Origin of the sequence: Streptomyces sp. Act143, assembly GCF_003143935.1 — a bacterium.
Classification (GTDB): Bacteria; Actinomycetota; Actinomycetes; order Streptomycetales; family Streptomycetaceae; genus Streptomyces.
On sequence record NZ_QFRX01000001.1, the window covers coordinates 2,131,033 to 2,188,703 of the forward strand.

The window sequence follows — 57,671 nt, forward strand, 5'->3', positions numbered from 1 at the left end:
GAGGCGAGCGCGCGGAGCATGGACCGGTAGTGGCTCATCGCGACGGCCGCCTCCACCCCGTGGCCCATCACGTCGCCGATGACGAGGAGGTTGCGGCCCCGCGGGAGGGCCAGCGAGTCGTACCAGTCGCCCCCGACCACCGCGCTGTCGTCGGCGGGGAGATAGCGGGAGGCGGTCTCCAGGTCGGGGTGCGGGAGGGTCGGCTCGCTGAGGAGGGCCCGCTGGAGTTCCAGGGCCATGGAGTGCTCGCGGGCGTAGTGCCGGGCGCGTTCCAGGGCGCGGGAGGCGCGGCCGGCGAGCTCCTGGGCGACCACGCCGTCCTCCACCGTGAAGGCCGGTGAGGAGCCCGCCCGGACCAGGGCGAGGACGCCCACGCTGCGGGAGTCGGTGGTCAGCGGCACGACCAGCCCGGAGTGGATGCCGGCGGCCCGGTACTCCGCCAGCCGGTCCGCGTAGGGGCCGCGCAGCCCCGGCGGGCGTCGGCCGGGCAGGCGGGTCAGCAGCGGCCGTCCGCGCTCCAGCACCCGGCGCACGGGGGACGCCGGGCCGTGCTCGTTGACCTCGCCCAGCACGGGCGGCCGGCCGAGCCGCTCGGCCAGCTCGGGGCTCCGGCTCACGGCGGCCCGGCGCAGCCGCATCAGCCCGCCGGGCGCGGGGCCGGGCGGGCCGTCGTCGACCACCAGGTCGACGGAGGCGCCGTCCGCCAGGTCCCGGACCACGAAGTCGACGAGCTCGCGGCAAGTGGTCTCCAGGTCGAGCGTGGTGCCGATCCGCAGGGTGGCCGCGTGCAGCATGGCCATCCGGCCGTGGGCCCGCTCCAGCTCGTTGACGTAGCGGCGCGGTTCGGTGACCTCCACGCCGACGGCGATCAGGCCGAGGACCCGCCCGCGCTCGTCGTACCGCCGGTGGTAGACGCAGTGCCACTCGCGCCGCGCGCGGTGTCCGGCGTCGCCCATGACGCCGGAGACGACGACGTCCCGGGGCCGGCCGTCGCGCAGCACCGCCCACGGCACGTCGGCCGGACGCTCGACGCCGGGCATCACCTCGGTGAGGGTGCGGCCCAGGTGCTCCCGCACCGGTACGCCGTTGATCCGGGCCATGTGCGGATTGACGTACACATAGCGCAGCCGGGTGTCGAGGACGGCCACGGCCGCCGCCCCGCCCTCCACGATGTCCCGCAGCATCCGGTACTCCCGCCCCAGCTCCGCGCCCGCGCCCGCCGGCAGCGCTTCGGCGTCCGCGGACAGCAGGGTCCGCGGGAGGGCGGGGTCCGTCCCCACGGGCACCTCCCGTTCTCCAGGACAGGGGGTTCCATGATCGGGCCGGTCCGCGCGGAGCGCATGTCGCGACGCCTACCGGACACGCTCCCAGCCCCGGCGCCGGGGGCGCTGGGCCTGCCGGCCCGGGTCACGGCGGCGGTAGACGACGTACGGGCGGAAGAGGTAGCGGACGGGGGCGGTGAACATGTGGATCAGCCGGGAGTACGGGATCAGGGTGATCAGCGCCAGACCGAACAGGATGTGCACCTGGAAGGCGAGCGGCGCTTCCGCCATCAGCGCGTGGTCCGGGCGGAAGACGAACAGCGAGCGGAACCAGACGGAGATGCCCTCGCGGTAGTTGTAATCCCCGGTCGCGCCCACCGAGTTGAGGATCGTCGCGGTCAGGCCGAGCAGCATCGCCCCGATCAGGACCCCGTACATGAGGTGGTCGCTGCGCAGGGTGGCGCGGCGGACGCCGGGGACCGTCAGGCGCCGGTACACCAGGATGCCGATGCCCGCCACCGCGCCGACGCCCGCGGCCGCGCCGGTCGACACCGCGATCAGGTGGTACGTGTGGTCGTTCACGCCGACCGCGTCCGTCCAGCTCTGCGGGATCAGCAGGCCCACCACGTGTCCGGCGACGACGAAGGCCATGCCGAGGTGGAAGAGCGGCGAGCCGACGCGCAGCAGCCGGGACTCGTGGAGCTGGGAGGAGTGCGTGGTGATGCCGTACCGGTCGTAGCGGCCGCGCCAGATCACACCCGCGACGAGCAGGACGAGAACGACGTAGGGCAGGACGCCCCACAGGAGCAGGTCCATCAGACGCCTGACCTTTCCAGGAGGGTGGGCCACGGCAGGTCGATGCCGGGGCCCAGCGGTTCGAGTCCGACGCTCTCGCGCGGCGGCCCCTGCCGGGCCAGCGCCTTCGCCTCCGCGCGGGTGGCGGGCGTGGGTCCGGGGAGGGTGCGGCAGACGGCTTGCAGGAGGAGGGCGTACGGCGTCCCGTGCTCGGTGAGGGCCAGCCGCAGCAGCTCCAGGCCCGCGCGGTGCTCCTGGAGGAGTGCGGTGCCCGCCTCCTCCTCGATCGCGGCGAACTCCAGCATCACCGGCAGGAAGTCGGGCAGTTCGTCGCCGTCGAGGCGCCAGCCGTGCGCGGCGTAGACGCGCTTGACCCGGACCAGGGACAGGCCGCGGTTGCGGGTGTCGCCGTCGGTCCACCAAGTGAGGTAGGGGCAGCGGCGGTTGCGGGTGTCGAAGACGGACGTGTAGTGGGCGGCCAGGTCGAGGGGCCGCTCGCCCTCCGCGTACGCCAGGAAGTCCGCCACCTCCGGTCCGGCCGCCAACTCGGCGATGAGCGGCAGTTGCCGGTGGAAGGTGTCGTCCGGGTAGGCCAGCAGGCGGGCCACCGCGAGCCGGGTACGTGCCTCGGGTGTCATGCGGGGCCCCTTCGGGTCGGCGAGAGGTTGAGCAGGACGGGCTTGCCGGGCTTCTCGCCCACCGGGCAGGACAGGTCCTCGCCGAGCATGGCCTCGGCGTCCGCGCGGGCCGCGCTCGGAATGACGTACCGGTCCTCGTACTTGGCGACGGCGAGCAGCCGGAACATCTCCTCCAGCTCGTCGCCGGTGAGGCGGACGGCGTCGGCGATGCCGGGGTCGGGTTCCTCGCCGAGGTTGCGGGCCCGCATGTGGGAGCGCATGGCGGCCATCCGGCGCAGGACCGCCTCGACGGCGTAGGTGTCGCCCGCGGTGAGGAGTTCGGCGAGGTACTCGACGGGGATGCGCAGGGTGTCGATGGCGCCGAAGAGGTTGCCGGCGTCCTCGCCGTCGTGGCCGGCGGCGGCGACCGCGTCGACGACCGGGGAGAGCGGGGGCACGTACCAGACCATGGGCATGGTGCGGTACTCGGGGTGCAGCGGCAGGGCCACCTGGTAGGTGCGGATCAGGTCGAAGACCGGGGAGCGGCGGGCCGCGTCCAGCCACTCCTCGGTGATGCCGGCCGCCCGGGCGGCGGCGGCCACGGCCGGGTCGTGCGGGTCGAGGAACGCCTCCAACTGGGCCGGGTACAGGTCCTGTTCGTCCTCCACGGCGGCGGCCTCGGCGACCCGGTCGGCGTCGTAGAGCATCACGCCGAGGTAGCGCATGCGGCCGACGCAGGTCTCGGCGCACACGGTGGGCATGCCGAGTTCGAGGCGCGGGAAGCAGAAGGTGCACTTCTCGGCCTTGCCGGTGGCATGGTTGAAGTAGACCTTCTTGTACGGGCAGGCGCTGACGCACATCCGCCAGCCGCGGCACCGGTCCTGGTCGACCAGGACGATGCCGTCCTCGGCCCGCTTGTACATCGCGCCGGACGGACAGGCCGAGACGCAGGCCGGGTTGAGGCAGTGCTCGCACACCCGCGGGAGGTAGAACATGAAGCTCTGCTCGAACTCGAAGCGGATGCGTTCGCCGACCTGGTCGCGGATCTTCTCGACGAGCGGGTCCTTCGGGGCGTTCTCGGGGGCGCCGCCGAGGTTGTCGTCCCAGTTCGGGCCCCACTGGACCGTGTCCATCGGTTCGCCGCTGGTCTGCGAGTAGGGGCGGGCCACCGGCAGGTCGTCGCCCGCGGGGGCGTCGGTGAGGTTCTTGTAGTCGTACGTCCAGGGCTCGTAGTAGTCGTCGAGGGTGGGCAGGTCGGGGTTGGCGAAGATCGTGCTCAGCCGCTTCGCCCGGCCCCCCGCCCGCAGCCGCAGCCGTCCCGAACGGGTGCGTTCCCAGCCGCCCTTCCAGCGTTCCTGGTCCTCCCAGCGGCGCGGGTAGCCCTGGCCGGGGAGGGTCTCGACGTTGTTGAACCAGACGTACTCGGTGCCCTGTCTGTTGGTCCACACCTGCTTGCAGGTGACGGAACAGGTGTGGCAGCCGATGCATTTGTCGAGGTTCATGACCATGGCTATCTGGGCCATGACGCGTCCAATAGTGGCTTCGCCACGGGGCATGTCAGTACTCCACGTCCTGCTCGCGGCGACGGATGACCGTCACCTCGTCGCGCTGGTTGCCGGTGGGCCCCAGGTAGTTGAAGGCCCACGTCAACTGGGCGTAGCCGCCGACGAGATGGGTGGGCTTGAGCATGATCCGGGTCAGGGAGTTGTGGATGCCGCCCCGCTTGCCCGTCTTCTCCGTCTTGGGCACGCCGACGGTGCGTTCCTGGGCGTGGTTCATGTAGACCGTGCCGGGCGGCATCTTGTGGGAGACGATCGCGCGGGCGGTGATGACGCCGTTGCGGTTGACGGCCTCGATCCACTCGTTGTCCTTGACGCCGATCGCTTCGGCGTCCTGCGGGGACATCCACACGGTCTGGCCGCCGCGGCCGAGGGTCATCATGTACAGGTTGTCCTGGTACTGGGAGTGGATGGCCCACTTGTTGTGCGGGGTGAGGAAGCGGACGGCGACCTCGCGGCCTTCCTTCACCGATCCCAGCTCCGGTTCCCCGTACAGGCGGTGCATGTTCAGCGGCGGCTTGTAGACGGGGAGGGCCTCGCCGACCTCGTGCAGCCAGTCGTGGTCGAGGAAGAAGTGCTGACGTCCCGTCAGGGTGTGCCAGGGCTTGAGGTGTTCGGTGTTGACGGTGAAGGCGGTGTAGCGCCGCCCGCCGGACTCGCTGCCCGACCACTCCGGTGAGGTGATGACCGGCACCGGGGCCGCCTGGGTGTCGGCGTACGTGATCCGCTTGCCCTCGTGCTCGGCGGCCAGGTGGGCCATCTCCTGCCCGGTCCGGCGCTCCAGGGTGTGGAAGCCCTGGGTGGCGAGGCGTCCGTTGGAGGTGCCGGACAGGGCGAGGATGGTGTCGCAGGCGCGGCGGGCGGTGTCGAGGCGGGGGCGGCCGTCGGCGACGCCGCCGCGCACGGTGCCGTTCTTCTCGCGCAGGTAGGCGACTTCCTCGCCGACGTCGAAGGTGACCGCCTTGGTGGTGACGCCGAGGGTGTCGACGAGCGGGCCGAGGGCGGCGAACTTCTCGCCGATCGCCGTGTAGTCGCGCTCCACGACCGTGAGGTTGTACATCGTGCGCCCGGGCACCGGCTCGCACTCGCCCTTGCCCCAGTCGAGGGCGACACCGCCGGGCTGGGCCATCTCGCCGCCCGCGGTGTCGTGCTGGAGGGCGGTGGCGACCAGGTCCCGCCGCACTCCCAGGTGGTCCCGGGCCAGCTCGCTGAAGCGGCGGGCGAGGGTGAGGAAGGCGTCGTAGTCGGTGCGGGCCTGCCAGGGCGGGTCGATGGCCGGGGTGAACGCGTGCAGGAAGGGGTGCATGTCGGTGGACGACAGGTCGTGCTTCTCGTACCAGGTGGCGGCCGGCAGGACGACGTCGCTCAGCAGGGTCGTCGAGGTCATCCGGAAGTCCAGCGACAGCAGCAGGTCGAGCTTGCCCGCGGTGTCCTGCTCCCGCCACATGACGTCGCGCGGGGCGCAGCGGGGGCCGTCGTCGGGGAGGTTGGAGTGGGTGCCCAGCAGGTGCTTGAGGAAGTACTCGTTGCCCTTGGAGCTGGAGCCGAACAGGTTGGCCCGCCAGACGGTCATCACGCGCGGCCAGTTCTGCGGGGCGTCCGGGTCCTCGGTCGCCAACTCCAGTGTTCCGGCCTTGAGTTCCTCGACCGCGCTCGCCACCGGGTCCTCACGTTCGCCGAGTTCGAGCGGGTTGCGGTCGAAGGTCGGGTACGACGGCATCCAGCCCATGCGTGCCGACGCGGCGAGGCAGTCGGCGCCGGTCATGCCGGCGAAGCGGCCGTCACCGAGCGGTGAGGCGAGGGACTCGGTGGGCAGGGTGTCGTACCGCCACTGGTCGGTGTGCAGATAGAACCAGCCCGCGCCGATCATCTGGCGCGGCGGACGCGACCAGTCGGAGGCGGCGGCGAGGGTGGCCCAGCCAGTGACCGGGCGGCACTTCTCCTGGCCCACGTAGTGGCCCCAGCCGCCGCCGTTGCGGCCCTGGCAGCCGGTCAGGGTGAGCAGGGCGAGGAAGGCCCGGTAGATCGTCTCGGAGTGGAACCAGTGGTTGGTCCCGGCACCCATCAGGATCATGCAGCGGCCCTCGGAGCGCCGCGCGGTGTCGGCGAACTCCCGTGCCACACGGATGGCTTGGGCGGCGGGCACGGACGTCAGCGTCTCCTGCCAGCCGGGGGTGCCGGGCGTGTCGGCGTCCTCGTACGAGGCGGGCCAGCGGCCGGGCAGGCCGACCCGGGCCACCGCGTACTGGGCGAGCATCAGGTCGTACACCGTGGTGACGAGCCGTCCGCCGATCCGGCGCACGGGCACCCCGCGGGTGACCGTGCCCTCGGCGCCCTCCTCGAAGCGGGGCAGCACGATCTCGGCGGTCTCGCCGTCGAGCGCGTAGAGGCTGAGGCGGGGCACGGTGTCGCCGAGGTCGAGGTTCCAGTCCGGTTCGCTTCCCCAGCGGTGGCCCAACGTGCCGTTGGGGACGGTGGGTTGACCGGTGGTGTCGTCGAGGAGGACGGGCTTCCACTGGGCGTTCTCGACGTCCTGGCCGAGATCGGCGGCGTTGAGGAACTTGTGCGGGACGAGTCCGGCGTCCGACTCCTTCAGGGTCACCAGGAAGGGCAGGTCGGTGAACTTGCGTACGTAGTCCGCGAAGAACGGTGTCTCGCGGTCGACGAAGAACTCCTTGAGGATGACGTGGCCCATCGCCAGGGCCAGCGCGCCGTCCGTGCCGGGGTGCGGGTGCATCCACTCGTCGGCGAACTTGGTGTTGTCGGCGTAGTCCGGGGAGACGGCGACGACCTTCTGGCCGCGGTAGCGGGCCTCGGTCATCCAGTGCGCGTCAGGGGTGCGGGTGACGGGGACGTTGGAGCCCCACATCATCAGATAGGCGGCGTCCCACCAGTCGCCGGACTCCGGGACGTCGGTCTGGTCGCCGAAGACCTGCGGGGAGGCCACCGGGAGGTCGGCGTACCAGTCGTAGAACGACAGCATCGGGGCGCCGATGAGGGAGTGGAAGCGGGCGCCCGCCGCGTGCGAGGCCATCGACATCGCCGGGATCGGGGAGAAGCCGGCGATGCGGTCGGGGCCGTAGGTCTTGATGGTGTGGACGTGCGCGGCGGCGACGATCTCCACCGCCTCCTCCCAACTGGCGCGCACCAGGCCGCCCTTGCCGCGGGCCTGCTGGTAGCGGCGGCGGCGCTCGGGGTCGTTCTGGATATCCGCCCAGGCCGCGACCGGGTCGCCCAGGCGGGCCTTGGCCTCGCGGTACATCTCCAGCAGGGCGCCGCGGACATGCGGGTAGCGCACCCGGGTCGGCGAGTAGGTGTACCAGGAGAAGGACGCCCCGCGCGGGCAGCCGCGCGGCTCGTACTCGGGGCGGTCCGGGCCGACGCTGGGATAGTCGGTGGCCTGGGTTTCCCAGGTGATGATGCCGTCCTTGACGTACACCTTCCACCGGCAGGAACCCGTGCAGTTCACCCCGTGCGTGGAGTGCACGACCTTGTCGTGGCTCCAGCGGTCCCGGTAGAAGGCCTCGGCCTCGCGGCCACCGGTGCGGGTCACCGTCCGCAGGTCGTCGGAGACCGTGTCGCGGCTGAAGAACCGCCCGGCCTTGATCAGGAGGTCGGCGGGGTCTCCGCCCGGCTTCTTCTGCAACGGGGCTCCTCAAACACGTCGCGGCACACGACATACGGCTCTGGAACGACGCCCTACGCGTCGGACTGCGCGCCGGGACGATCACGTCATCGACCCTAGGAGCGCACGATGGGCCGGAGCAGGCGCCAATGGTCCCGGTCGGCAGGGACCATCGACCGGATTTGCGGCGGGGGGCCATTGGTCCCGCGGGAAGGTCCGGAGGGCCGTTGGTCCCTCGGGAGGGGACCATTACCGGCCCGGGGGTCACCGACCGGGTGGCAGGCTGGGACGGACGACGACAGGACGTGCGGGCGCGGGACGGCTGTGGACCGCGGCCGTACCGCGGCCGGGACGTGCGGGCGCGGGACGGCTGCGGGACCGCGGCCGAGACGTGCGGGCGCGGGACGGCTGCGGGACCGCGGCCGAGACGTGCGGGCGCGGCACGACTGCGAGACGGCTGCGGGACCGCGGCCGGGACGTGGGAGCGGAGGGACGGCATGGCTTCGCGGGCGATACGGCGCTGGCTGCCCGGTCAGCACGGGGCGTGGGCGATGCTGCTCGTGCCGTTCCTGGCGGGCATGCTGCTCGCCGAGCCGACCCCCTGGCACGCCGTCCTGCTCCTCGCGTGGCTCCTCGCCTACCTCGCCTCCTACCACGTGCAGCAGTGGCTGCGGCTGCGCCGCAACTCCCGCAATCCCAGGGCGGCGGCCCGCCACACCGTGCCCGCGGCGGTGTTCACGGCGGCCCTGCTGCCGCCCGGTCTCGCGCTGGTCCGGCACGCGCCGTGGCTGCTGCTCGCCGCGGCCGCCGCGGTCCCGTTCCTCGCCGCCAACTCCTGGTACGCCTGGCGCAATCAGGAACGGTCCGTGGTCAACGGGCTCGCCGCGGTCGTCCCGGCCTGCGGCATGCTGCCGGTCGCCGCGCTGCTCGGGGACGGCATTTGGGCGCAGACGTGGCGTCCGGCGCTGGTCTGCCTGCTGTACTTCGCGGGGACCGTGCCGTACGTGAAGACCATGATCCGGGAGCGCGGCAGCGATACGTACCGGTGGGCCTCGGGGCTGTACCACGCCGCCGCGCTCGTGGTGGCGGGGCTGCTCTCGCCCTGGCTCGTGCTGTTCTTCGGGGTGTGTCTGGCGCGGGCCGTGGTGATGCCGGCGCTCGGCCGGGTGCGGATCGCGGTGGTGGGGGCGGTGGAGGTCGTGCTGTCGCTGCTGCTTCTGGCGGTGCTGCTGCCGGTGTACGGCTGAGCCGCACCCTGACGGACGAACGGACCGTCGTACCCGGATGGCGCTGCCCTCAAGGCGAAACGGGCTGGTCAGGGTGGCCGGGTCGAGGGCACAGCGGGAGCCCGGGCCGCCTGATCGAATTGCGGGGTATCTGACCGGTTCTCACCGTGGGCGCATGGACAGCAGCTTCGAGCCCTCCGAAAGGAACTTCATGCGCCCTCTTGTCTCCCGCGGCCTTCTCGTGCCGCCCCTGGTCTGCGCCGCGCTGGTCCTCGGCCAGGCCGGCACCGCCGCCGCCGTCGGCGACGTGGGCCGGGACGTCCCCGGCCTGAGCATCGCGGCGGCCGCCGCGCGGACCGACGCCGGGACGGACGCGCTTCTGGATTCGCTGACGCAGGAGGGCACCCCGGCGCGGGGCATCCTGACAGGGAACACTCTGATCGACGACGCCTTGACGCAGGGGACCGCGGTTGACGGCGCCTTGACGCAGGGCACTCCGGCTGACGGCGCCCTGGCGGACGGCTCACGTCTCGATCCGGCCGCGGCCACCTCGTACGCGGCGGAGATCCGCGCCTGGAGCGCCGCCGTCCAGGAGCGTCTGCGCGGTCTCGACACCCCCGCGAACCGGGTCGCCGCGGCCCCGGCCGCCGACCCCGTGGACGACCTCGTCGCCCAGGTCCAGTCCGCGGTCAACGGCTTGCTGGGCGCGCTGACCTCGCTGGACCTCGGCGGAGTGCTGAGCGCGGTGACCGGGCTCCTGTCGCCCGTGCTCGGCCTCGTCACGGGCCTGCTCGGCGGATCGGTGCCGGAGCTGCCCGAGCTCCCGGTCCCCGCCCCGTGATCAGCCGGCCTGCGCGGCGAACACCTCGTACGCCTGCTCGCCGAAGAGGACGAACCTGACCTCCGTGACCGAGGTCCGCGCGGCCCGCACCGTCCGCACGGCGATGCGGGCCGCGTCCTCCATCGGCCAGCGGTAGACGCCGGTGGAGATCGCCGGGAACGCGACCGTACGGGCGCCCAGCTCGTCGGCGACCTTCAGCGACTCCCGGTAGCAGGAGGCCAGCAGGTCGGAGCGGTCCTCCTGCTCACTGAAGACCGGGCCCACCGTGTGGATCACCCACCGGGCGTCCAGTTCCCCGGCCGTGGTGGCGACCGCCCGGCCCGTCGGCAGCCCCCTGCCGTACCGCGAGGCACGCAGCGCGCGGCACTCCGCGAGGATCGCCGGGCCGCCGCGCCGGTGGATCGCGCCGTCCACTCCTCCTCCGCCGAGGAGGGAGGAGTTCGCCGCGTTGACGATGGCGTCGGCGCTCTCGCGCGTGATGTCGCCCTGGACGAGCGTGATGGTGGTCTCGGTCATGGGACCCACTCTGACCTGAAGAGGGTGCACCACGCCACGGGCAGCGCCCCCAGCCCGTGGATGACCGACCGTGACCGGGGCCCAGGTCCTCCGGTGCCGCCGCGAGCCTCAGCGCCGGGAGCCGGTCGAAGAGCAGGTGCCGTCCGATCCGGAGTTCGGACCGGGTAGGTCGTCGGCGTACAGGCCGAGGAGGAGGTGGCCGAGGGTCAGAGCGACGCTGTCGTGGCCGAGGCCGGCGAGGACGGTGCGGAGCCTTGCCGGGCTCGGAACGCTGTCCGCTCTTTCGCAGCCGCGCCTCACCCCTCGGTCTCACGTCTGCCGCAGTCGCCGCCACACCGCCTTCGCCGCGTTGTGGCCGGACATGCCGTGCACCCCGGGGCCCGGCGGGGTCGCAGAGGAGCAGATGTAGACGGCCGGGTGCGGGGTGCCGTACGGCGACAGGGAGAGCTTGGGGCGCAGCAGGATCTGGAGGCCGGTGACCGCTCCCGAACCGATGTCGCCGCCGACGTAGTTGGCGTTGTGGGCGGCCAGTTCGGGCGGGCCGGCGGTGGCGCGGGCCAGGACCCGGTCGCGGAACCCCGGGGCGAAACGCTCCAGTTGGCGTTCCAGGGCGTCGGTGAGGTCGCCGTCCCAGCCACTCGGGACATGGCCGTAGGCCCAGAAGACCTGCTTGCCCTCGGGCGCCCGGGCCGGGTCCACCACACCGGGCTGCACGGTGATCATGAACGGCTTGTCGGGGGCCCGGCCCTCCCGGGACGCGGCCCGCAGGGCGGTGCCGATCTCCGCGCTGCTCGCGCCGATCTGCACGGTGCCGGCGACCCGGGCCTCCGGCGCGGTCCAGGGCACCGGGCCGTCGAGCGCGTAGTCGACCTTGAAGACCCCCGGGCCGTACCGGTAGCCGTCGTAGTAGCGGCCGAGCCCGGCGATCCGGGCCAGAGCGGTGGGCGAGGTGTCGAAGACGTACGCGCGCGCGGGCGGCAGGTCGTCGAGACGCTTGACCTCGTAGTCCGTGTGGATGCCGCCGCCGAGGTCCTTGAGGTACGCGGCGAGCGCGTCGGAGATCGACTGGGAGCCGCCGCGCGCGACGGGCCAGCCCCGGGCGTGCGCGGCGAGGGCGAAGACCAGGCCGATCGCGCCGGTGGCGAAGCCGGAGAGCGGGGCCATGACGTGCGCGACGAGGCCGGAGAAGAGGGCTCTGGCCCGTTCGTCGCGGAAGCGGCGCATCAGCCAGGTCGAGGGCGGCAGCCCGACGAGGCCGAAGCGGGCGAGGGTCACCGGGTCACGCGGGAGCGCGGTCAGGGGCAGCGACATGAAGTCCCGGGCCAGGGTGTCCCACTTGGGCAGGAACGGCTCGACCAGCCGACGGTACGCGCCCGCGTCGCGGGGCCCGAACGAGGCGGCCGTCTCGGCGACCGAGCGGGACAGCACGGCGGCGGTGCCGTCGGTGAACGGGTGCGCCATGGGCAGCTCGGGCTGGAGCCACTCCAGGCCGTACCGCTCCAGGGGCAGGGCGCGGAACGCCGGGGAGTTGATCCCGAGGGGGTGCGCCGCGCTGCACGGGTCGTGCCGGAAGCCGGGGAGGGTGAGTTCCTCGGTGCGGGCTCCCCCGCCGATGGTGTCGCGTGCCTCGAAGACGGCCACGGAGAAGCCGCGGCGGGCCAGCTCCACGGCAGCAGTCAGCCCGTTCGGCCCCGCACCCACCACGACCGCATCGAGCATCGACGGCACCTTCGGACCCCTTCGTCAGCCGATGGCCACTGGATCAGGATAGGACGGGGCACCGACAACACCCGGCCGCGGGGCCGGTTCGGCGGCCGGGGGCGCCCGCACGGTCGCCGTCCGCGTCGTCCGTGCCGTCCATGACCCTGTATCCGACCAGCCGCCGCTGGTGCCGTACCGGACTTCAGATGGTGCCCGCCAGCACCTCGGCGATCCGTCGGGCCGTCGCGGTGTCCCTCGCGGCGGTGAACGGCAGGGCGTTGCCCCCGGTGATGCGGAACGGCTCGCCCGCACGCGTGAGGTGTGCGCCGCCCGCCTCCTCGACGAGGAGCAGCCCGGCGGCGTGGTCCCACGCGGCTTCCCAGCTGAAGGCGGTGGCGTCCAACTCGCCGCGGGCGACGGCCAGATACTCCAGACCGGCCGAGCCGCAGGGCCGCGGCGCGAGTCCGTCCGTCCACAGCGGGCGCAGGACGCGCTTCTGTTCGTCCGTCGTGTAGTCCGGGTGCGAGGTGGCCACTTCGAGGTCGCGGCCGGGCTCGGGCGGTCCGGCGTAGAGCCGTTCGCCGTCGAGGAAGGCGCCCTGGCCCCGTACCGCCGTGGCGAGTTGGTCGCGGGCGGGGGCGTATGTCCACGAGGCGCGCACGACGCCGCCCTGCGCCAGCGCGACCAGCGTGGCGAAGCCGGGGTCGCCGTGCACGAACTGCCGTGTCCCGTCGACGGGGTCGACGATCCAGACCGGGGCGTCGCCGTGTATCGCCTCGTACGAGGCCGGGTTGGCGTGCACCGCCTCCTCGCCGACCACGACGGAGCCGGGCAGCAGGGCGCCGAGCACCTCCGTCAGATACTGCTCGGCGAGCCGGTCGGCGTCCGTCACCAGGTCGTGCGGTCCGCTCTTCTCGTCGACCTCGTGGGCGGCGAGCCGGCGGAAGCGGGGCATGATCTCGGCCGCGGCGGCCTTGCGGACCGCCTCTTCCACGTCGGCCGAGTGCCGGGCGAGAAACTCGTCGATGGTTTCCGTGTCTTCGATCATGACTCCATGAGAGCACGCGCCACTGACAATCCCCACCCGACGGGTGGATGCCGGGTGGAATCGGGATGAACTCAAGGAGACACGGGCCCAGGAGTCCACCGCCCGACGACGCACAGCAGAGCCTCGGGCCCACCGCTCCACGGCGCACACCTGAGCCCCCTGAGCTCACCGCCCCACGGCGTACCCCTGCATCCCGCGCGGATTGGCGGCCGCCGACAGCACCCCGGTCTCCGGGTCCCGGGCGACGGCGCACAGCCGCCCCTCCGACCAGGCCTCCCCCACGGTCACGTCGTGTCCGCGCCGCCGCAGTTCGTCGACGACCGCCGCGTCCATACGTGCCTCGACCGTGACGCTCCCGGGCCGCATCCCGCACGGGTAGAAGGAGCCGGGGAAGCTGTCGTTGTGCCAGTTGGGGGCGTCGATGGCTCCTTGCAGATCGAGCCCGCCCCGCACTCCCGCCCGCAGCGCGACCGCGAGGAAGAAGTGCAGCTGCCACTGGTCCTGCTGATCGCCACCGGGGGTGCCGAAGGCCATGACGGGCACCCCGTCCCGCAGCGCGACGGAGGGCGTGAGGGTGGTACGGGGCCGTCGCCCCGGCGTGAGTGAGTTCGGGAGGCCCTCCTCCAGCCAGGTCATCTGGAGCCGGGTCCCGAGCGGGAAGCCGAGCTCCGGCACGACGGGGTTGGACTGCAGCCAGCCCCCGCTGGGCGTGGCGGCGATCATGTTGCCCCACCGGTCGACGACGTCGAGGTGGCAGGTGTCGCCACGGGTGGCCCCGTCGGCCCCGACGCCCGGCTCGCCCGGCACCGGAGAGGTGGGCGGCTTCGCGACGGTCGGCTCGCCGGCACCCATGGGGCTGAACCCGGGCTCGTCGGCGGCCACCCGATGCGCGTGCGCGCACAGCCGGGGCGCCCGCCCGCCGGGGCTCCCGGGCCGCAGTTCGTACGAGGCCTTCTCCCCCACGAGCCCGCGCCGCCCGGCGTTGTACCCGTCGGACAGCAGCTCCCCGAGCGGCACCTCGCCGGCGTCGCCGTACCAGGCCTCCCGGTCGGCCATGGCCAGCTTGCAGCCCTCGACGAGCAGGTGCACGTACTCGGCGGACCCGTACGCCGGAAGCTCCGCCGGCAACAGGGCGAGCTGCTGCAACAGCACCGGCCCCTGGCTCCAGGGACCGGCCTTGCACAGGGTCCAGCCGTTCCAGTCGTACGTCGCCGGCGCCTCGTAGCTCGCGGACCACCCGGCGAGATCGTCGAGGGTGAGCGTGCCGGCGTTGCGCCTGCCGCTGGTGTCCATGGTGGGCCGTTGCGCCTGCCGCACGAGCGCCTCGCCGATGAACCCGCTCCGCCACACCTGCCGCGCGGCCTCGATCTGCGCGACACGGTCCCCGGCCCCGGCGACCTCGCCGAGCAGCCGTTTCCAGGTGGCGGCGAGGGCCGGGTTCCGGAACAGCTCACCGGCCCTCGGAGCCTTCCCGCCGGGCAGATACACCTCCGCCGACGAGGTCCACTCCGTCTCGAACAGCTCTCGCACGGTCTCGACGGTGGCGCCGACGTTCTCCACGGGCGCGTGACCGTGCTCGGCGTATCCGATGGCGTACTCGAGGACGTCGGCGAGGGACTTGGTCCCGTGGTCCCTGAGCAGCAGCATCCAGGCGTCGAAGGCACCGGGGACAGCGGCGGCGAGGGGCCCGGTGCCGGGTACGAGGTCGAGCCCGAGTCCCTTGTAGTGCGCGACGGTCGCCGCGGCGGGCGCGACCCCCTGCCCGCACAGCACCCGGACGTCCTCCCCCACGGGCGCGAGCAGGATCGGGACCTCGCCGGCGGGCCCGTTGAGGTGCGGCTCGACGACGTGCAGCACGAACGCCCCCGCCACGGCGGCGTCGTAGGCGTTGCCGCCGTCCTCCAGCACCGCCATCGCCGACTGGGAGGCGAGCCAGTGGGTGGAGGAGACCATGCCGAAGGTGCCCTGGAGGGTGGGGCGGGTGGTGAACACGGGTGGGCTCCTCACGGGGGGACGGTGACGGTTCGACGATCGTACGCAGCCGCGTCCCGGCGCCAGGCCGCCCGTCGCCCCGCCGTCAGCAGATGGCCTCTCGCGCCGAGCAGCGCCGGTTCCGACTCGATGCGCCGGGTCGCGGCCGGCACGGCTTCGCGGCGTTCGGGATCGTCGAGCCGCCTCCTCGGCTCCCTCAGCCGGCTGCCTCGCTCCGCGCCGTCACCAGTCCCGACTCGTACGCGAACACCACCAACTGCGCCCGGTCCCGCGCGCCCAGCTTCGTCATCGCCCGGCTCACATGCGTCTTCGCCGTGAAGGGACTGATCACCATGTGCTCGGCGATCTCCTCGTTGCTGAGGCCGCGTGCGGCCAGCGCCGTGACCTCCAGTTCGCGGCGGGTGAGGCATTCCAGGCCGGGGGCCGTGGCGCGGTCGGGTGGGCGGGAGACGAACTCGCCGATGAGCGTCCGGGTGACGGACGGGGACAGGAGCGCCTCACCGCGCGCGACCACCTCGATCGCCTGCAACAGGTCCGCCGGTTCCGTGTCCTTCAGCAGGAAGCCGCCCGCCCCCGCCCGCAGCGCCTCGAAGACGTACTCGTCCAGGCCGTAGTTGGTGAGGATGACGACCCGCACGGCCGCCAGCGCCGGGTCCGCCGCGATCCGGCGCGTCGCCTCGATCCCCGTCATCACCGGCATCTGCACGTCGATCAGCGCGATGTCCGGCACCTGCGCACGGACCAGCTCCACGCCCCGTTCCCCGTCCGCCGCCTCCCCCACCACCTCGATGCCGTCCTCGGCGTCGAGGAGGGCCCGGAAGCCGGCGCGCATGAGGGCCTGGTCGTCGACGAGGGCCACCCTGATCACGCGGCCACCCCCAGCCGCGTCCGCACCCGGACACCGACGCGGAGCACACCCACCCCGATCACGCAGCCACCCCCCACCGCGCCCCCACCCGGACACCGGCCCGCATCACACCCACCCCGATCACGCAGCCACCCCTCACCACGTCCCCACCCGGACACCGACCCGGAACACACCCACCCTCCGTCACGCCGTCACCCCCAGCGGCAACTCCGCCCGCACCGAGAAGCCGCCCTCCGCCCGAGGGGCCGCGTGCAGGGTGCCGCCGAGGGCCGTCACGCGTTCGGCCATGCCGCGCAGGCCGATGCCGGGGGTGACGGGGTGGTTCGGGTCGGCGTTGCCGTCGTCCTCCACCAGTACCGTCACCCACCCCTCCCCGTAAGCCAGCCGCACGCCCACCTTCGCCGGCCCCGCATGCCTCGCCGCGTTGGTCAGCGCCTCCTGGACGATGCGGTACACCGCCCGGTCGACCGTCGCCGCGAGCGGCTTCTCCTCCCCCTCCGTCGTCAGCTCCACCGCGAGCCCGGCGGCCCGCGCCCGCTCCACCAGCACCGCCGGCGTGCCCGTGGGCTCGTCGGTGCGCAGCACCTCCAGCGTGGCCCGCAGTTCCCGCATCGCCTCGCCGCTCGCCTCCTGGATGGCGAGCAGGGCGTCCGGCACCTCCTCGCCGCGCTTGCGCGCCAGATGCACCGCAACGCCCGCCTGGAGCTTGACGATCGAGATGCTGTGGGTCAGGGAGTCGTGCAACTCCCTTGCTATGCGCAGGCGTTCCTCGCCCGCGCGGCGCAGCGCGACCTCCTCACGGGTGCGTTCCGCCTCCAGGGCGCGCTGTTCGGTCTGGCGGAGGTAGGCCTGCCAGTTGCGGTCCGCCAGTCCCGTCACGACCGCGCACAGGAACCAGCCCGTGAGCAGCCCGGCCTTCTCGAAGACCTCCTGGGTGGTCGGGCCGGTCGTGATGTACGCCGCCAGGTACAGTCCGCTCGCCGCGGCCGCCCAGCCGCGGTGGCCCACCCGGGCCGCCGCGTGCACGGCGCCCAGGACGGGGAGGGCGGCCAGCGGTCCGGGGTGGGCGTGCAGGACGTACGCCATGCCGAAGGCCGTCGACACGGCCAGCACCGCGCGCGGCGCCAGGCGGTACCAGCCCAGCGCTGCCGAACTCGCCGCCAGCACAACGTAGTCGAGGGCCGTGGTGTCCTCGTCGAAGGCGGCCACGGTCAGCACGAGGGCGCCGACCACGACCGCCGTCGCCGCGTCGGCCAGCCCTCTGCGCGTGACGAGCGCGTGCCTGTTCATGTTCCGCACAGTAGACGGCCGCGCCGACAGCCGCGTCAGCCCTGTGGACAACTCCCGCACTACTCCCCGTGCAGTAGTGCCGCGCCTCCTCCCGCCCCGCCGTCGCAGCGTCGACTCCCTCCCGCCGTACGACGACCGGGGCCCCTCGCCCGGCGCAAGCTGACCCCCATGTCCACTTCATTCCGCTACACCGAGCCCCTGCCGCCCAAGGCGGCCACCGGTCGCACCGCCGAGGTCTACCGGCAGATCTCCCGCGACTTCGGCATCGACGAGCCGCCCACCTTCGTGGTGCTCTCCGCCGCGCCGGAACTCCTGGCCGCCACCTGGGCGTTGACGCGCGAGTCGCTGATCGCCGGCCCCGGTGGCCGGACCGGCAAGGAGCTGGCCGCCCTCGGGGTGTCGCTCGCCAACAAGTGCCCGTTCTGCGTGGACGCGCACACCGTCCTGCTGCACGCCACCGGCGACCACGCCGTGGCCGAACGCGTCGCCAAGGGGCACGAGCCGGAGAACGAGGAGCACGCGCGCGTGCTGGCCTGGGGCAAGCGGACCAGGGTGCCCGGCGCGGCCTTCGGTGACGGTCCGCTGCCCTTCCCCCGGGAGGACGCCCCGGGTTATCTCGGCACGGCGCTCGCCTTCCACTTCATCAACCGCGTCGTGTCCGCCCTGCTGACCGAGAAGATGCTGCCGTGCAACATGCAGCGGTTCCGCGCGGTGCGCAGCATCGCGGGCCGTACTCTCGCCCGGAGCGTGCGCCGCACGGCCGCACCCGGCGAGAGCCTGCCGCTGCTCGACCGTCCCGACGTCGGCGAGGTCCCCGCGTGGGCGGGCGGCACGGCCGTGGGTGACGCGTACGCGGCGCTGCTCAGGGCGGCCATGGCGGGCGCGGGCCTCCTGGAGGCCGAGGACCAGGTTCTCGTGGAGCAGGTCCTTCAGGGCTGGGACGGGGAGCACCCCTCGCACGCCCTTCCCGGTGTCCCCGGCCGGAGCGAGCGGCCCGGGGCGCGGCTCGCGCTGCTGGCGGCTCTCGCGCCGTACCGGATCACGGACGAGGACGTGGCGGCCTGGCGCCGGCCGGAGCACACGGATCACTGTCTCGTGCACCTCGTCGCGTACGGGGCGTTCCTCGCGGTCGACCGGATCGAGTCGGCGTTCAGCCGGGACACCGCACGGACATAACCGGACACTCGACGCGTCAACAGCGGGCCTCAGTCACCGCACATGCACGGAGCGAGTTGGCACTACCGCCCCACAGGGACTCGTGTGACACTGGCGTCCCGTCCACAGTGCGGACACCCTCCGTGCCGTGGCCCCGCACCGTCCTGCCGTCCGCTGTGCGGACCTGTTCCGCACCCATCCCCCACGAGAAGTGCGCCTGTGCGTTCCCTTCCTCTGCCGCTCGCCCTGACCGCGCGTCTGTCGCCGGTCGTCGTGCTCGCCGCCGCGGGCTGGACGCTGTCGTCCGGTCCCGCCCCGACCGGCGACCACGAGGCCGCGTCGAAGGGCGGCGGCGGCACCAAGTCCGCCTCGGCCCCCGCCACCGCGGCGGTCTCGAAGACGTACACCGCCTCGCCCGCGCCCTGCGGCAGCGTCACCGCGAAGAACGTCAAGTCACTGGTCCCGGGCGCCAGGACGGCGGGCAAGGAGATCCCGTCGACGGACACGAAACTGCGCCGCACCTGCTCCTGGAACGCGCTCAAGGGCTACGACTACCGCTGGCTCGACGTGTCGTACGAGATCACGGACTCGGACGAGGCGGCGGAGAAGTCGTACAAGGAGCGCATCGAGGAGAAGAGCGGCGGAGGGGCGGTCCCGGGCCTCGGTGACCAGGGCTACTCCGTCGTGAACCTCACCACGGAGGACAAGCAGGAGACGCGGGAGGGCGTGGTCATCGTCCAGGTGTCCAACGCGCTGGTGGTCATCACGTACAACGGCAGCGACTTCGAGTCGAAGAAGGCGCCGAGCACGGACGTCATCAACAAGGGTGCGATCAAGGCGGCGAAGGACGCGGTGGCGGCGCTGGAGGGCGGCCGGTAGCCCCGGCCGCCCTTCGGCGCCATGCCCCGTCACACGCGCTCCTGCTCCCTCCCCAGCGGCAGCATCAGCGCGACGTACAGCACCAGCGAGGCTCCCAGGCCCACGGCCCAGCCGTAGTCGGCGAGCGGTTTGAGGAACGGGATCAGTCCGTCCGTGGGGAAGGGGCCGGTCTTCGACCCGTCGGAGCCCACCCCCGAGTACGAACCGCCGACCGCGAGCACCCCGCCGACGACGAAGGCGAGGATCGCCCGCCAGTTCCAGCCGTTGGTGTACCAGTAGCGGCCGCCCAGCGTGTAGAGGTCCGCCAGGTGCAGGACCGTACGGCGCACGATCCAGTAGTCGGCGATGAGGATGCCCGCGACCGTGCCGAGCAGGCCGCCGACCACGCCGAGCCAGGTGAAGATGTAGAACTCCGGCGTCGAGATCAGCTTCCACGGGAAGATCAGGATGCCGACGACGCCCGTGATGAGCGCGCCCGTACGGAAGTTGATGAGTTTCGGGGCGAGGTTCGCGAGGTCGTACGCGGGGGAGACGACGTTCGCCGCGATGTTCACGGAGATGGTGGCGACCAGCACGATGACCAGGGCGAAGAGCAGGCCGAAGGCGTTGTCCGCCTTGGCCGCCAGGGTGACCGGGTCCCAGATCGCCTCGCCGTAGACGACCTCGGAGCCGGAGGTGACCAGTACGGCGAGGACCGCGAACAGCGTCATCGTCGTGGGAAGTCCGAGGGACTGCCCCCACGTCTGCGCCTTCTGGCTGGCGCCGAAGCGGGTGAAGTCGGGGATGTTCAGCGACAGGGTCGCCCAGAAGCCGATCATGCCCATCAGGGACGGGAAGAACACCGGCCAGAAGTCGGGGCCCCAGCCCAGTTTGGAGGGCTGGTCGAGCAGCGCGCCGAAGCCGTCCGCCTTGACCGCGATCCACACCAGCAGCACCAGCGCGCCGACGATCACGAAGGGCGCGGCCCAGTTCTCGAAGTGCCGCAGGAAGTCCATGCCACGGTAGATGATCGCGATCTGCAACGCCCAGAACAGCAGGAAGCACAGCCACAGCGGCCACGGGTTGCCGGCGATCTTCCCCGCGTTCTCCCAGTGCCCGCCGGTGAGTTTGGACCCGAGGGCGAAGATGCCGCTGCCGCCGATCCAGGTCTGGATGCCGAACCAGCCGCAGGCCACCGCGGCACGGATCATCGCGGGGATGTTGGCGCCGCGCAGCCCGAAGGAGGCGCGGGCCAGGACCGGGAAGGGGATGCCGTACTTGGGTCCGGCGTGCCCGGTGGCCAGCATCGGCAGCAGCACGATGACGTTGGCCAGGGCGATGGTGAACACGGCCTGCTTCCAGTCCATCCCGAGCGCGACCAGCCCGGAGGCCAGGGTCCAGCTGGGGATGCAGTGGGCCATGGAGATCCACAGGGCCGCGAAGTTGTAGGTCGTCCACTTGCGTTCGGCGACCGGTACGGGACGCAGGTCCTCGTTGGCGAAGGGGCTGTCGGCGGGATAGGCCCCGGGGCTGAGTTCGATACGGCCGCCGGCGTCGGCGGACTGGGATATGTGCGACCCCGTGGGGACTGTGTCGGTCATGGGCAGGCCAATCGGTGAGCGGGACGGGAGAGGCCGTGCGGGGGCCTTGGGCCCCTCTCCGCCCCGGGACGGCGGGGGGAGAGGGTGTCAAGGTGTGGGGGGTCGGGGTGGTGCCGGTCAGGCGTTGACCGCGGGGATGACCTTCGAGCCGTACGCGTCGATGGTCGTCTCCTGCGCGTCGTGCATGTCGTAGACGGCGAACTGGTCGACGCCCAGCGCGCGCAGGGCGTTGAGCTTCTCGATGTGCTTCTCGACGGGGCCGATGACGCAGAACCGGTCGACGATCTCGTCCGGCACGAACGCGGTGTCCGGGTTGTCGGCGCGCCCGTGATGCGAATAGTCGTACCCCTCCCGGGACTTGATGTAGTCCGTGAGCTCGTCCGGCACTTGAGCGGAGTGCTCGCCGTACTTCGAGACGAGGTCGGCGACGTGGTTGCCGACCATCCCGCCGAACCAGCGGCACTGCTCGCGCGCGTGGGCGAGCGCCTCCGGCGAGTCGTCCGCCGTGACGTAGGCGGGGGCGGCGACACAGATCTTGACCTCGGACGGGTCACGACCGGCGGCGACCGCCGCGTCCTTGACCGCCTTGACCATGTATTCGGTCAGGTACAGGTCGGCGAGCTGGAGGATGAACCCGTCGGCCTCCTCGCCCGTCATCTTCAGCGCCTTCGGGCCGTACGCCGCCATCCATACGGGGAGGTGGGCGTCCTCCTTGATCCACGGGAACTTGATGACCGTGCCGCCGAGGTCGGCCTCCCGGCCGGAGCCGAGGGCGCGGATGACCTTCATCGCCTCGCTGATGCGGGCCAGCGTGTTCGGGGTGCGGCCCGCGACGCGCATCGCCGAGTCGCCGCGGCCGATGCCGCAGACGGTGCGGTTGCCGAACATGTCGTTGAGGGTGGCGAAGGTGGAGGCGGTGACCTCCCAGGTGCGGGTGCCCGGGTTGGTGACCATCGGGCCGACCGTCAACTTGGTGGTGTTGGCCAGGATCTGACTGTAGATCACGAACGGTTCCTGCCAGAGCACCGCGGAGTCGAAGGTCCAGCCGTAGGTGAAGCCGTTGCGCTCGGCACGCTTCATCAGGCTGACGACCTTCGAGGCCGGCGGGTCGGTCTGCAGGACGAGTCCGAAGTCCATGGGCGCCACTCCTAGTTGAGGTACTGACAGGTGGAACGGGGGGTGTAGACGCCGTGCCCGGCGTGCCCGGTGTACTCCCGTTCCGTGATGACGGGTTCGCCGCGCGAGAGGACCGTCTCGACCCGGCCGGTGGTGCGCTTCCCCTCGTACGCCGAGTAGTCGACGTTCATGTGGTGCGTCTCGGCGGACATGACCTGCTCGGCGTGCGGGTCGTAGATGACGATGTCGGCGTCGGCGCCGGGGGCGATGGTGCCCTTCTTGGGGTACATGCCGAACATGCGGGCCGGGGTGGCGCAGGCGATCTCGATCCAGCGGCGGCGGGTGATGTGGCCGTCGACGACGGCCTGGTGGAGCAGGTCCATGCGGTTCTCGACGCCCGGCAGACCGTTGGGGATCTTCGAGAAGTCGCCGCGGCCCAGCTCCTTCTGGCCGGCGAAGCAGAACGGGCAGTGGTCGGTGGAGACGACCTGGAGGTCGTTGGTCCGCAGGCCCTGCCAGAGCTTGGCCTGGTGTTCCTTCGGACGCAGGGGGGTCGAGCACACGTACTTCGAGCCCTCGAAGTCCGGCTCGGCGAGGTTGTCCGTCGACAGGAACAGGTACTGCGGGCAGGTCTCGCCGAAGACGTTGAGCCCCTCGTCGCGCGCCCGCGCCAGCTCGGCCACCGCCTCCATCGCCGAGACGTGCACGACGTACAGCGGGGCGCCCGCGACCTGCGCCAGCTTGATGGCGCGGTGCGTGGCCTCGGCCTCCAGAAGGGCCTTGCGGACCTCACCGTGATAGCGCGGGTCGGTCTCGCCGCGGGCCAGCGCCTGTTCCACCAGCACGTCGATCGCGATGCCGTTCTCGGCGTGCATCATGATCAGGCCGCCGTTCTCGGCGGAGCGCTGCATGGCGCGCAGGATCTGGCCGTCGTCGGAGTAGAAGACGCCCGGGTAGGCCATGAACTGCTTGAAACTCGTCACCCCCTCCTCGACCAGGAGGTCCATCTCCTTCAGCGTCTCCTGGTTCACATCGGAGACGATCATGTGGAAGCCGTAGTCGATCGCGCAGTTGCCCTCCGCCTTGGCGTGCCAGGCGTCCAGGCCCTCGCGCAGGGAGTGGCCGACGCTCTGCACCGCGAAGTCGACGATCGTGGTCGTGCCGCCCCAGGCGGCGGCCCGGGTGCCGGTCTCGAAGGTGTCGGAGGCGAAGGTGCCGCCGAACGGCAGCTCCATGTGGGTGTGGGCGTCGACGCCACCGGGGATGACGTACTTCCCGGTGGCGTCGAGGGTCCGCTCGCCGGTGAACGCCTCGGCGGCGGAGGTGCCCGAGGCGGCGAGGGCGGCGATGCGGCCGTCCTCGATCAGCACGTCGGCGTGGATCTCGTCGGACGCGGTGATGACGAGACCACCGCGGATGACGGTACGGCTGCTCATGGTCCCTCTCCTGCCAGGGTGGTGGGTTCGGTCAGGGTGCGGTCAGCGGCGGGTAGGCGTCGGGGCGGCGGTCCCGGTAGAACTGCCAGCGGTCGCGGACCTCGCGGAGCTTGGCCATGTCCAGGTCGCGGACGACGAGTTCGGTCTCCTTGTCGGAGGCGACCTCGCCCACGAACTGGGCCTCCGGGTCGACGAAGTAGGTCGTCCCGTAGAAGTCGTTGTCGCCCAGTTCCTCGACCCCGACCCGGTTGATCGCGCCGACGAAGTACTCGTTGGCGACGGCCGCGGCCGGCTGCTCCAACTGCCACAGGTAGGCGGACAGTCCGCGCGAGGTGGCCGACGGGTTGAAGACGATCTCTGCGCCCGCGAGGCCCAACGCCCGCCAGCCCTCCGGGAAGTGGCGGTCGTAGCAGATGTAGACGCCGATCCTCCCGGCCTTGGTGTCGAAGACCGGCCAGCCCAGGTTGCCGGGACGGAAGTAGAACTTCTCCCAGAATCCGGGGACTTGGGGGATGTGGTGCTTGCGGTACTTGCCGAGGTACGAGCCGTCGGCGTCGATCACGGCGGCCGTGTTGTAGAGGACGCCGGGCTGCTCCTCCTCGTACATCGGCAGGATCAGGACGAGGCCCAGCTCCTTGGCCAGCGCCTGGAACCGCTTCACGATCGGCCCGTCGGGGATCTGCTCGGCGTACTCGTAGAACGCCTTGTCCTGGACCTGGCAGAAGTACGGCCCGTAGAACAGCTCCTGGAAGCACAGGACCTGAGCGCCCTGCGCGGCCGCGTCGCGGGCCGCCTGCTCGTGGACCTGGATCATCGATTCCTTGTCGCCCGTCCACGCGGTCTGGAAGAGGGCGGCACGGATCACTCTGCTCATCGGGACCTCCGGTCGCTCGGTGTGCGAGAAGGCTAGGAAGTCCGAAAGCGGGCTTTGAGTTGCAGCGTGTCACGTCTGCGGGCGTGCGGCGTGCCACGGTGTCACCCTGTCGAGGTCCCATGTTTCACCGCCGTTTTCCCAGGTCATGGCATGTTTCAACTCTGTTGCGCGTCGTGCGCGAGAAGGGCGATGTGCACCGAGGCGGCCTGTTCGAAGTCGTCGAGGTCCACACCGAGCCGCCCCTGTATGGCTTCCAGTCGGCGATACAGGGCGGGGCGGGAGACGTGGTGGAGCTGGGCGGTGCGGGACTTGTTGCGGCCGGTGGCGAGATACGTGCGCAGGACCGCGAGCAACCCCTCCCCCGAGCCCGAGTCGCACAGCAGTCCGTCCAACTCCCGCTCCGCGAAGGACTGCACATCCGGGTTGTCACGCAACAGCCGTATCAGACCGCGCAGATGCACGTCCTTGAGACGCACGACGGACGGCAGGTCGAGCGCCCCGGAGGCCACGGCGTCCGCGACGTGCCGGGCCTCGCGCATACCGGCGGGGACGTCGTCCCAGGCCGTCCGCGGGTCGGCCGCCGCCACGACCGTGTCCGTCAGCCGGGCCGCGAAGTTGGCCGTCAGGACCGCGGCGTCCTGGTCCCGGGCCAGGCTCAGCAGCACGGCGGTGACCCCGTCGGCGAATTCGGCGACGAGTCCGGACAACCCCAGCAGGCGCAGCACCCGGTCGAGTTCGGCCGGGTCACCGTCCCGTACCACCAGCGGCACGAACGTCCGCCGGTTGACGGGCAGTCCGGCGGCCCGCGCCCGCGGCAGCAGCTGCCGTGCCGGTACGACCCCGCTGACGAGGTCGGTGAGCAGGCTCTGCGCGGACTGCTCCTCCCAGGTGTGGGCGGAAGTGCCGCCGAGCATGCGGTGCAGGACGAGGGCCTCGGCGGCCCGGTCGGCGAGCAGCCGCCCGGAGGCGGTGTCCCCGCGGTAGCCGCAGAGCAGGATCTGCCCCCAGCGTTCCCCGCGTCCGCCCAGTTCGGCGCGGATCCAGCCGTCGCCCTCGGTGCCTCCCCCAGTGCCTGAAGGGCCTGGGCGGTGCCCCCATGCCTGCCGGGCGATGCGCTCCCAGTCGCGCAGCACGTCGTCCACGGCCGGCCGCTCCCCCGCGGTGGCGAGGACGCGGTGGGCGAGGTTGGTGACGACGACCGGGCAGGCGCTGTGCCGGGCGACCTCGTCGAGCAGGCGCTGGAGCGGGGCGCCCGCCGTGATGAGTCCGGTGAGCGAGGTGCGGACCGCCTCGGACAGGCTCACGGCCGCGAACTTCCGCCGCACCAGCCGGGACTGCACCTCCTCGGTCAACTCCGCGAAGGGGAAGGGCCGGTGGAGGACGACCATGGGCAGCCCGCACCGCTCGGCGGCCCTGCGCATGACGTCGGGCGGGGCCGGGAAGGCACGGCCGAGCCCCAGGACCACGGCCGCGGCCTCGGCGCGGTGCAGGGACTGGATGTACTCGGCCTGCGCGCCCTCGTCCCCGGCCAGCAGCACGCCGGTGGTGAGGACCATCTCGCCGCCGCTGAGCATGACGCCGACGTCGGCGGCCTCGGCGACGTGCACCCAGCGCACGGCCCGGTCGAGCTGGGCCGCGCCGGCCACCACCTCGGGCTCCCCGGCGAGCACCCGTTCCAGGGTGAGGACCTGGCGGACGGACAGGGCCGGTTCCAGGTGGTCCAAGGCGGTGGTCATGGCGCGTGTTCCCTTGCTCTGTCAGGGTGCTGCTACTGGATGCTCCTCAGAGCGCTCTCGAGGATCGCGGCGCCTTCCTCGGCCTCCGCGACGGTGAGGGACAGCGGCGGGGCGATCCGGAGGGCGCTGGTGTTGTGGCCGCCGCCCTTGCCGATGAGCAGCCCGCCCGCGCGGCACGCCTCCAGCACGGCGGACGCCGCGTCCGGGTCGGCCCGGTCGGTGCCGGGTGCGACCAGCTCGATGCCGATCATCAGCCCGCGCCCCCGGACCTCACGGACGCCGGGCACCTGCGCGGCGACGGCCCGGAGCCGTTCGATGAGGAGTCCGCCGACGCGCCGGGCGTTGCCCTGGAGGTCGTGTTCCACCAGGTACGACAGGTTCGCGAGGCCCGCCGCCATGGTGACCTGGGTGCCGCCGAACGTCGAGATGCTGTTGGCGTCCAGGCAGTTCATGATCTCGGCGCGGGCGACGACACCGCCGATGGACATGCCGTTGCCGATGCCCTTGGCGAAGGTGAGGAGGTCGGGCGGGCCGCTCCGGCCGTGCGCCTGCCAGCCCCAGAAGTTGTCGCCGGTGCGGCCCCAGCCGGTCTGCACCTCGTCGGCGATCCACAGGATGCCGCGCTCGGCCAGCACCTCGCGGAAGGCGGCGTACAGCCCGTCCGGCGGGGAGGTGAAGCCGCCGACGCCCTGGATCGGTTCGGCGATCAGGGCGGCGGGCGGGCGGGTGTGGCCGAGCAGGTCGGTGAGGTCGTCGACGCAGGCCGCGATGAACTCGGCGTCGCTCAGGGCGGCGTAGGGGCCGCGGGTGCGGACGCCGCCGTGGACGTACAGCGTCTGGAGCGGGGACAGCGAGGTCGGGGACCAGCCGCGGTTGCCGGTGATGCCGACCGCGCTGAAGGAGCGGCCGTGGTAGCTGTTGCGCATCGCCAGGATCGTGTTGCTGCGGCGGTACGTCGTCGCCAGCAGCAGGGCGGTGTCGTTGGCCTCGGTGCCGGAGGTGGTGAAGAAGACCCGGGCGTCCGGGATGCCGGACAACCGGGCGATGCGCTCGGCGAGTTCGACCATGGGCCGGTTCAGGTACAGGGTCGACGAGTGGATGATCCGCCCGGCCTGTTCGCTCACCGCCTTGGTGACCTCGGGCAGCGCGTGGGCGGTCATCGTGGTGAGGATGCCGCCGAAGAAGTCGAGGTACTTGTTGCCCTCGGCGTCCCACACGTAGCGGCCCTCGCCGTGCGTGATCTCCAGCGGGTCCTCGTAGTAGAGGGCGAGCCAGTCCGGGAGCACGGACTTGTGGCGTCCCAGCAGACCCTTGTCGGTCACGGCTGCACCAGCCCTTCGTAGGCGTCGGGCCTGCGGTCCCGGTAGAAGGCCCACTGCTGCCGTACCTCTTCGATGAGGTCGAAGTCGAGGTCCCGGACGACGAGTTCCTCCTCCTTGTCGCTCGCGGTGTCCCCGACGAACTGGCCGCGCGGGTCGACGAAGTACGACGTCCCGTAGAAGTCGTTGTCGCCGTACTCCTCGACGCCGACGCGGTTGATCGCGGCGACGAAGTACTCGTTGGCGACGGCTGCGGCCGGCTGTTCGAGCCGCCAGAGGTAGGAGGACAGGCCGCGGTGGGTGGCGGAGGGGTTGTAGACGAGCTGGGCGCCGTTGAGACCGAGTTGGCGCCAGCCTTCCGGGAAGTGGCGGTCGTAGCAGATGTAGACCCCCACCTTCCCGACGGCCGTGTCGAAGACCGGCCAGCCCGCGTTGCCCGGTTTGAAGTAGTACTTCTCCCAGAAGCCCTTGACCTGGGGGATGTGGTGCTTGCGGTACTTGCCGAGGTAGCCGCCGTCGGCGTCGATCACGGCGGCGGTGTTGTAGTAGAAGCCGGACTGCTCCACCTCGAAGACCGGCACGACGATCACCATGCCGGTCTCGCGGGCGAGCTCCTGCATACGACGCACGGTCGGCCCGTCGGGCACCGGTTCGGCCCACCGGTAGTGCTCCGGCTCCTGGACCTGGCAGAAGTAGGGGGCGTTGAACACTTCCTGGAAGCCGATGATCCTCGCGCCCTGGCGGGCCGCCTCGCGGGCGTGCTCCTCGTGTTTCGCCACCATGGACTCGGTGTCGCCGGTCCAGGTGGCCTGGACCAGAGCGGCACGAACGACGTTGGCCATGAGCTGCTCCTTCGACGGGACGTCAGAGCTTCTACGCCCGTAGATGCAGGCCGTAGAGGGTCGAAAGTAAGCCTCTCCAGCAGCCTTGCCAAGACCATCGTCGTTAACCCGCGGAGTCGATCACGTTTCACACTCACGTGGGTGAGCGGACAGCGGTGCGACCGCTCCGTTCAGGCGGTGAAACCCGCGACGCGGAGCGCGTGGACGAGGTCCCACCGCCGCTCCTCCGAGACCCCCTGGGCGGCCTGAAGCAGCAGCGGCACCAGGGTCCGCGGGTCGGGGGCGGCACTGCGGGCGGCCTCCTCCGGGGTGCGGACGCGGACGTAGGCGTCGAGCAGCGCGCGCACCTCACGGTGCCGCCCCTCGTGGACGAGCCCGAGGACGGCCTGTCCGATCTCCCCGGCGGGCCGTACGACGCCTTGCCGCAGCACCTGCTCGCCGTCCGCGGCGCGCCCCGCCTCCGCCAGCGCGTCCGCCGCCGCGACGAGCCGCTCCGCGGGCAGCGAGGCGGCCTCCCACAGCAGGGTCGCCCAGTCGGCGCCGAGGCCGGCGCGCTGGAGCTCGTCGGCGAGCAGCGGGAACCGCGCGGCGGGCCAGTAGGCGGCCTCGACCAGCAGCGCGTGCGCCTCCCCGCTGCGCCCCTCACGGCGCAGCCGTACGAGCTGCTCGACGGCCTGCGCCACCTCGCGCCGGGCCCCGTCGTCCAACGGCTCGGCCTGCGGCTCCGGCGCCTCGACCGGCACCGCGGCCCCGGCGAACCGGGCTCCGCGGGGGGTACGACGACCGGTGGCGGCCGGGGCGGGAAGCGTCGGCGCGGCGGCGGGCGGTACGGCGACGGGGGCGGCGTCCGCCTCGACCGCACCGGCGAACCGGGCACTGCCCCGGCGGCGTTTGCGCTGCTTGGGGGCGGGGGCGGGGTCAGGCACGGGGGGCGGCTCGGGCGCAGGGGTCGGCGCGGGCGCGGGGGCCTGCGCGGGGCCGGAGGAGGAGCTGAGTACACCGGAGGAGGAGCTGGGTGCAGGCGCCGCACCGAACCCGGCCGCCCCCGCGTCACCCACCTGCGCCGCACCGAACCCGGCCGCCCCCGCGTCACCCACCTGCGCCGCACCGAAGCCGGCCGCCCCCGCGTCACCCACCTGCGCCCCACCACCCGCGCCAGTCCCGGCACCGACGCGGAACACCGGCCCCTCGCCCCACTGCGCCGGTCGCGTCACCCGGGCCTGGCCGCCCCTTGCGCGGCGGTCCAAGTCGGCCATGCGGGCGCGGAGTTCGGCGCAGCGGGCCGTCGCGCGTTCGTGGTCGTCGCGGGCCCAGGCGAGGTCGCGGCGGAGGGCGTCGGCGGCGTCCCGGGTGGCGGCGGTGGCGAGCAACCTGCCGAGTTCCGCCTGGCGTTCGGCGGCGTAACGCTGTTCGCGGAGCATCACGTCGAGGCGGTCACCGAGCGCGTCGCGGGCACCGGGACGGGCGTCGTAGGCGGCCAGCGCCGCGGCGTGCAGGGCGCGGGCCCGTTCGGCCTCGGGGGCGGCGACGGCGGGGCCGTACTCCGTGGCGAGGTCCTGGAGGAGGGCCTCCACCACGTCCCAGGGCGGTACTTCACGCCCTTCGAGACAGGCCCGCATGCCCTCGGGATCACGTTGCCAGAACACCGCGCACCAGCCGCCGCCCTGATCGAGGCGCGCCAGCAGGGCGTCCAGGTGGTTCACGAACTCCCTTATGCGCCCCGGGAGTTGATCCACTGCCATCGTTCAACTCCCGCCAGACCGGAGCACTCCGGTCCGTAAGACAACACGAGCCGTGTTACGAACGCGCTACGAAGAGTTTTCGGACCGGACGCAGAGTGCGCCGCACCTACCGGAACGTGACGTGCGACCCGCGCACCCCGTGCTCACACGACGACGAGCGCGCACCTCTCCACGATCTCGTCCATCGACAGCCCGAGCGTCCGCGCCAGCGCCGCCACCGTGAAGAACGCCGGCGTCGGCGCCCGGCCGGTCTCGATCTTCCGCAGGGTCTCGGCCGAGAGGCCGGCACTCGCCGCCACGTCGGCCATGCTGCGGTCGCCGCGCGCCTCGCGCAGCAGCCGGCCGAGCCGCTCGCCGCGTTCGCGCTCTTCGGGGGTCAGGGGGGTGCGCACCATGCCCCCATTCTAATACCGGTATAGTAATTGGCATGGTGGAGCTGAAGACAGATACATCGATCGACGCCATGTACGAGGCCGGACAGGTCGTCGGACGTGCCCTCACAGCCGTACGGAAAGCCGCCGACGTGGGCGTTTCCCTGCTGGAGCTGGACGAGGTGGCCCACGACGTGCTCCGGGAGGCGGGCGCTTCCTCGCCCTTCCTCGGCTACCGTCCGTCCTTCGCGCCGACCGCGTTCCCCGCCGTCCTCTGCGTCTCCGTGAACGACGCCATCGTGCACGGCATCCCGACCCGCTACCGGCTGCGCGACGGCGACCTCGTCTCCGCGGACTTCGGCGCCGAACTCGGCGGCTGGGTCGGCGACTCGGCGGTCAGCTTCACGGTCGGCACCCCGCGCGAGGCCGACCTCCGCCTGATCGCGGCGGCGGAGCGGGCCCTGGACGCCGGTATCGCGGCGGCCGTGGTCGGCAACCGCATCGGCGACATCGCGCACGCGATCGGCACGGTGTGCCGGTCCGCCGGTTACGGCATCCCGGACGGTTTCGGCGGGCACGGCATCGGCCGCCGTATGCACGAGGACCCGGGCGTCCCGAACGAGGGCCGCCCCGGCCGCGGCATGAAGCTGCGGCACGGCATGGTCCTGGCGATCGAGCCCATGGTGATCGGCGGCGGCACGGACGGCTACCACGCCGACAGTGACGGCTGGACCCTGCGCACGAACGACGGTTCCCGCGCGGCCCACGCCGAGCACACGGTGGCGATCACGGACGCGGGTCCACGCGTGCTGACCGCACGCTGAGTTAACCTGCGTCTCTGATCATCGCGGGCTCGGGGAGGGGCGCACGTGGGATTCAAGCGGCTGTTCGGCATCGGGGACCCGGACGAGGCGATCGAGGTCGACACGCAGATCCTGGGTCCGGTGTATCCGGGCGGGAACGTGAAGGGCGAGGTCGTCCTCAGGGGCGGATCACGCGACACGCCGGTGCGGAACATCTACCTGCGCGTGGCGGCCCGGTGCACGGCCTACGACGGCGAGGAGCGCGACTACAGCCTCGCCACCTGCGTCGCCACTCCCTCCCACTTCACCCTGGGCAAGGGCGAGGAGAAGCGGCTGACGTTCACGGAACGCCTCTCCTGGGAGACGCCGGTCAGCGAGCTCGGCGGCCAGGCCCTGGGCGTGGTGCTCACCGTGAAGAGCGAGCTCTATCGCGACTGGGACGACGACGGAACCGCCGTCGACACCGACCTGCTGCATGTCTCGGCCCTGCCCCTGCACGAGGCGGTGCTGGACGCCTTCGCGGAGGAGGGCTACTACTGCGACTCCGCCTACGTCCAGGACTCCTACGTCCCGAACACCGAGCAGCACCGGGGCTTCCACCAGTCCTTCGTCCTCACCGACCGCGCCCCCGGCCCCGGGCGGCCGGAGCAGCTGGAGGTCGTCTTCCAGACGAACGTCGTCGGGGCTCTGATCCATGTGCGGCGCGCCGCACCCGACGTACGGGACTGGAAGAGCAAGCCCCCGGCCCGCCGTTTCACCGCCGCCCACCACGAGGTCGGCACCGTCGACTGGCACCCGCAGGTGCGCAAGGTGCTGAGCGAGCTGGCGCTGTTGGGGGAGCACTGACGGGAGGGTGCCACGGGCCGCTGAACCGGCTGCGAAGGCGCCGCTGAAAGTGCCCGGTCCCGCCGTCCGTGCGAAGGTGTTCTACGAACGCCCGCCCCAGGTGTAACCGGCTTCCAGTCGGTTACCCGGCTCCGGCACGTCGATCAGCGAGGGCGTCCCGGGCCTCGCAGGGACGCCGGATGGGAACGGCCATGACCAGCGGCTTCAGCGGACCGGAAGGCTACGACCCCTTCGGCGAGTTCCTCGCCCGGTTCTTCGGCGGGCCCCGCCCCGGCCCCCGGCAGATCAACATCGGCCAGCTGCTGAGCCAGCCGGCCCGGGAGCTGGTCCGGGGTGCCGCCCAGTACGCCGCCGAGCACGGCAGCCGGGACCTGGACACCCAGCATCTGCTGCGGGCGGCGCTGTCCGCCGAGCCGACCCGGAGTCTGCTCAGCCGGGCCGGCGCCGACCCGGACGAACTGGCGACGGAGATCGACGAACGGTCGGGGCCGGTGCTGCACCCGCCGGGCGAGGCCCCGCCCCCGACCTCGCTCTCCCTGACCCCGGCCGCCAAGCGTGCCCTGCTGGACGCGCACGATCTGGCCCGGGCCCGCGGCGCCGGCTGCATCGGCCCCGAGCACGTCCTCAGCGCACTGGCCGCCAACCCCGACTCGGCCGCGGGCCACATCCTCAACTCGGCCCACTTCGCCCCCACCGGCCTGCCGCCCGAGGCCGCACCCGACGCCGGGGCGGCGCGCGCGGAGCGCCCGCGCGACACCGGCACCCCGACCCTCGACAAGTACAGCCGCGATCTCACCGACCTGGCCCGCCGGGGCGGTATCGACCCGGTCATCGGGCGGGACGAGGAGATCGAGCAGACCATCGAGGTGCTCTCCCGGCGCGGCAAGAACAACCCGGTCCTCATCGGAGACGCGGGGGTCGGCAAGACCGCCATCGTGGAGGGGCTCGCCCAGCGGATCGCCGACGGCGACGTGCCCGACGTGCTCATCGGGCGGCGGGTCGTCGCCCTCGACCTGACGGGCGTGGTCGCGGGCACCCGCTACCGGGGCGACTTCGAGGAACGGCTCAACTCGATCGTCTCCGAGATCCGCGCGCACTCCGACCAGTTGATCGTCTTCATCGACGAACTGCACACCGTCGTGGGCGCGGGCGGTGGCGGCGAGGCCGCCTCCATGGACGCCGGCAACATCCTCAAGCCCGCCCTGGCACGCGGCGAGTTGCACATCGTCGGCGCGACCACGCTGGAGGAGTTCCGCCGCATCGAGAAGGACGCGGCGCTGGCCCGCCGCTTCCAGCCCATCCTCGTCCCCGAACCGTCCGTGGCGGACGCGCTGGAGATCCTGCGCGGGCTGCGTGACCGGTACGAGGCCCACCACCAGGTCCGCTACACCGACGAGGCGTTGACGGCGGCCGTCGAGCTGTCCGACCGCTATCTCCCCGACCGGCGCCTGCCCGACAAGGCCATCGACCTGATCGACCAGGCCGGCGCGCGGGTCCGGCTGCGGGCCCGCACCAAGGGCACGGACGTCCGGGCCCTGGAGCGCGAGGTGGAGCAGCTGGTCCGGGACAAGGACCAGGCCGTCGCCGACGAGCAGTACGAGAAGGCCACTCAACTGCGCGACCGGATCGCGGAGTTGAAGGAGCGGATCGGCGAGGCGGCGGGCAACGGCACGGCCGACGAGGGCCAGCACCTGGAGGTGACCGCCGAGGCCATCGCCGAGGTGGTCTCCCGGCAGACCGGCATCCCGGTCGCCAGCCTCACCCAGGAGGAGAAGGAGAAGCTGCTCGGCCTGGAGGAGCACCTGCACCAGCGGGTGGTCGGCCAGGAGGAGGCCGTCCGGGTGGTCTCCGACGCGGTGCTGCGCTCCCGGGCCGGGCTCGCCAGCCCCGACCGCCCGATCGGCAGCTTCCTGTTCCTCGGCCCGACCGGCGTCGGCAAGACCGAGCTGGCCCGCGCGCTGGCCGAGGCCCTGTTCGGCAGCGAGGAGCGCATGGTGCGCCTCGACATGAGCGAGTACCAGGAACGGCACACCGTCAGCCGCCTGGTCGGCGCCCCGCCCGGATACGTCGGCCACGAGGAGGCGGGCCAGCTCACCGAGGTCGTCCGCAGGCACCCGTACTCGCTGCTCCTGCTGGACGAGGTGGAGAAGGCGCACCCGGACGTCTTCAACATCCTCCTCCAGGTCCTCGACGACGGCCGTCTCACCGACTCCCAGGGCCGCACGGTCGACTTCACCAACACGGTCGTGGTGATGACCAGCAACCTGGGCTCCGAGGCGATCACGCGGCGCGGCGCCGGGATCGGCTTCGGGGCGGGCGGCGCGGAGGCCGACGAGGAGGCGCGGCGCGAGCAGATCCTGCGCCCGCTGCGCGAGCACTTCCGCCCCGAGTTCCTCAACCGCATCGACGAGATCGTCGTCTTCCGCCAGCTGACGGAGGAGCAACTGCGGCAGATCACCGACCTGTTGCTCGACCGCACCCGCCGCATGCTGCACGCCCAGGGCATCACGGTCGACGTCACGGAGGCGGCCGTCGACTGGCTGTCCCGCCGCGGCTATCAGCCGGAGTACGGCGCCCGCCCGCTGCGCCGCACGATCCAGCGCGAGGTGGACAACGAGCTGTCGCGGCTGCTGCTGGACGGGCGGGTCGCGGCGGGCGGCCGGATCACCGTGGACGTGCAGGAGGGCAGCCTGACCATCCAGCCGACGGACGCTGAAGCTCCCTAGGGCGCGGGGCTGTGCCGATGTGCGGCTACCGCCGCGCGGGCGCGACCAGCCCCCGCGCCCCGGACACGACTACGGAGCCGGCACGACCACCTGCGCCGACCCGCCGCCCCGCCGCACGGTCTCGGCGGCCGCCAGCCACTTCCCACCCGGCAGCCGCTGCACCCCGGTGGCCGCCCCGATCTCGGCGTTCAAGCGGAACCCGTGCCCGATGGCCTCCAACCGGGTCCTCAAGTCGCTGTTGTAGAGCCCTGGTTCGAGCTCGGTGGTGGTCTGGTTCCGCTGGCTCGCCCGGGGTGCCGCGATCGCGTCGACCAGCGGCATCCCCCGGTCCAGGAACTGCGTCAGCGTCTGGAGCACGGTGGTGATGATGGTCGCGCCGCCCGGCGAACCCAGCGCCACCACGGGCTTGTTGTGCCGGTCCAGCACGATCGTCGGCGAGATCGACGACCGCGGCCGTTTGCCCGGCCCCGGCAGGTTCGGGTCGTGCACGGCCGGGCTGGCCGGAGCGAAGGAGAAGTCGGTCAGCTCGTTGTTGAGGATGAACCCGCGCCCGGGAACGGTGATCCCGCTCCCTCCCGTCTGCTCGATGGTGAGCGTGTAGGAGACGACGTTCCCCCACTTGTCGGCCACCGTCAGATGCGTGGTGTTCTCGCCCTCGTACGTCGTCGGTGCCGCCGTGCCGCCGGATGCGCAGGCCGCCGGATGCCGCGGATCACCGGGTGCCACCGGGCTGGTGAGCACCGCGTCGTCCTTGATGAGGCAGGCCCGCGAGTCGGCGTACGTCTGCGACAGCAGTTCCTTCGTCGGTACGTCCTCGAAGGCGGGGTCGCCGACCCAGCGCCCGCGGTCCGCGAACGCGATCCGGCTGGCCTCGATGTAGCGGTGCAGGTACTGCACCTCGCTCGCCTTCGAAAGGTCGGTGTTCTCCAGGATGTTGAGGGCCTCGCCGACCGTGGTGCCGCCGGAGGAGGAGGGCGCGATGGAGTAGACACCGAGGCCGCGGTAGGAGGTCTTCGTGGGCTTCTGGAGCTTGGCCGCGTAGGCCGCGAGGTCCTTCTCCGACAGGTCGCCCGGGCGGGCGTTCCAGCCCGAGGCGGGGTCCACGGGCGGGTGGTTCACGGTGTCGACGATGTCCTCGCCGAGATCGCCGCGGTAGATCGCGCCGACGCCCTTCTTGCCCAGCTCCTCGTAGGTGCGCGCGAGATCGGGGTTCTTGAAGGTGGAGCCGACGACCGGGAGGGCCCCGTCGGGCAGGAACAGCTTCGCCGTGTCGGGGAAGTAGCGGAAGCGGGCCTCGTTCAGGGCCGTCTGGGCGCGGAAGGTGTCGTCGACGGTGAAGCCGTCACGGGCGATCCGCTCGGCCGGCTTCAGGACCGTACCGAGCCGTCTGCTGCCCCACTTGTCCAGTGCGGTCGCCCAGGTGGCGGGCGTGCCCGGGGTGCCGACGCTCAGGCCGCTGCTCACCGCGTCGGCGAAGGCGAGGGGCCGGCCGTTCTCCAGGAACAGGTCGGCGTCGGCGGTCAGGGGGGCCGTCTCGCGTCCGTCGACGGTGTGCACCGTACGGGACTTGGCGTCGTAGTAGACGAAGTAGCCGCCCCCGCCGATGCCGGACGAGTAGGGCTCGGTGACGCCGAGCGCGGCGGCCGTGGCGACGGCGGCGTCGACGGCGTTGCCGCCCTTGCGGAGCACCTCGATGCCGGCGGCGGAGGCGTCCGCGTCGACGCTGGCCACGGCGCCGCCGTAGCCGACGGCGACCGGCACCTTCGGGGGTGTCGGGGCGGGTGCTGTGGCGGCCGTCGGCGGCGCTGCCGCCCCCACCGACACCACGGCGGCCGAGACCGCCAGGACCGACAGTTTCCGCGCGACAGGACGACGCATGCGCACCTCCACTAAAAGGCCGTCCGCGCAGCCTATTGCAATGCCCCGCCCTCGTCAGGACCGCCGTGAACAGCCGTCCTCGAACACGGGTTTGCGTATCCCCGCTACCATGCGCGCCCATGAATGACGACGTGCGCAACATCGTCCTCGGCGTGCTGGCCGCCGGCATCAGTGCCGCGCTCGGCTGGCTGGCCCGGACCTATCTCTGGCGGCGGAAGCTCCGCCGCCAGCAGGCGTTCTTCGGGCTGCCGGACAACTCCGAGTCCCTGCTGGTGGTGAACCGGGGCGCGGCCGGCCCCGAGCTGACGGTGATGCGCTACGACGTCTTCGCGCTCCTCGAACTCGCGGCCCTGATCAAGGACTGCAACGCCCACGCCCAGATAGTCCCGCACGACGCGGCCCGGCAGGGCTTCGGCGAGCGCACCGAGTTCTGCGTGGGCGGCCCGGCGTCGAACCGCCGGATGACGGCCCACCTCGCCTCACTGCTGCCCGGCGTGCGCGTCAACGTCGACGCCGAGCCCGGCCCCGACCGGGGCGCCGTCCAGATCGGCACCGAGCGGTACCGCGTGGAGCCGGGCCGGACCGAGCACGTCCTGCTCGCCCGGCTCACCGTCGACCAGCCGCGGGACGCCCGGCCGGTGTTCCTCTTCTGCGGCCAGACCGCGATCACCAACCAGGCCGCGACCCGCTACCTCGCCCGCAACCACGAGCGGCTGAGCCGCAAGTACGGCAACAACTCCTTCGTGCTGCTGCTGAAGGTGGTCAACTCGGCGGCGTACGGTCCGGACGTCGTCGAACTCGTCGCGGACGTGACGCGAGCCGCGCAGACGGCCCTGCCGGCGCCGGCCGCTCCCCGCAACTCGCACCGCGCCTCCTGAATTCATTCACACCACACCAATCGTTACTCCCACGTAACTTACCGACGGGTTACTTCCGGTAAACAGCCGAGGTTACCGTCTGGTCACTTTGCACTGACACGAGTGAGGAGTGACCCGTGGGACACCATCGCAAGGCCCTGCGCACGACCGCCGTGGGCGCCGTCTCCGCGACCCTGATCGCCGGAAGCGCCCTCGGGTTCGCCCCGGCCGCCCAGGCCTCGACCGGCGGCATACGGTTCGTCGACATCGCCGGTGACGGCGGCACCGTCCTCAAGGCGAACGTCATCACGCCCGCGGGCGCCGACAGCTCGCGCCGCTACCCGCTGATCGTGTTCCCCACGAGCTGGGGCCTGCCCCAGGCCGAATACCTGGCCCAGGCGCAGAAGCTCGCTAACTCCGGCTACATCGTGGTCAGTTACAACGTGCGCGGCTTCTGGCAGTCGGGCGGGCAGATAGAAGTCGCGGGCCCGCCCGACATAGCCGACGCCTCCAAGGTCATCGACTGGGCGCTCGCCAACACCCCCTCCGACGCGGCGCACATCGGCATGGGCGGCGTCTCGTACGGCGCCGGCATCAGCCTGCTCGCCGCCGCGCACGACCAGCGCGTCAAGGCGGTCGCCGCGCTCAGCGGCTGGGCCGACCTCATCGACTCGATCTACTCGGGCCGCACCCAGCACGTCCAGGCGGCCGGTCTGCTGGACGGCGCGAGCATCGTCACGGGCCGGCAGAGCGCCGAACTCCGGGACATCTTCGACCACTTCTACGCCTCCGACCTGTCCAGGGAACAGGACATGATCGATTGGGGAAAGAAACGTTCGGCCGCCACATATGTGGACCAGCTGAACAAGAACGGCGCGGCGGTCATGATGGCCAACGCCTGGGGCGACTCGGTCTTCCCGCCCAACCAGTACGCCGACTTCTACGAGAAGCTGACCGGCCCCAAGAGACTGGAGTTCCGCCCCGGCGACCACGCGACCGCCGAGCTGACGGGCCTCTTCGGGCTCCCCAACGACGTGTGGACGGACACCGGGCGCTGGTTCGACCACTACCTCAAGGGCACGGACAACGGCATCAACCGCGAGCTGCCGGTCCAGCTCAAGTCCCGCTCCACCGGCGGCTACGAGGGCTACCCGGACTGGAAGTCGGTCGGCGCCACCACGAAGAAGCTCGCCCTGTCCGGCACGACCACGATCCACACCAACGTCGACTCCGGGGCGGACGGCGGTGTCGTCTTCCTGTCCAGCATCCTCGACCAGGTCGCCAAGCTCCCCCCGGTCGCCTCGATCCCGCTGCTCCCCCGCCGCTGGGCGGCCGTGTGGCAGTCGGCGAAGTACACGACGGCCCAACAGGTGCGCGGCACCGCGAAGTTGCACACCACCGTCACGCCGACCAAAGAGAGCGGCACCCTCGTCGCCTACCTCTACGACGTGGGGCCGCTCGGCCTTGGCAGGCTGGTCTCCAACGCGCCGTACACCTTCCACGGACGGACGCCCGGCCGGCCGTTCGGCGTCGACCTGGAGCTGTACTCCACGGCCTACGACGTCCCGGCGGGACACCGGCTCGCCCTGGTCGTCGACACGGTCGACCCGCTCTACATCGAGCACAACCCGTCCGGCGCGCAGCTGACCTTCTCCTCGCCGGAGAACGACCCGTCGTACGTGTCGATTCCGCTCCGCGAGCAGTGATCTCCGGCCGGCGCGCCGGGCGGGTATGGCTCTTGTGAGCTGCCGTCCCCCTGCGGTCTCGGGGCCGTGGGGGGTTCCCCACCGGGCAGCGGCGAGATCGCCGTCATCACAGGGATGAACGGCACATCGTAGTCGAGGGGCGGCGCCGCCCCGTCAATGCTTGAGGATCTTGGAGAGGAAGTCCTTGGCGCGGTCGCTCTCAGGGTGGGTGAAGAACGCGTCGGGGGCGCGGTCCTCGATGATGCGGCCGTCGGCCATGAAGACGACGCGGTTGGCGGAGGCGCGGGCGAAGCCCATCTCGTGGGTGACGACGACCATGGTCATGCCTTCGCGGGCGAGTTGCCGCATGACTTCCAGGACCTCGTTGATCATTTCCGGGTCGAGGGCCGAGGTCGGCTCGTCGAACAGCATCGCCTTGGGCTCCATGGCCAGGGCGCGGGCGATGGCCACGCGCTGCTGCTGGCCGCCGGAGAGCTGCGCGGGGTACTTGTCCGCCTGGTCGGCGAGGCCGACGCGGTCCAGCAGCTGACGCGCGCGCCGGTCGGCGTCGTCCTTCTTGCGTCTGCGGACCTTGACCTGGCCCAGCGAGATGTTCTGCAGGACCGTCTTGTGGGCGAAGAGGTTGAAGGACTGGAAGACCATGCCGACCTCGGCGCGAAGCCCCGCGAGGGCCTTGCCCTCGTCCGGCAGCGGCTGTCCGTCCAGCCGGATCTCCCCGGACTGGATGGTCTCCAGCCGGTTGATCGTCCTGCACAGTGTCGACTTTCCCGACCCTGACGGGCCGATGACCACGACCACCTCCCCCTTGCCGACGGTGAGGTTGATGTCCTGGAGGACATGCAGTTCCCCGAAGTACTTGTTGACGTCACGCAGCTCGATCAACGGATCGACGGCCATGCCCAGCCCTACCCACTCTCAGCTGTGTCGCGGTTGCCGCAACCTATCCAGACAACAGTGGGGTTAATACACGACACGCACTTTTCGGGCATTAGCCGTATTTACGCCCCACTTATGGGGAGCGGTCAGGCCTCCGCCACCTCGGCGTACAGCTGGGAGAGTTCGGGCACGCCGCTCGCCGCCCACTCGTGCCCCTCGGCGACCACGTCGAACTCCCGCCCGGAGGCGAGCCTGATCACCGGCTGGCCGTCGGACCGGATGCCCCAGCGGGCACCGGGTACGGTCCGCACGATCACCGTCCCGAGGTACAGCCCGGCGTCGTTGCCGAGCCACTCCAGCACCTCCGCGTCGTCCCGCCACCGCGGCACCAGCTGGTCGAGCTCCTCCAACGAGGCGACGGTGTCGTCCAGTTGGACACCGGACCGGGCCGCCTGATGGCGCAGCAGCTCACACTCGGCGAGGAGTTCGGCGATGCCCTCGGCGTCGTGCGCGCCGGGTTCCTCGCGCCGGTTGCCCAGAAAAGGGATCTTCATACGCTCAGCGTGTCACTCGTACCGGCGTACGCACCACAGGCGCGCGGGCAGTCGATTCCGGGCGACTTCGCGCCGAGTTCGCGCATGGCGCGTTGACGCGCCCCCCGGGCCTCCCTAACTTCGCCGTGCGTCGTGCGTCTCGTCCTGACCGGTCGTGAACGGGGGAACCAAGTGCGCCGAGGTGTCCGCAGGTCCGTCGTCGCCTTCGCCCTGTTCGCGGCGCTGACACCGGCCGGGCCGGTGCGGGCGGTGACGTCCGAGCCGACGGTGACGGTGCGCAGCGGGGTGGAACCGCAGCCGCTGGAGCGGCTCTTCGACAACATCGCCGTCAGCGACGACGCCCGGCCGGGCGAGGCGGACTTCGACGGCGCCGGAGCCTCGCTGTCCGCGCGGGACCTGACGGCGGCGGGCTGGACGCCGGGCCGGACGCTGACCGTGCAGCGGGCGCCGCTGACGTGGCCGCGCCGGGCACCGGGCGAGCCGGACAACGTGCGCGCCGCCGGGCAGTCGGTGCGGATGACCGGCCGCGGGGACGCCCTCGCCTTCCTGGTGGCGGGCACGACCGGCACAGAGGTCAGCGGCGCGGGAACGGTGTCGTACGCGAACGGCACGACCTCCTCGTACCGCCTGACCGCCCCCGACTGGCGGACCGGTCCACTCGCCACCAAGGCGGTGGCGCTGCCGCACGTGAACACGCCCGGCGGCCAACTCGCCGTGCGGGCACGGCTGTACGTGGTGACGGTGCCGGTCGTCCGCGGGCGCCGGGTCGCCTCGGTGCGGCTGCCCGACGCGCCGGGGCTGCATGTGTTCGCGGTGTCCGTGCGGGCCACCACACCGGGCTGGACGGGAAGTTGGGCCGCCGCGACGGGCGGGTATCCGGCGGTGGGGCCGTGGAGCGACCGTACGCTGCGGCTCGTCGTGCACAGTTCGGTGGGCGGGCCCCGGGTGCGGCTGCGGTTCGACAACACCTTCGCCTCCGCTCCGGTGCGGATCGGGAGCGTCACGGTGGCGGTCCGGGCGGCGGGCGCGGCGGCGCGGGACGTGCCGGTGGCGGTGGCCTTCCGGGGTGCGGCGGGTGTCGAAGTGGCCGCGGGGGCACAGGCGTTCAGCGATCCGCTCGACTTCGAGGTGCCCGCGGACAGCAGTCTGCTGGTGAGCTTCCACCTGCCGGGCACGGTGGCGGCGGCGCCCGTGCACCGGCTCGGGGTGCAGCGGTCGTACGTCAGTGAGCCGGGCGACCACGCGGCGGACGTCGCGGGAACCGCGTACACCACGGTCCTGACGAGCCGGCCGCTGCTGACCGGGGTGGACGTGGGCGGCGGGCCGGGGTCGGTGGTGCTGCTCGGGGACTCGATCACGGACTGGGAGAAGTCGACGGTCGACGCCGACCGGCGCTGGCCGGACGTGCTCGCCGACCGGCTGCTCGCCCAGGACGAGGTCCCGCACTACGGCGTGCTCAACCAGGGCATCTCCGCGAACCGCGTGGTCACCGACCGCTATCCCGGCGACGGCGTCTCCTCCGACACCGGCGGCGTGAGCGCCTTGCACCGGTTCGACCGGGACGTCCTCGCGCAGACCTCGGCGCGTACCGCGGTCGTCTTCCAGGGCGTCAACGACGTGCGGTGGGGCGCCTCGGCCGACGAGGTGATCGCCGGCCTGCGCGAACTCGCCGACCGCGGGCACGTGCGGGGGCTGCGGATGCTCGCGGCGACGATCCTGCCCTGCGAGGGCGAGGCGCGCTGCACGGCCGCCGCCGACGCCGAGCGGGTCCGGGTCAACGCCTGGATCCGGGACTCCGACGCCTTCGACGGCGTCCTCGACTTCGACGCCGTCGTACGGGACCCGGACCACCCGGCCCGGATGCTGCCCGCCTACGACAGCGGGGACCATCTGCATCCGGGCGACGCGGGCCTCGCCGCCCTCGCGGGGGCGGTGGACCTGACCCTGCTGTGAGCTACGGGACGTCCAGGTCCACGACCACCGGCGCGTGGTCCGAGGCGCCCTTGCCCTTGCGCTCCTCACGGTCCACGTAGGCGTCGGTGACGGCCTTCGCGAACGGCTCGTTGCCGTACACCAGGTCGATGCGCATGCCGCGGTTCTTGGGGAAGCAGAGCTGGCGGTAGTCCCAGTACGTGAAGGGGTGGTCGTACTTCAGGGGGCGCGGGACGACGTCCGAGAGGCCGGCCTCGCGCAGGGCGGCGAGGGCGGCGCGCTCGGCGGGGGTGACATGGGTGAGGCCCTCGAAGGCGGCCACGTCGTAGACGTCGTCGTCCGTCGGTGCCACGTTGTAGTCGCCCAGGACCGCGAACGGGCGGCTGCCCGCGGCGTCACCGGCGACGGCCGCCTTGAGGGCCTCGAACCACTGGAGCTTGTAGGCGTAGTGCGGGTGGTCCACCTCGCGGCCGTTCGGCACGTACACCGACCACACGCGGACGCCGCCGCAGGTCGCGGAGATGGCGCGGGGCTCGGGGGCGCCGTCGTAGCCGGGGTCGCCGGGCAGGCCCTTGACCACGTCCTCCAGGCCGACCCGGGAGAGCACCGCCACGCCGTTCCACCTGCCGGTGGCGTTGACCGCCGCTTCGTAGCCCAGCTCGCGCAGCTGGTCGAACGGGAACTGCTCCTCGGCGAGCTTGGCCTCCTGGAGGCAGAGCACGTCCGTGCCGCTGCTCTCCAGCCAGGCCAGGAGCCTCGGCAGACGGGCGGTGATCGAGTTCACGTTCCAGGTGGCGATGCGCATGCCTGACAACCTACCGGGCCCCACTGACACTCACAGCGACGCGCTCTCCCCCGGCGCCAGCCTGAGGTGCTCGGTTCCGCCGAGGGCGCCGATCTGGTTGTCGTAGATGGGGCGGGCGAGGTCGGTGAGCAGGGCGTCGTGAACGTCGTACGCCCGTTGCGGCTTGACCTCACGGACGTAGTCGATCACCTCGGAGATCTTGCTCCAGGGCGCCATGACCGGCAGCATCAGCGTCTCCACCGCGTGGTCGGGGACGGTGAGGGCGTCACCGGGGTGGAAGACACGGCCGCCGTCGATCAGGTAGCCGACGTTGGTGATGCGCGGGATGTCCGGGTGGATCACCGCGTGCAGCTCGCCGTGGACCTGGACGTCGAAGCCCGCGGCGGTGAAGGTGTCGCCGTGGCCGACGGTGTGCACCCGGCCCGGGAAGGCGGCGGAGATCTTCTCCGCGACGGACCGCAGGGTCCAGATCTCGGCGGCCGGGTTCGCCGCCATGGCCGCGCGCAGCCGCTCCTCGCTGAAGTGGTCGGGGTGCTCGTGCGTGACGAGGATCGCCTCCGCGCCGACCGCGGCGTCCTCCTCGCTGAAGCCTCCCGGGTCGAGGACGAGGGTGCGCCCGTCCTTCTCCAGGCGGACGCAGGCGTGCGACTTCTTCGTGAGCTTCGTGGTCATGGCACCATCCTGCCGCGCTCCCCGCGCGGGTGCTCACTCCTCGGGGGTCGTCTCCTCGCGGATGACCTCCTGGGCGACCTTGAAGGCGCTGCCGGCCGCCGGGACGCCGCAGTACACGGCCGCCTGGAGGAGCACCTCCTTGATCTCGGCCGGGGTGAGGCCGTTGCGCAGGGCGGCGCGGACGTGGAAGCCGAGCTCGTCCAGGTGGCCGCCCGCGACCAGCGCGGTGAGCGCGACACAGCTGCGGGAGCGGCGGTCGAGGCCCGGGCGGTCCCAGATCTCGCCCCAGGCGTAGCGGGTGATGAACTCCTGGAAGTCGCCGGAGAAGTCGTCGGCCTGCGCCAGCGCCCGGTCGACGTGCGCGTCGCCGAGCACCTCGCGGCGCACCTTGAGCCCGGCGTCGTACGGGTCGGGCCGCCCGCCCATGCCCTGGGGCGCAGGCGCGGCCGGGGCGATCTCGGCGATCGGCACGGCCTGCGGCGGCGGTCCCGCGGCGGCCAGGACCGGCTTGACGGGGGCCGCGGGGATCGCCATCTGGCCGGTCGTGGAGTCGTAGGCGGGCTGCCAGGCGGTGGAGAAGTGCCGGACCAGCAGGTCCGTGACGGCGGCGGGCTGCTCCACCGGTACGAGGTGGGAGGCGCCCGGTACGACGGCCAGCCGCGCGTCCGGGATGCCGGCGACCAGCGTGCGGGCCTCCGCCGGGCCGGTCACCTGGTCGTCGGAGCCGACGAGGACGAGGGTCGGCACCCCGACGTGGGCGAGTGCGGTCCGCACGTCGAACGCGGCGAGCGCCTCGCAGGCGGCGATGTAGCAGCCGGGGTCGGTGGTGCGGACCATCTGCACGGCCCAGTCGGTGATCGCGGGCTGCGCGGCGGCGAACCCGCCGGTGAACCAGCGCTCGGGGGACGTCCGGGCAATCGGGTCGAGCCCGTTCGTCCGCACGATCACACCGCGCTGCCGGAACTCGTCCGGCGTCCCGAACCGGGGCGAGGCGGCGATCAGCGCGAGCGAGGCGATCCGTTCCGGGTGGCGCAGCGCCAGCTCCAGCCCCACCGCACCGCCGAGCGCGCAGCCCGCGTAGCCGAAGCGCTGCACGCCGAGGCCGTCGAGGGTGGCGAGCAGCCGGGCGGTGAGGTCACCGACCGAGCCCGCCGGGTAGGCGGGGGCGCCGCCGTGGCCCGGCATGTCGAAGCGGAAGACCCGCCACTGCTTGACCAGGTCGGGGACCTGGCGGTCCCACATGTGCCATGTAGTGGCGAGAGAATTGGCCAGGACCAGGACAGGGGCGTCTTCTGGCCCGTCAAAGCGGTATTGCAGGGTTTCGACGTTCGTCTTGCTCACCCGCTCACGCTCCCACATCTCACGTCTTCATCAGGCGCGGGGGTGGGCACCCCCGCGAGACCTCCCCACGCAGCCGCCGCCGGACGAAGATCCTCCACATCCGGCTTCACATACCACTGCTTCGTGGTCTTGACGCTGCTGTGCCCCGCCCATCGCGCAAGGAGGTGATCCGGAACCCCGTTGTTCGCGAGATACGTGAGGCAGCTCGCGCGGGCGTCGTACAAACGAACACGCCGCAGCTGACTCCGGGCCATGATCTCGTAGGCCCTCTTGCGCAGATGCTTCCCGTTGAGCGCCCTGCCGAGCTCGTCCACGAGTACGTACCCGCTGCTCTCATACGCCACTCCCGCCGCAAGCTCCTCCGCTGACTGCACCGCCGCGAAGTGCTTGAGGGCATCACTGACCAGCGCAGGCAAAGGAAGCAGCCGCTCGCCGGCAGCGGACTTCGCGCTCTTCTCCACCACCGTCCTGTTCCCCATCAGCGTCCGCGTGTTGGTGATGCTCAGGGTGCCCTTGTCCACGTCGACATCGGACCAGCGCAGGCCGCAGACCTCCGCCGGACGCAGTCCCATCAAGGAGAGCAGCAGCGGGGCACACAGCCGATCGTCCCGCACCCCGAGCACGAAGGAATGGACCTCGGTTTCGGTCCAAGGCGCCACCACAGTCCTCGTCAGGCGCTCCGCCTTGCGCGTCTTCCGTGGGATCGTCACGTCCTGGGCGGCGTTCTCGGCGACCAGGTGCCGCTTCACCGCACGGTTCAGCGCGTCCTTCAGCCGTGCAAGAGACATCTCCACCGAGATCACACCCAGGCCGGCACCCGCCCTGCCGCTCCGGACCCGGCCCTCACGCAGCGCCCACTCCATCCACGCCCGAACGTCGTCCTCGGTGAGGGCCTGAAGCCGGATGTGCCCCAGCTTGCTCCGCACACGATCCAGAGTGGCCATGTAGCTGTTGATGGTGGTCTCCTCCAGGTCTTCCGCCTTCTCGGCGATCCACTGGTCAAGCCACTCATCCACGGTGATGTTGTTGGGCGCCACGAGCGTCCCTTCGTAGCGACGGTGCGTGACATACGCGTACGCGACCTTCGCTTCCCTCAGGGTGGCAAACGTCCGCGTCAACTGCTTACGCTTCCCGGTTTCGGGATCGCGTCCCACATCGACCACAAAGCGGTACCGGACCTGGCCCTTCGCATTCGGCGAAAGCTTCTTGATAGGAGCGGACAGAACTACTCACTCTCCTCGCGGACTCACGACACTGCTCGCTGCGTCCGCACCGGATGCCCCTCAAGGCGCCTCCGGCTGCGAACTGCTTCAATCGTCCGCACGCTGCCCGGTTTCGGTAACCGGGAACCATCTGCTACAAAGCACCGCCACGCCCTCCCTCAGGCCCTTCGCCTGGACCGAGAGCAAAGCCGCCGCCGAGATGTTCCACACGATCGCGGCCTGTCCGCGCACCACACGCAAACCTGACCAAGCGACAGCGACCACTCACATGGAGGACTGCCCGCCGTGACCGTGGGTTTCGGCGCCATGCGTCTGCCGTCGCAGGAAAGGCCCCTATTGGGACACGCCCTGCGCAAGCGCATGACCCGACCGCTCCCGGGAAACTTCGCCCGAACCGGCACTGAGCCGGCTCCGGACGGGACAACGATGAGTTGTCTCCTGGTCCACCCGTAATCAGCATTGACCGACAGCCCAGCGGCCGGCAGCCACTGCCCGGATCCGGAACGCTCCGAGCGGCCGGCCTGCACGGGTGCCGCAGCCCGTTACCAGGCGGCATGACGGAGCCTTGTTCTTGCGGGGGACTACCCGACTGGACAGTTCCCCCAGGCCGCGGCCAGGGGCTCGGGAATCTGTGGGACATCGCCGCAGCCGTGCGGCGCACGGGGGAAGCTGTCGGTGGCGAGGTAGCTCCACATGCCTGCGGCTGTACCGCGGAAGTACTTGGTGGCACTGCCCTCGTCCTGCATGCCTACGAGTTGCTCGTGCGTCGCGCCGGAGGTGGACTCGAAACGGGTGGCTGCGTAGCGGACACCGCCGCACTGACCGTAGAAGAACTGCTGTGGCACCGGTCGGATGTGGGCGAAGCGGGGGAAGCTGCGCTGGTATTCCGCCGTCACGGCGGCCTTCACCGCGCTGGTGGCGGTCAGGTTTTGGCAGCCGGAGTGAGGTGCCGAGGTAACCGTTCCGGTGGGCCTGGGCGATGCCGCGGCCCCGGTCGGGGAGGCAGCGGCGCGCGGCAGCTTGGGCGTGGTGTCGGCAGGGACGGCGGAAGGCAGGTCTGCCGGTGCAGAGGAAGTGGCCGAAGGCGGCCAGGAGGGGGCGCCCGAGTCGGCGTGCGAAGCCGCCGGCTCCTCGCACCCTGTCAGCAGCAGAATCCCGCCCAGCATCGCCATCACTGACACACCTCTGAGATCGAGCATGGCGCGTCCTCTTCTCCGGTGATAGAGCCTCTGCCGCGATCTGCGAGAGAGCGTGGCCGCCTGCGCCCGGCCGCAGCCACGTTGCTGGACGCTCTGGGCCGCCCTGGGGTTGCAGGAGTGAGGGGTGTACGACGGTCTCGATTCCGTATACGCGCACCGGTGCACCGCGTCCCGCACGCGCGTCATCCCGGCCTGACTTCCTCGGCGATTCCTGTCGGCACCTCGCTCGGCGGATCGGAAGGCCGTGACCCGGCCGGAGGTGAGATGACGCCGTCCTTACGCCCTGTGGCCGCAGCGGTCAGGGCACTCTGACCCACCGCGCTACGGAGGGTGTCCCCTGATCGTCGGTGACGAACAGCATGTACCAGCCGGAGGGGACCAGGTCGCGGTTCTTCGGGACGGTGACCTGGATGCCGTCGCCGTCTTTCGTCTTCTTGAAGTCCAGGGCGATGGAGCGCTGCTCGACGTCGGTGACGTGGGTGGTGGAGCTCGGGTGGATCAGGCGGGCGGTCTTGATGACGGAGGCGTACTTGGTTCGGAAGGTCGCGGTGGCCCCGTGTTTCACCGTGGCGGGACCGCTGGTCAGGGACGGCCGGGAGTCGCGGTACAGGTACGGCGGCGTGTAGATCTCCAGGCGCTGTTCGAAGACACCGGGCTCGGTTTTGGCTTTGTCGGCGAAGAGGGAGTCGCCGCCGAAGGTGATCACGCGGCCGTCGGGGAGCAGGATGGAGCCGGAGTGGTAGTTGCGGCCCACCTCCGGGTCGGCCACTCGGTGCATCTCGCCGGTCTTGGCGTCGTAGATGCGTGCCTGGAGGATGTTCTCGGCGGAGGGGCCCCGGTAGTCCCGAGAACCGCCGGTGATCAGCACGGTGTCGTCGGGAAGGATCGACAGCTCCGGGTAGCGGGTGCCTTCCGCCAGTTGCGGGCCGTCCGTGAAGTGCGGGCTGTCCGCCGTGAGGTCGATGATCCTGGTCTTCTTCGACGACTTGGTCGATTCTCCGATGCCTCCGCCGCCGACCACCATGAACTTCTCGTCCTGGGCGGGCGGGAGCATGACCGTGCCGGAGGTCTCCATCAGGTTCGCGTCGTCCAAGCCGGGCAGCTTGGTGAACTTGTTGGTGGCGAACTGCCAGATACCTGGAGCGCGGCCGACGTCACTCGGGCCGTAGCCGGCGTTGGAGCCGGAGTAGAAGAAGGTGCCGTCGGGCAGTTGGAAGACGGCCGGGTAGGTGGGGAACTGCCGGACCTTCCCGCTGTAGGTCCAGGTCCTGGTCTTCGGGTCGTAGACCTCGCTCTTGCCCGGCACCACCTGGCCGATGTCGTCCAGCCCGGACAGCGCCAGCACCCGCCCGTCGGAGAGCCGGGTCAGGGTCGGGTACCAGCGGGCCTCGTTCATCGGGGCGACTTTGGTGAACTTCTCCGTCGCCGGGTCGAACTCATAAGCGTCGTGAATCCCCTGGAAGTCCTTCTTGTCGAGGCCGAGTTTGTTGGCGATGCCGTACACGTTGTGGGTGTCGGAGCCGGTCAGGCCCTGCACGCGGTAGTTCTCCTGGGCACCGGTCTCGTACTGCCTGCCGCGCTTCTGCGCCTCGACGTAGACGCGGTTCACGCTCGCCTCCGTGCGCAAAAACTTCCCGGTCCTCTTGTCGAAGATCTTCTTCGCGGGCTTGACGGAGACGGGGTCCTTGGAGACGAACGTCTTGTGGTTCTCCTTACCGGTGAACCTCGTCCCGCCGGGCAGTGTGACCGCCTTGTCGGGGTCCTCATTGTGGACGATCATCAGCCCGCCGGCCTTGGTGACATCGCCTTTGAGCTTTTCGTAGCGTTTGGTGCCGCCCGCGAACAGCAGCTTGCCGTCGGCCAGGTGGATGTGACCGGTGCAGAAGAGGTCGGCCGGGGTCCTCACCTCGTGGAAGGTGTTCTCGACCGGGTCCCAGACCACCGAGCGGAAGTTCTTGGCGTCGAAGTTGTCGAGGTTGTTGCCGGACCCGGCGACCAGCAGGATCTTGCCGGTGTGCAGCAAGGCCGCGTGGATGGTGTTCTGCCGGAACGCTTCGGGGACGTCGACGACGTCCCAGTGCCCGTTCTCCGCCTTGTACTCGGGTCTGTTGATCTCGTAGTGGTGGTACTTCTCGCTCCCGACGCGGTACAGCCACGGCCCGTTCAGACCGGCCAGCGCCAGCACCACCACGGTGCCGACCAGCAGACGACGGGCGCGACGGCGCCCGGCACTTCCCTCCATGTCGCAGATCCCCCGGAACAGCTGGATGGTCGGGCCGCAGCCTCCCCCGTGTGCCGCGGCCCGACCGGCCTGCACTGCGGCGTCCACTGGGCTCCCGATCCGCCGGCACAGTCGACGGCCGGTTGACGCCACCATGCTATTTTGCATCATGCAAAGCTTGACACAAGGGGAAGTAAGGACGCCGCAAGCGACAAGGGGCTGGCCATGGACACCTGTCGCCGTGCCTTGAACGGCCGGGTGAAGGACAACCCGCGCGGCCGATGGCTGTTCCCGCGGCGCTTTCGAGCGTTGCCGACCGTCTGCTCGCCGACAACGGCGGCGGGATGTTCGTCGCCCCCGGCGCGCACGTCCGAACGACGCCGGAATCCGACCACGGCTCAGGTCGCCCGTGTGACGCGGGTCGGTCTTCCCGCTGAGGGCCTCGATGCCGCTCTGATCCGCGAAGAGACCGAAAGATTTTCGACGCTTTGATGTCCATGACGCCCGCCAGTGGGCTCCGAATAGCCGGAGGCTTCACCTCATGCTGATTGCCCAGCGTCCCTCGTTGACCGAAGAGGTCGTCGACGAGTTCCGTTCCCGGTTCGTGATCGAGCCGCTGGAGCCGGGCTTCGGTTACGCCCTCGGCAACTCCCTGCGCCGTACGCTCCTGTCGTCGATCCCCGGCGCTGCTGTCACCAGCATCCGTATCGACGGCGTGCTGCACGAGTTCACCACCGTGCCGGGCGTCAGGGAGGACGTCACCGACCTGGTCCTGAACATCAAGCAGCTGGTCTTCTCTTCCGAGGACGACGAGCCGGTCGTAATGTACCTGCGCAAGCAGGGCCCGGGTCTGGTCACCGCCGCCGACATCGCTCTACGGGGCAGCATCGAGGTGCACAACCCCGACCTGGTCCTGGCGACGCTGAACGACAAGGGCAAGCTGGAGATGGAGCTGACGGTCGAGCGTGGCCGCGGCTACGTCTCCGCCGTGCAGAACAAGCAGGTGGGCCGGGAGATCGGCCGTATCCCGGTCGACTCCATCTACAGCCCGGTACTCAACGTCACGTACAAGGTCGAGGCGACTCGTGTCGAGCAGCGCACCGACTTCGACAAACTGATCGTCGACGTCGAGACCAAGCAGGGGATGCGTCCCCGTGACGCCATGGCGTCCGCCGGCAACACCCTGGTCGAGCTGTTCGGTCTGGCCCGCGAGCTCAACATCGACGCCGAGGGCATCGACATCGGCCCGTCCCCCACGGACGCCGCCCTGACCGCCGACCTGGCACTGCCGATCGAGGAACTGGAGCTCACCGTCCGCTCCTACAACTGCCTCAAGCGCGAAGGCATCCACTCCGTGGAAGAGCTCGTCGCCCGCTCCGAGGCCGACCTGCTCGACATCCGCAACTTCGGTACCAAGTCCATCGACGAGGTCAAGGCGAAACTGGCCGACCTGGGCCTGGCCTTCAAGGACAGCCCCGGAGTCGAACCTCTCACCACCTTCGGGAGCACCGCCTGACGTCCCGCCGCCCTACGGCAACGGGCTCGCTGGAGAGCAAGCAGCACTCAAGGGGGCGCTATGTCACGTCAGTGACGCTCGATAGCGCCTGCCGGGGCCAGCAAGCGGGGGTGCGCTGAGACGAGAATGCCGAGTGCAGCTGCAGTGTCGAGTGCTGTCATATATCGACCCGTTTCACGGCCGACCGGACGGCCTGGGTGTGTCGTGCTCGACTGACAGCAACCGAAGAGCCTGCTTCGCACCCTGGGCTCATACCCGGCTGCGCCCAGGACGTCGTCTCGGTCGGCAGGCCACGTCCGCTGCCTGCCTTGCACAGCCTCCACCCGGCGATCGTCGGACTGCGGCCGAGACCGCCCGCACCAACTGGTACGAGGCCGCAGGCAATGCCGTACAGCCCCACCGCGAAGGCCGCGCCCCCTGGCTGATCTCCACAGGAGGATTGCCGCGGGTCTTCCTCGAAGCAGGTACCCATCGCTTCGGAGAGCGGACGCCCGCCACCGCCCGGCGTCCATCATGTCGTGTCCGCATGACTCGCAGAGGACGGGGCAGGCGAGCACACGAACCCCTCCGGCGGCGGGGTCGGGGAGGGGTTTCCCGGATGTGGCACATCGTCGAGCGGGAGGCAGCCTTGGAGGTCCAGCCGTTGCGACTCACGCCTCGGTGGGCCGACGCCGACCTCCTGGTCGTCGAAGCAGAGGGGACTTTCGACGCGGCCTTGGCCCCCTTGTTGTGCGAGCCGCTCATCAGGCTGCTGCGTGTGGGACACCGCCACTTCGTGGTCGACGTCCAACAAGTGACAAGCTTCCACCCGGCTGGTGTCCACCTTCTGACGGCGGTACGGCGCACGATCCGAGCCGGGGGCGGCATGCTGACCCTGGTCGCGGGACCGGATGCGCGACGCGCCTTCAGCGCAGTTGACGTCGGCCGGCCGGCCTTTCTGTACCCCACGGTTGTCGAGGCGTCGCGAGCCTGTAAAGCCTCGTCTCGGGACTGACACCGGTGCAGAGATGCCCTGCCAGGCGGGGGCAGCCGACACGGGCGGTCGTCGTCCACATCGCCGCCACGCCGGTCAGTGACTGCGGCGGGCCGGGAGCAGGAACTCTTGCTCTTCTCCGCCGGCGCCGTCTTCGTCGGTTTCCTGGCGGGGCTGGCGGCCATGGCCCCTTGGCGATCCGCAAGCACAAAGCGGCCCTGGTCCGGGCCGGAGGTCCGGCCTCAGCAGCCGCCGCCTTCACTCTCGCGGTGAACCAACTGATGCGCGGCCGGGCGGTCCTGGCGTTCACCGCGACCCTGCTCATCGCTGCCGGACTCTACGCCCGGCGGCGTCGAGGCCCACGCAAAGGCGAACCGACATCGCGCGGGGTCAGGTACTGCCGGCCCCGACGACGAGAACCGGGCACGTGAAATGGTGCACGCAGTGGTGACTGACGGAACCGAGCGGCATCCCGGCGAAGGCGCCGTGGCCCGCAGGTTCTCGCGGAACTGTTCCCGAAGTCGGCGTCCGAGAAGTCCACCGGCATGGGGAACCGGCGGGACACCGATGAGTCCGCTGTGGCTGCGGCCCGTCGCGTGTTGGCACCCCGGACCGATCTGGCACAGCGCAAGCTTTGCTCAGGACAAGGACCTTCTCATCGTTGCGCGCTGTATCTGGCGGCGTACCTCTTTTCCGGATCAGGAGCTCTGGTGCGGCTTTCGCGCCGCACGATCGGAACCGTCCTCGCCAGCGGGACGCTCACCGTGGCCCGAGCGGTCCGCCCGCCCTCCGGCCTGGGCCCCTTCCACGGGAGTACCGTCAGGCAACCAGCTCTCCCTTCCATCCGGACGGAACGGGCCCGACCGGGCCTGCGGACGGGTCGATGCCGAGGCCGTCGTCGCCGTCGGTGCGTCAGCTCCCGGTGAGCAGGTGACGGACGACGTATCCGGCGGAGTCCACACCGGAGCTGCCGCCTTCGACGAGGGCCGCGACCGCGATACGGGAGTTGTACGCGGTGAGCCAGCCGTTGGTGTGGTCGCCCTCTTCCGCGGTGCCGGTCTTGGCGCCGACTCCCGGCAGGCCGCTGAGGCGTGGTGCGGCGGTGCCGCTGGTGGCCACGGTGCGCATCATCGACTGCAGGTATCCGGCCGTGCGGGCCGAGATGGGCCGGGGCGCGGTGTCCTGATGCTGTCCGGGCAGGATGATCGGCTGGTGGAAGCCGACGCCTCGCACGGTGGCCGCCACGGACGCCATGAACAGGGGGGTGGCCGTGACCCGGCCCTGGCCGATGAACTGGGCGGCCTGGTCGCCGCCTTGGACGTCCGCCGGGATGCTCGGGTCGGTGGTGGCGACACCGCCGCCGATGGACCAGCTGCCCATGCCGAAGACGTTGACGGCCTCGTCGTGGAGGGCGGAGGCGTCTCCGTCGTGCACGAGGTAGTGGAAGCCGTCCTTGATGAAGGAGGTGTTGCACGAGACCGTGAACGCCTGGGCGAGGGTGGAGGCGGGATTGGCCCGTACTCCGGAATCGTTGTGGAACAGCTGGCTGTTGGCCATCAGCGAGTCCGTGCAGGGGGCGGGGCTGTTCGGGGTGAGGCCCGCCTGGTCGAACAGGGCCGCCGAGGTGATGATCTTCATCGTGGAGCCCGGAGACTTGATGCCGTTGATGGCGATGTCGCCGTGGTCTCCCGTGTGGCCGAGGGCGAGGATGTGCCCGGTCTTCCAGTCGAGCGCCACCGTCCCGGCGGGCTTGCCCTGAAGATGAGCGTCCTTCACCGCGGTCTCGGCCACCTCCTGGAGGGAGGCGTCGATGGTCGTCTTGATGACGGGGGCCTTCCCCTTGGAGAAGACCTTCAGGGACTTCACGCCGGCGCCGGTCGCATCGACGACGGCGACGCCCGTGCCGGTGGTGCCGCCGGTCGGGGTGGCGTTCTGGCGGATCGTCGCCACGATGTCGCGCAGCGAGGCGAAGCGGGCGAGGTCGGTCTTGCCGTCGCTCGCCACGACCTCGGCGGTGCTGGTGCCGGCGGGCAGCGTGCCCGCCGTCAGGGACTGATCGTCACCCAGGCCGGGGAAGAGCACCGAGTTGTTCCAGTGCACCGCCAACTGGCCGTTGGTGCTCTGCCGTACCGCCACCGCGCTCGGGTAGGTCCAGGTGCCGCCTGCCACCTGGGCCGTGACGTCGAAGGTGACCTTGGTCGCGCCCGCCGTCACCGCCGATGGCCCCTCGGAAACGACCTGGTCGAAGGTCAGCGCCTTCAGATGCAGGCCATCCACGTACCCCCGCAGGGCCGACGCGGCCGTGGTCGAGGCGTCGGTGTCGCTCGCGGCCCGGTCGAGTTCCTGTTTGGACCAGCTGTCCAGGAACGCGCGGGTCAGCTTGACCGCTTCGGCGTCCGACGGCGGCTCACTCGACACCGCCGCAGGGTCGAAGGTGCGCGCCGCCTTGGTCTCACCGCTCCCTGTCGTCCCTGGGGACACCGCCTGCACGACGTTGTACGCACCGATTCCGCCCAGGACCAGCAGCGCCGCACCACTACCGACTATGCCGATCTTCACACCTCTGTTCATGCGGTGGATCGTATGTACGTTTGCACTGTGCAGGTATTCGCCGAGACGGATCGTTACCGGACCGTCAAGCCACCCGGCGAGCGGAGGCCGCCGGAGAGACGACGACCGGACAGCCGAACTGAGGTCCATGGCTCTTCGGCGGGCAACCCATCATGTCGGAGTGGTGGATGAGTATGGCCGCGTGGGGACATCACCACCACCTCGCGATGCGCCGAGAGCGCTCCCGCCGTCTCCTGCTCACCGGCCGCCGCGCTCCTCGCGGACACCCGTTGGGGCCCCAGGCTGAACAGCAGAGGCAGCAGTCCTTGCGAGACGACCGTGCCACCGACGACCATCTCGACGCCCCGCTCCCGGAGCGCCAGCCAGCACCCGTCCGAGGCGGTCGCGACGAAGGCCAAGCCCACCGCCCACCACGGCAGGCGGTCTTCGGACGTCAGCGCGTGCCCCAGCGCCGTCGTCACAACGCAGACCGCCGCGAACACTGCGGCACGCACCGGCCGCAGAGCCGCGGGCGCACGCTCACCCGATGGCCGCGACGCGTGACACTGCCCAGGCACTGCACTCGGGGCATCGGGTGACTCCTCCTCGCAGGCAGGCTCCCGCTTCTTACGGGCCTTCGGAGGACAGCGTTCACCCGCATTCACGTCGCCGGGGGTTTTCCGGCCGCTCACGGGTTGATCTTCACGTTCCTCGACACTGTGACCTGGTCGATGTCGGAGACGCGGACGGTGGCCCGTATCGTCCAGGTCCCGGCGATCGGGAGGTCAAGGGTGTCGCTGCCCCAGTAGCCGCGCTGGTCGGCGAGCTGGGCGTCGAGCGGACCGACGCCGCGCGCGGACTGGGTGAAGGTCAGGCGCAGTTCGGGGATGGCGACGAGACTGCCGTCGGCGGCGAAGATCACGGCCTCGATCACGTTCCGGCCGACCCGGCCTGGCTCAAGGGTCACCTGCACCTTGCCGCGTCCGCCGGGTGTGCCCGTGTCGAACGGGATCAGCGTCAGTGTCACGTCAGGCTGTCCGGGCACCCTGGAGACCGTGTCGGCCGCCGCGCTCTCGACGGCGGCCCGCCCCGGCTGACTTCCCGTCAGCACGGTCGTGACCGCCAGCACCAGAACGCCCACCGCCACCTCGGCCAGGACGGACCTGCGCAGCCCACGCCAGTGGGTCCCACTCCCGGCCTCGCCCGCGCCGGGCCCTCCCGTCGTCGGGCCGGGCGGAGGACTGTGGTCGCCGCCGCCCACGGCGACCAGCAGCGCTTGCTCCCGGGGCACGGTCCAGAGCCGCTCGGTCCAGTTCCGCGAATACGATGCCGCCGTCAGCATCAGGACCACCGCCCCGATCTTCAGGGCGAGCAGCCTGCCGTACGAGGTGGTGAACGCGTCCCAGGAGCCGAGTCCGCGCCAGGACTGGTATACGCCGGTGGCCGCCAGCACCGCCACCGAGGCAAGGGCGAGCCGGGAGAAGCGGGCCACGGCGGCGGGCGGGAGCAATTCGTCGGCCGGTGCCCGGTACAGCACGAGGAGCAATGCGGTCAGCCCGCCGAGCCACACCGCCATGGCGAGCAGGTGCAGCACGGAGGAGACCATCGCCACGGGCACCTGGATACCCGCGGAGGCGTGGTCGGCCGCCGCCCAGGTCCCGGCCAGGCTGAGGGCGAGCGCGAGACCGACGACGGCCGAACGTCGGCCTGCCTGCCACACCGGCCGACCTCGCTTCAGCAGGAGTCCGGCGAACAGGAGCAGGACCAGCCGGGCCAGCAGGGCGATGCCCGGCCGACTGGCCACAGCGTCCTTCAGCAGCCGGGGGTCGAGCGTGCCACCGGGCCCGTCCCCGCTCGCGTACGGCCCGCGGAGCAGCAACAGCACGATCGTCGACAGCGTCACGGCCCACCACCCCGACAGCACTGGCCGGCACGCCACCCGCGCGGCCGCGGCCCCGGGACGGCACACCACGACGAACACCGCGCCGCCGATCAGCAGGGCCAGACCGGCGTAGGCGACATAGCGGCCGGCGCCGTAGAGCAGGTCGACCGCCGGGTCCACCGCCGGTTCTGGCCTCGCCTCGGCCCGAGTCGGAGAGGGTGCTCCGACGAAGAAGGTGAAGGCGCCGGAGACGGAATGGCTGTCCGCCGACAGCACCCGCCAGGAGACGGTGTACGTGCCGTCCTGAAGGTCGCCGGTCAGGGCTACCCGGGCGGTGTCCGCCACGCCGTCCGCGTGGGTGGGGTCGCCGGCGGTCACCGGCCGGCCGTCGGGGTCGAGCACGCGCACCGAGTCCTCGGCGAGTGCGACGGACTCGTCGAAGGTGACCGTCACCTCCTTCGGCGCCGACTTCAGCACAGTGCCCCCGCGCGGATCGCTGGAGGTCAGCACCGCGTGCGCCGAGGCGGGCGCGGCCCCGCCCAGCAGGGCGCCGGTCAGCACGGCGATCACGATCAGCAGTGCCCTGGTCACTCGGCCGTCTCGTTCGGTCCTGCGTCGTTCCATGTCATGTCTCCGGATGGGCTGCTGGTTCTCGGCCGGGCCGGACACGGGTGAGCGCGTCCGGCCCCGTTGCAAGGCGGTTACGGGTGCCGGTCTGCCG

The 57,671-nt window shown here is 71.4% G+C and carries 45 protein-coding genes (2 of these 45 only partly in view); 12 read left to right on the forward strand and 33 right to left on the reverse strand.

All coding sequences use genetic code 11. The annotated features are described in order from the left end of the window. From DI272_RS09540 to DI272_RS09560, 5 genes are all read right to left on the reverse strand, one after another. Positions 1-1,280, reverse strand: the 5' portion of a protein-coding gene (locus DI272_RS09540; RefSeq protein ID WP_258314497.1) for a SpoIIE family protein phosphatase. It extends 460 nt beyond the left edge of the window; only the first 1,280 of its 1,740 coding nucleotides appear in the window; the start codon lies at positions 1,278-1,280; the stop codon falls past the left edge of the window. A gap of 72 nt (positions 1,281-1,352) precedes the next feature. Further along, on the reverse strand, positions 1,353-2,078 hold the full coding sequence (gene narI / locus DI272_RS09545) for a respiratory nitrate reductase subunit gamma (RefSeq protein WP_109494931.1): 726 nt from the start codon (positions 2,076-2,078) through the stop codon (positions 1,353-1,355). Further along, on the reverse strand, positions 2,078-2,695 hold the full coding sequence (gene narJ / locus DI272_RS09550) for a nitrate reductase molybdenum cofactor assembly chaperone (protein ID WP_109494932.1): 618 nt from the start codon (positions 2,693-2,695) through the stop codon (positions 2,078-2,080). Before narJ ends, narI begins: the two co-directional genes overlap by 1 nt. Beyond that, positions 2,692-4,230, reverse strand: a complete 1,539-nt coding sequence (narH, locus tag DI272_RS09555) for a nitrate reductase subunit beta (RefSeq protein ID WP_109494933.1) — start codon at positions 4,228-4,230, stop codon at positions 2,692-2,694. The genes narJ and narH overlap by 4 nt, the downstream gene beginning before the upstream one ends. Before the next feature lies 1 nt (position 4,231). After that, the gene (locus tag DI272_RS09560; RefSeq protein WP_109494934.1) at positions 4,232-7,879 is read right to left on the reverse strand and encodes a nitrate reductase subunit alpha; all 3,648 of its coding nucleotides are present in this window, start codon (positions 7,877-7,879) and stop codon (positions 4,232-4,234) included. Between the two features lie 476 nt (positions 7,880-8,355). On the opposite strand from DI272_RS09560, the gene DI272_RS09565 reads away from it, so the two are divergent. After that, complete coding sequence (locus tag DI272_RS09565) at positions 8,356-9,105, forward strand: YwiC-like family protein (RefSeq protein WP_109494935.1); 750 nt, start codon at positions 8,356-8,358, stop codon at positions 9,103-9,105. Between the two features lie 154 nt (positions 9,106-9,259). Further along, a complete protein-coding gene (locus DI272_RS09570) occupies positions 9,260-9,925 on the forward strand; it encodes a hypothetical protein (protein ID WP_258314499.1) in 666 nt (221 codons plus the stop codon). On the opposite strand, the gene DI272_RS09575 is transcribed toward DI272_RS09570, so the two are convergent. From DI272_RS09575 to DI272_RS09600, 6 genes are all read right to left on the reverse strand, one after another. Beyond that, positions 9,926-10,441: an O-acetyl-ADP-ribose deacetylase gene (locus tag DI272_RS09575; protein WP_109494937.1), complete on the reverse strand. Its 516-nt coding sequence runs from the start codon at positions 10,439-10,441 to the stop codon at positions 9,926-9,928. A gap of 309 nt (positions 10,442-10,750) precedes the next feature. Next, a complete protein-coding gene (locus tag DI272_RS09580) occupies positions 10,751-12,160 on the reverse strand; it encodes an NAD(P)/FAD-dependent oxidoreductase (protein ID WP_109494938.1) in 1,410 nt (469 codons plus the stop codon). A 184-nt stretch (positions 12,161-12,344) separates the two neighbouring features. Next, a complete protein-coding gene (locus tag DI272_RS09585) occupies positions 12,345-13,190 on the reverse strand; it encodes an inositol monophosphatase family protein (protein WP_109494939.1) in 846 nt (281 codons plus the stop codon). A gap of 165 nt (positions 13,191-13,355) precedes the next feature. Further along, complete coding sequence (locus DI272_RS09590) at positions 13,356-15,182, reverse strand: gamma-glutamyltransferase family protein (protein ID WP_109494940.1); 1,827 nt, start codon at positions 15,180-15,182, stop codon at positions 13,356-13,358. 196 nt (positions 15,183-15,378) lie between these two features. After that, a complete protein-coding gene (locus tag DI272_RS09595; protein ID WP_109494941.1) occupies positions 15,379-16,050 on the reverse strand; it encodes a response regulator transcription factor in 672 nt (223 codons plus the stop codon). A gap of 183 nt (positions 16,051-16,233) precedes the next feature. Beyond that, the gene (locus DI272_RS09600) at positions 16,234-17,340 is read right to left on the reverse strand and encodes a sensor histidine kinase (RefSeq protein WP_109494942.1); all 1,107 of its coding nucleotides are present in this window, start codon (positions 17,338-17,340) and stop codon (positions 16,234-16,236) included. A gap of 168 nt (positions 17,341-17,508) precedes the next feature. Between DI272_RS09600 and DI272_RS09605 the strand changes: the two genes are divergently transcribed. Both DI272_RS09605 and DI272_RS09610 read left to right on the forward strand, forming a co-directional pair. Continuing rightward, a complete protein-coding gene (locus tag DI272_RS09605; RefSeq protein ID WP_109494943.1) occupies positions 17,509-18,516 on the forward strand; it encodes a carboxymuconolactone decarboxylase family protein in 1,008 nt (335 codons plus the stop codon). Between the two features lie 198 nt (positions 18,517-18,714). Next, positions 18,715-19,374 (forward strand): hypothetical protein, encoded by a 660-nt coding sequence (locus DI272_RS09610; protein ID WP_109494944.1) that lies wholly within the window; start codon positions 18,715-18,717, stop codon positions 19,372-19,374. A 29-nt stretch (positions 19,375-19,403) separates the two neighbouring features. On the opposite strand, the gene DI272_RS09615 is transcribed toward DI272_RS09610, so the two are convergent. From DI272_RS09615 to DI272_RS09655, 9 genes are all read right to left on the reverse strand, one after another. Next, the gene (locus tag DI272_RS09615) at positions 19,404-20,954 is read right to left on the reverse strand and encodes an NCS1 family nucleobase:cation symporter-1 (protein ID WP_109494945.1); all 1,551 of its coding nucleotides are present in this window, start codon (positions 20,952-20,954) and stop codon (positions 19,404-19,406) included. Positions 20,955-21,071: 117 nt separating this feature from the next. Then, on the reverse strand, positions 21,072-22,091 hold the full coding sequence (locus DI272_RS09620) for a TIGR03842 family LLM class F420-dependent oxidoreductase (RefSeq protein ID WP_109494946.1): 1,020 nt from the start codon (positions 22,089-22,091) through the stop codon (positions 21,072-21,074). An 11-nt stretch (positions 22,092-22,102) separates the two neighbouring features. Beyond that, positions 22,103-23,506: a dihydropyrimidinase gene (gene hydA / locus DI272_RS09625; RefSeq protein ID WP_109494947.1), complete on the reverse strand. Its 1,404-nt coding sequence runs from the start codon at positions 23,504-23,506 to the stop codon at positions 22,103-22,105. Positions 23,507-23,537: 31 nt separating this feature from the next. Next, the gene (locus tag DI272_RS09630) at positions 23,538-24,380 is read right to left on the reverse strand and encodes a nitrilase-related carbon-nitrogen hydrolase (protein ID WP_109494948.1); all 843 of its coding nucleotides are present in this window, start codon (positions 24,378-24,380) and stop codon (positions 23,538-23,540) included. A 155-nt stretch (positions 24,381-24,535) separates the two neighbouring features. Then, positions 24,536-26,116 carry a PucR family transcriptional regulator gene (locus tag DI272_RS09635; protein WP_109494949.1) on the reverse strand — a complete coding sequence of 527 codons (1,581 nt, stop codon included), beginning with the start codon at positions 26,114-26,116 and terminating at the stop codon, positions 24,536-24,538. A gap of 32 nt (positions 26,117-26,148) precedes the next feature. Then, complete coding sequence (locus DI272_RS09640; protein ID WP_109494950.1) at positions 26,149-27,438, reverse strand: aspartate aminotransferase family protein; 1,290 nt, start codon at positions 27,436-27,438, stop codon at positions 26,149-26,151. Next, on the reverse strand, positions 27,435-28,277 hold the full coding sequence (locus DI272_RS09645; RefSeq protein WP_109494951.1) for a nitrilase-related carbon-nitrogen hydrolase: 843 nt from the start codon (positions 28,275-28,277) through the stop codon (positions 27,435-27,437). Before DI272_RS09645 ends, DI272_RS09640 begins: the two co-directional genes overlap by 4 nt. Positions 28,278-28,447: 170 nt before the next feature. Next, positions 28,448-30,019 carry a hypothetical protein gene (locus tag DI272_RS09650; RefSeq protein ID WP_109494952.1) on the reverse strand — a complete coding sequence of 524 codons (1,572 nt, stop codon included), beginning with the start codon at positions 30,017-30,019 and terminating at the stop codon, positions 28,448-28,450. A 143-nt stretch (positions 30,020-30,162) separates the two neighbouring features. Then, complete coding sequence (locus tag DI272_RS09655) at positions 30,163-30,414, reverse strand: helix-turn-helix domain-containing protein (RefSeq protein WP_109494953.1); 252 nt, start codon at positions 30,412-30,414, stop codon at positions 30,163-30,165. 32 nt (positions 30,415-30,446) lie between these two features. Here DI272_RS09655 and map point away from each other — a divergent pair, with 32 nt between their 5' ends. From map to DI272_RS09670, 3 genes are all read left to right on the forward strand, one after another. Next, positions 30,447-31,214 carry a type I methionyl aminopeptidase gene (map, locus tag DI272_RS09660; protein WP_109494954.1) on the forward strand — a complete coding sequence of 256 codons (768 nt, stop codon included), beginning with the start codon at positions 30,447-30,449 and terminating at the stop codon, positions 31,212-31,214. Positions 31,215-31,259: 45 nt separating this feature from the next. Then, entirely contained in the window at positions 31,260-32,039 is a 780-nt protein-coding gene (locus tag DI272_RS09665; protein ID WP_109494955.1) for a sporulation protein, read from the forward strand. 191 nt (positions 32,040-32,230) lie between these two features. Then, the gene (locus tag DI272_RS09670; protein WP_109500758.1) at positions 32,231-34,765 is read left to right on the forward strand and encodes an ATP-dependent Clp protease ATP-binding subunit; all 2,535 of its coding nucleotides are present in this window, start codon (positions 32,231-32,233) and stop codon (positions 34,763-34,765) included. A gap of 69 nt (positions 34,766-34,834) precedes the next feature. Here the strand turns inward: DI272_RS09670 and ggt are convergent, their stop codons facing one another. Next, the gene (gene ggt / locus DI272_RS09675; protein ID WP_181387133.1) at positions 34,835-36,643 is read right to left on the reverse strand and encodes a gamma-glutamyltransferase; all 1,809 of its coding nucleotides are present in this window, start codon (positions 36,641-36,643) and stop codon (positions 34,835-34,837) included. A gap of 119 nt (positions 36,644-36,762) precedes the next feature. On the opposite strand from ggt, the gene DI272_RS09680 reads away from it, so the two are divergent. Next, positions 36,763-37,521: a hypothetical protein gene (locus DI272_RS09680; RefSeq protein ID WP_181387134.1), complete on the forward strand. Its 759-nt coding sequence runs from the start codon at positions 36,763-36,765 to the stop codon at positions 37,519-37,521. Between the two features lie 116 nt (positions 37,522-37,637). Continuing rightward, complete coding sequence (locus DI272_RS09685; protein WP_109494957.1) at positions 37,638-39,206, forward strand: CocE/NonD family hydrolase; 1,569 nt, start codon at positions 37,638-37,640, stop codon at positions 39,204-39,206. Between the two features lie 153 nt (positions 39,207-39,359). Here the strand turns inward: DI272_RS09685 and DI272_RS09690 are convergent, their stop codons facing one another. Then, positions 39,360-40,103, reverse strand: a complete 744-nt coding sequence (locus tag DI272_RS09690; protein ID WP_109494958.1) for an amino acid ABC transporter ATP-binding protein — start codon at positions 40,101-40,103, stop codon at positions 39,360-39,362. A 125-nt stretch (positions 40,104-40,228) separates the two neighbouring features. Beyond that, a complete protein-coding gene (locus tag DI272_RS09695; RefSeq protein ID WP_109494959.1) occupies positions 40,229-40,636 on the reverse strand; it encodes a DUF6278 family protein in 408 nt (135 codons plus the stop codon). Between the two features lie 171 nt (positions 40,637-40,807). On the opposite strand from DI272_RS09695, the gene DI272_RS09700 reads away from it, so the two are divergent. After that, positions 40,808-42,589 carry an SGNH/GDSL hydrolase family protein gene (locus DI272_RS09700; RefSeq protein WP_375138035.1) on the forward strand — a complete coding sequence of 594 codons (1,782 nt, stop codon included), beginning with the start codon at positions 40,808-40,810 and terminating at the stop codon, positions 42,587-42,589. A gap of 1 nt (position 42,590) precedes the next feature. Here DI272_RS09700 and DI272_RS09705 read toward each other — a convergent pair whose 3' ends face one another. The 6 genes from DI272_RS09705 to DI272_RS09730 form a co-directional block, all read right to left on the reverse strand. Next, positions 42,591-43,373 (reverse strand): exodeoxyribonuclease III, encoded by a 783-nt coding sequence (locus tag DI272_RS09705; protein ID WP_109494960.1) that lies wholly within the window; start codon positions 43,371-43,373, stop codon positions 42,591-42,593. A 30-nt stretch (positions 43,374-43,403) separates the two neighbouring features. After that, a complete protein-coding gene (locus DI272_RS09710; protein WP_109494961.1) occupies positions 43,404-44,045 on the reverse strand; it encodes an MBL fold metallo-hydrolase in 642 nt (213 codons plus the stop codon). Between the two features lie 33 nt (positions 44,046-44,078). Continuing rightward, complete coding sequence (gene pcaC / locus DI272_RS09715) at positions 44,079-45,386, reverse strand: 4-carboxymuconolactone decarboxylase (protein ID WP_109500761.1); 1,308 nt, start codon at positions 45,384-45,386, stop codon at positions 44,079-44,081. Beyond that, positions 45,383-46,549 (reverse strand): site-specific integrase, encoded by a 1,167-nt coding sequence (locus DI272_RS09720; RefSeq protein WP_109494962.1) that lies wholly within the window; start codon positions 46,547-46,549, stop codon positions 45,383-45,385. The genes pcaC and DI272_RS09720 overlap by 4 nt, the downstream gene beginning before the upstream one ends. A gap of 641 nt (positions 46,550-47,190) precedes the next feature. Beyond that, positions 47,191-47,808: a hypothetical protein gene (locus DI272_RS09725; RefSeq protein WP_109494963.1), complete on the reverse strand. Its 618-nt coding sequence runs from the start codon at positions 47,806-47,808 to the stop codon at positions 47,191-47,193. Between the two features lie 298 nt (positions 47,809-48,106). Then, positions 48,107-50,050 (reverse strand): kelch motif-containing protein, encoded by a 1,944-nt coding sequence (locus tag DI272_RS09730; RefSeq protein WP_109500762.1) that lies wholly within the window; start codon positions 50,048-50,050, stop codon positions 48,107-48,109. A 520-nt stretch (positions 50,051-50,570) separates the two neighbouring features. Between DI272_RS09730 and DI272_RS09735 the strand changes: the two genes are divergently transcribed. Together DI272_RS09735 and DI272_RS09740 are read left to right on the forward strand one after the other, a co-directional pair. Continuing rightward, a complete protein-coding gene (locus tag DI272_RS09735; RefSeq protein ID WP_109494964.1) occupies positions 50,571-51,545 on the forward strand; it encodes a DNA-directed RNA polymerase subunit alpha in 975 nt (324 codons plus the stop codon). A 598-nt stretch (positions 51,546-52,143) separates the two neighbouring features. Further along, a complete protein-coding gene (locus DI272_RS09740; protein ID WP_181387135.1) occupies positions 52,144-52,539 on the forward strand; it encodes an STAS domain-containing protein in 396 nt (131 codons plus the stop codon). A 369-nt stretch (positions 52,540-52,908) separates the two neighbouring features. On the opposite strand, the gene DI272_RS45200 is transcribed toward DI272_RS09740, so the two are convergent. The 4 genes from DI272_RS45200 to DI272_RS09765 form a co-directional block, all read right to left on the reverse strand. Further along, the gene (locus tag DI272_RS45200) at positions 52,909-53,142 is read right to left on the reverse strand and encodes a universal stress protein (protein ID WP_309221652.1); all 234 of its coding nucleotides are present in this window, start codon (positions 53,140-53,142) and stop codon (positions 52,909-52,911) included. A 288-nt stretch (positions 53,143-53,430) separates the two neighbouring features. Continuing rightward, positions 53,431-55,089 carry a penicillin-binding transpeptidase domain-containing protein gene (locus DI272_RS09750; RefSeq protein WP_109494966.1) on the reverse strand — a complete coding sequence of 553 codons (1,659 nt, stop codon included), beginning with the start codon at positions 55,087-55,089 and terminating at the stop codon, positions 53,431-53,433. 667 nt (positions 55,090-55,756) lie between these two features. After that, positions 55,757-57,574 carry a copper resistance protein CopC gene (locus DI272_RS09760; RefSeq protein WP_181387136.1) on the reverse strand — a complete coding sequence of 606 codons (1,818 nt, stop codon included), beginning with the start codon at positions 57,572-57,574 and terminating at the stop codon, positions 55,757-55,759. Between the two features lie 77 nt (positions 57,575-57,651). Beyond that, on the reverse strand, positions 57,652-57,671 hold the 3' portion of the coding sequence (locus tag DI272_RS09765; RefSeq protein ID WP_258314500.1) for a YcnI family protein. The gene runs 538 nt beyond the window's last position; 20 of the gene's 558 nt are visible here — the last part of the coding sequence; its start codon lies beyond the right edge, outside the window; its stop codon occupies positions 57,652-57,654.

Excerpts from the sequence above, each read along its gene's own strand:
- narI (WP_109494931.1), bottom strand. The coding sequence starts at position 2,078 with ATGGACCTGCTCCTGTGGGGCGTCCTGCCCTACGTCGTTCTCGTCCTG.
- narJ (WP_109494932.1), bottom strand. The coding sequence starts at position 2,695 with ATGACACCCGAGGCACGTACCCGGCTCGCGGTGGCCCGCCTGCTGGCC.
- narH (WP_109494933.1), bottom strand. The coding sequence starts at position 4,230 with ATGCCCCGTGGCGAAGCCACTATTGGACGCGTCATGGCCCAGATAGCC.
- DI272_RS09565 (WP_109494935.1), top strand. The coding sequence starts at position 8,356 with ATGGCTTCGCGGGCGATACGGCGCTGGCTGCCCGGTCAGCACGGGGCG.
- DI272_RS09570 (WP_258314499.1), top strand. The coding sequence starts at position 9,260 with ATGGACAGCAGCTTCGAGCCCTCCGAAAGGAACTTCATGCGCCCTCTT.
- DI272_RS09575 (WP_109494937.1), bottom strand. The coding sequence starts at position 10,441 with ATGACCGAGACCACCATCACGCTCGTCCAGGGCGACATCACGCGCGAG.
- DI272_RS09580 (WP_109494938.1), bottom strand. The coding sequence starts at position 12,160 with ATGCTCGATGCGGTCGTGGTGGGTGCGGGGCCGAACGGGCTGACTGCT.
- DI272_RS09585 (WP_109494939.1), bottom strand. The coding sequence starts at position 13,190 with ATGATCGAAGACACGGAAACCATCGACGAGTTTCTCGCCCGGCACTCG.
- DI272_RS09600 (WP_109494942.1), bottom strand. The coding sequence starts at position 17,340 with ATGAACAGGCACGCGCTCGTCACGCGCAGAGGGCTGGCCGACGCGGCG.
- DI272_RS09605 (WP_109494943.1), top strand. The coding sequence starts at position 17,509 with ATGTCCACTTCATTCCGCTACACCGAGCCCCTGCCGCCCAAGGCGGCC.
- DI272_RS09615 (WP_109494945.1), bottom strand. The coding sequence starts at position 20,954 with ATGACCGACACAGTCCCCACGGGGTCGCACATATCCCAGTCCGCCGAC.
- DI272_RS09620 (WP_109494946.1), bottom strand. The coding sequence starts at position 22,091 with ATGGACTTCGGACTCGTCCTGCAGACCGACCCGCCGGCCTCGAAGGTC.
- hydA (WP_109494947.1), bottom strand. The coding sequence starts at position 23,506 with ATGAGCAGCCGTACCGTCATCCGCGGTGGTCTCGTCATCACCGCGTCC.
- DI272_RS09630 (WP_109494948.1), bottom strand. The coding sequence starts at position 24,380 with ATGAGCAGAGTGATCCGTGCCGCCCTCTTCCAGACCGCGTGGACGGGC.
- DI272_RS09635 (WP_109494949.1), bottom strand. The coding sequence starts at position 26,116 with ATGACCACCGCCTTGGACCACCTGGAACCGGCCCTGTCCGTCCGCCAG.
- DI272_RS09645 (WP_109494951.1), bottom strand. The coding sequence starts at position 28,277 with ATGGCCAACGTCGTTCGTGCCGCTCTGGTCCAGGCCACCTGGACCGGC.
- DI272_RS09650 (WP_109494952.1), bottom strand. The coding sequence starts at position 30,019 with ATGGCAGTGGATCAACTCCCGGGGCGCATAAGGGAGTTCGTGAACCAC.
- DI272_RS09655 (WP_109494953.1), bottom strand. The coding sequence starts at position 30,414 with ATGGTGCGCACCCCCCTGACCCCCGAAGAGCGCGAACGCGGCGAGCGG.
- map (WP_109494954.1), top strand. The coding sequence starts at position 30,447 with ATGGTGGAGCTGAAGACAGATACATCGATCGACGCCATGTACGAGGCC.
- DI272_RS09670 (WP_109500758.1), top strand. The coding sequence starts at position 32,231 with ATGACCAGCGGCTTCAGCGGACCGGAAGGCTACGACCCCTTCGGCGAG.
- ggt (WP_181387133.1), bottom strand. The coding sequence starts at position 36,643 with ATGCGTCGTCCTGTCGCGCGGAAACTGTCGGTCCTGGCGGTCTCGGCC.
- DI272_RS09680 (WP_181387134.1), top strand. The coding sequence starts at position 36,763 with ATGAATGACGACGTGCGCAACATCGTCCTCGGCGTGCTGGCCGCCGGC.
- DI272_RS09690 (WP_109494958.1), bottom strand. The coding sequence starts at position 40,103 with ATGGCCGTCGATCCGTTGATCGAGCTGCGTGACGTCAACAAGTACTTC.
- DI272_RS09695 (WP_109494959.1), bottom strand. The coding sequence starts at position 40,636 with ATGAAGATCCCTTTTCTGGGCAACCGGCGCGAGGAACCCGGCGCGCAC.
- DI272_RS09705 (WP_109494960.1), bottom strand. The coding sequence starts at position 43,373 with ATGCGCATCGCCACCTGGAACGTGAACTCGATCACCGCCCGTCTGCCG.
- DI272_RS09710 (WP_109494961.1), bottom strand. The coding sequence starts at position 44,045 with ATGACCACGAAGCTCACGAAGAAGTCGCACGCCTGCGTCCGCCTGGAG.
- DI272_RS09725 (WP_109494963.1), bottom strand. The coding sequence starts at position 47,808 with ATGCTCGATCTCAGAGGTGTGTCAGTGATGGCGATGCTGGGCGGGATT.
- DI272_RS09730 (WP_109500762.1), bottom strand. The coding sequence starts at position 50,050 with ATGGAGGGAAGTGCCGGGCGCCGTCGCGCCCGTCGTCTGCTGGTCGGC.
- DI272_RS09735 (WP_109494964.1), top strand. The coding sequence starts at position 50,571 with ATGCTGATTGCCCAGCGTCCCTCGTTGACCGAAGAGGTCGTCGACGAG.
- DI272_RS09740 (WP_181387135.1), top strand. The coding sequence starts at position 52,144 with ATGTGGCACATCGTCGAGCGGGAGGCAGCCTTGGAGGTCCAGCCGTTG.
- DI272_RS09750 (WP_109494966.1), bottom strand. The coding sequence starts at position 55,089 with ATGAACAGAGGTGTGAAGATCGGCATAGTCGGTAGTGGTGCGGCGCTG.
- DI272_RS09760 (WP_181387136.1), bottom strand. The coding sequence starts at position 57,574 with ATGGAACGACGCAGGACCGAACGAGACGGCCGAGTGACCAGGGCACTG.